Here is a 51921-nt window from a genome sequence, read left to right as displayed (position 1 = left end):
AGCCATCATTTAAAGAAAGCGTAATAGCTCACTGGTCGAGTCGGCCTGCGCGGAAGATGTAACGGGGCTAAACCATGCACCGAAGCTGCGGCAGCGACACTTAGGTGTTGTTGGGTAGGGGAGCGTTCTGTAAGCCTGCGAAGGTGACCTGTGAGGGTTGCTGGAGGTATCAGAAGTGCGAATGCTGACATAAGTAACGATAATGCGGGTGAAAAACCCGCACGCCGGAAGACCAAGGGTTCCTGTCCAACGTTAATCGGGGCAGGGTGAGTCGACCCCTAAGGCGAGGCCGAAAGGCGTAGTCGATGGGAAACAGGTTAATATTCCTGTACTTGGTGTTACTGCGAAGGGGGGACGGAGAAGGCTAGGTTATCCGGGCGACGGTTGTCCCGGTTTAAGCGTGTAGGTGGATGTTTTTGGTAAATCCGGAACATCGTTAACACTGAGGCGTGATGACGAGTCACTACGGTGATGAAGTGACCGATGCCAAGCTTCCAGGAAAAGCCTCTAAGCTCCAGGTAACACGAAATCGTACCCCAAACCGACACAGGTGGTCAGGTAGAGAATACCAAGGCGCTTGAGAGAACTCGGGTGAAGGAACTAGGCAAAATGGTGCCGTAACTTCGGGAGAAGGCACGCTGGCGTTGGTGAAGGGACTTGCTCCCGGAGCTGATACCAGTCGCAGATACCAGCTGGCTGCAACTGTTTAATAAAAACACAGCACTGTGCAAACACGAAAGTGGACGTATACGGTGTGACGCCTGCCCGGTGCCGGAAGGTTAATTGATGGGGTCAGCCGCAAGGCGAAGCTCTTGATCGAAGCCCCGGTAAACGGCGGCCGTAACTATAACGGTCCTAAGGTAGCGAAATTCCTTGTCGGGTAAGTTCCGACCTGCACGAATGGCGTAATGATGGCCAGGCTGTCTCCACCCGAGACTCAGTGAAATTGAACTCGCTGTGAAGATGCAGTGTACCCGCGGCAAGACGGAAAGACCCCGTGAACCTTTACTATAGCTTGACACTGAACCTTGAGCCTTGATGTGTAGGATAGGTGGGAGGCTTTGAAGTGTGGACGCCAGTCTGCATGGAGCCAACCTTGAAATACCACCCTTTAATGTTTGATGTTCTAACGTGGGCCCCTAATCGGGGTTGCGGACAGTGTCTGGTGGGTAGTTTGACTGGGGCGGTCTCCTCCCAAAGAGTAACGGAGGAGCACGAAGGTTAGCTAATCCTGGTCGGACATCAGGAGGTTAGTGCAAAGGCATAAGCTAGCTTGACTGCGAGAGTGACGGCTCGAGCAGGTGCGAAAGCAGGTCTTAGTGATCCGGTGGTTCTGAATGGAAGGGCCATCGCTCAACGGATAAAAGGTACTCCGGGGATAACAGGCTGATACCGCCCAAGAGTTCATATCGACGGCGGTGTTTGGCACCTCGATGTCGGCTCATCACATCCTGGGGCTGAAGTAGGTCCCAAGGGTACGGCTGTTCGCCGTTTAAAGTGGTACGCGAGCTGGGTTTAGAACGTCGTGAGACAGTTCGGTCCCTATCTGCCGTGGGCGTTGGAAGATTGAGGGGGGTTGCTCCTAGTACGAGAGGACCGGAGTGAACGCACCACTGGTGTTCGGGTTGTGATGCCAATCGCATTGCCCGGTAGCTAAGTGCGGAAGAGATAACCGCTGAAAGCATCTAAGCGGGAAACTTGCCCCGAGATGAGTCTTCCCTGGGACTTCGAGTCCCCTGAAGGGCCGTTGAAGACGACGACGTAGATAGGCTGGGTGTGTAAGCGTAGCGATACGTTGAGCTAACCAGTACTAATGACCCGAGAGGCTTAACCTTACAACACCGAAGGTGTTTTTAGAGAGACGATTCAGCTTGTTCAAAGATTGGTTCTGGTGGTTGCACGGAGAGAGTGTGTAACGGCTGGAATGAAACAGAATTTGCCTGGCGGCGATAGCGCGGTGGTCCCACCTGACCCCATGCCGAACTCAGCAGTGAAACGCCGTAGCGCCGATGGTAGTGTGGGGTCTCCCCATGTGAGAGTAGGGAACTGCCAGGCATTAAAATTTTGGTGCGCTGATATGGCTCAGTTGGTAGAGCGCACCCTTGGTAAGGGTGAGGTCCCCAGTTCGACTCTGGGTATCAGCACCACCTCTCAAATAAAGAAGATGTTCGGCGAATTTAAAAGAATTTGCCTGGCGGCGATAGCGCGGTGGTCCCACCTGACCCCATGCCGAACTCAGCAGTGAAACGCCGTAGCGCCGATGGTAGTGTGGGGTCTCCCCATGCGAGAGTAGGGAACTGCCAGGCATCAAATAAACGGAAAGCCTCTGGTTAACACCAGAGGCTTTTTCGTATCTGAATACCTTAAATTACCCATAAATTTAACTTATTTGACCACCGTAATTAACGATAAATCATTAAGTGTATACATTATTCTTTGCCTGCAAACGGGATCCTGTTTTACTGTAGATATGTTGGATAGTTGTGTCCTACGAACAGGAGAGAAAAAACCGTATGACGGGAAATATAAATTTAAAAACATTAACGCCCGGTGAAAATGACTCTCGACAGAGGATCAAGGCAATAGTGGGAGCATCATCGGGGAACTTGGTAGAGTGGTTTGATTTCTACGTATATTCATTTTGCTCTTTATATTTTGCTCACATCTTTTTCCCCTCTGAAAATCCGACTACACAGCTTCTACATACCGCGGGTGTATTTGCTGCTGGCTTCCTGATGCGTCCAATTGGGGGATGGTTGTTTGGATTCATAGCCGATAAGTACGGACGTAAAGCGTCAATGCTCATCTCCGTGTGCATGATGTGCTTTGGGTCATTGATTATCGCCTGCCTGCCCGGTTATGACACTATCGGCACCTGGGCACCTTTACTGCTGCTCTTTGCGCGTCTCTTTCAGGGACTGTCCGTTGGCGGAGAATACGGCACCAGCGCCACCTATATGAGTGAAGTTGCGATTGAAGGACGGAAGGGATTCTTCGCCTCTTTCCAATATGTCACGTTGATCGGCGGTCAGCTACTGGCTCTTTTAGTGGTTGTCATATTGCAACACACTATGCCTTCTGAAAGTTTGTACGCTTGGGGATGGCGTATTCCATTTTTTATTGGCGCCATTCTAGCTGTTGTTGCCTTATTCCTACGTCGCTCGCTTAATGAGACCTCGGATAAAGCGTCTCGCTCACATAAAGACGCAGGCTCTTTGCGTGGACTCTGGAATAATCGCAAAGCATTCTTGATGGTCCTGGGCTTTACGGCGGGNGGTTCTTTAGGTTTCTATACCTTTACCACCTACATGCAGAAGTATCTCGTGAACACCTCTGGAATGGCGCCTGAACTGGCAAGCGGTCTGATGACGTTGGCGCTTTTCGTCTTCATGCTGTTGCAGCCTTTGTTTGGGCATTTATCCGATAAGATTGGACGCCGCAACTCCATGCTGTGCTTTGGCGCATTGATGGCGTTGTTGACGGTGCCTATTCTGACCATTCTGCAAAGCGTGACCAACCCGGTCATTGCCTTTCTGTTAGTTCTGCTTTCGCTGATTATTGTGAGTTTTTACACGGCAATCAGCGGGATCTTGAAGGCAGAAATGTTTCCTCCTGAAGTGAGAGCGATGGGTGTGGGGTTGTCCTATGCGGTAGCTAACGCATTGTTTGGCGGTTCCGCTGAATATGTGGCGCTTTCACTGAAATCGTTGGGGTCGGAAAACGCCTTTTTCTGGTATGTTTCGGCCATGGGCGCGATCTCATTCCTGGTCTCTCTGGGACTGCATCGCAAAGGGCAAGGAAAAACACTCTAACTCAGGGCGAGTCTTATGTGTTACAAGGCCTATAAACGTTCTTATAGGCCACCGTGTCCCGCGTCTTTCCGGCGCGGGACTTACCTACTCTTATTCAAGATATATAGATCTGCGAGCGATAACCTTGTCGATTTTAAGTGACAGGCATATTTTTACTTTGGGTGCTAGAGCTAAACGATCTCTCTTTAGAAGGTTATTAGCTGCGAAATAATACAGCGGATGTTTTGTGAAAACAGAATTAATTAATGGCTTGCGCCAAGGTTTGTTGGCAGAGTAAATATATCCAGGTTACTCTGCCAACAAACCCTGGCGCAACGACTTGAAGTGAAATAGTTAATCAGTGAGAGAGATAAATAAAAATAATCGCTCACCGGCCGTCATTCAATATCTCATAAAGACATCACAGAATACGGCTAATGAGCTTATCTATTCTCACCCGGCGTACACGACGAATGAGCTTGCGAACTTTGACCGGATATTGTGCGATGCTTTCCAGCTGCTGATAGCTGCTCAATATATGTGTGTTTTCACGGATACAAGTAAGTTCTTTAATTCGCTGTTCTAACAACTGTTTTTGAGGATCGTGGATCAAAATAGCATTCTCGAGATCCAGTCGCCAGGCGCGAGGATTAAGATTGTTGCCGGTCAACAGCTGCCATTTATTGTCCACCCACAGTCCTTTTAAGTGGAAACTATTATCGCCATCTTTCCATAGACGTACGACTAATTGACCATTGTCGATATATTTTTGTAATCGACTGAGGAAACGGCGGAGGTTGATTTCATACAGGTAGGGAAGCGCGCCTATAATTTTGAATGGCTCGGTTTCCGGGATATAAAAATCATTAGCTGTCTTATCACCAATAATAATTTCGATCTTTTTTCCATTGCGCAGCAGGCTGATAACGTTTCTGACCAGCGGTGCAGGTAGATTAAAATAAGGTGTACACATCACCAAATGTTGTTCAGTGCAACACATCAAATGATGAATGGCTTTATTTAATGGGCTCTGTTTCCCCAATCCCACCAACGGCGTTATTGCTAGCTGATTATTATTACTTGGGAAGTTTGGTAGACGATAATTGAGGGTGCGTAACATCTGACGAAATCGACGAATCGCATTTTTGATTTCAGCGGTCTTGGGTCTGTCTGTCATATCAAGACGCTGTATCGCCGATGCCGCCAGCAGCCTCTGTATGTAACCCGCCATCGAATCTGCCAGCGGCTTATTATCAATCAGCTGATATCGGTCGTAACGGTATTTTTCGTGTTGCTGTAAATAGACGTCATTCAGGCTGGCGCCACTGTACAGGACGGCATCATCGATAATGAACCCTTTCAGATGGAGTACGCCCAGGGCTTCGCGTGTATTAACCGGAACCCCATAAACGGGAAACTCGATACCTTCACAACGTTGCTTCATCGCGTGATACCAGTCTGCATTGGTATTCGCTGCCGCAGCGCCAATACGACCACGCTGTGCGCGGTGCCAGTCCACCAATACGCGAATATCCAACTCAGGGCGCTGGCGTTTCGCTTGGTAAAGTGCGGATAAAATCGTCTCACCGCCGTCATCGTGCTCTAGATAAAGAGATACGATATAGATGCGTTGTTCTGCCTGGAGAATCCGTTCGACAAGCGTGCGACGGAATTCCTCCGGGCGATGGAGTGTTTGCACGGCGTCGGCTGACTGAGGAATTTTGGGCAGTTGTGCAAGGTGTTGTTGGTATTTAGTTCGCTTTAGTTTTGACAACATCACAGTGCGATTCTTCTCTTATCATGGTATGACCGGGCTGGTCATGGTGAACGTTGAATATGGCCGAATCGGGCAATAATAACATCACTTTCCCGCTGTTGTGAGCAGGTTTTGTCTTTTAGTCAGGACTCTTGACCTTAACGATGACTCGATTCCACATGGTACGCAAAAGGCTATTAGGTTCATTCGATGTCTTTCCCCCGCCATATTGTCTAAGGCATATTGGCTTAAAACGGACGCCGCTCTATCTCGTCCATAAATAAGTTTAGGGCTGTTGTATTGACCACTGAATACGTTAAAAATCAGCCTATTCCGATGCGAAAAACTCGTGGCGTGTATATCCATAGTGGGGGTATTAACGTGTATTTTCGCTTTAGTCTGCTGGATGGTGAGGTTTTCCCGCGAGGTAACTTTTCCTGAAGTGGTCAAAGTGATTATTCAATGTTTGCGCCGCCACGTTATCGCCAGCCTGCTCCAAGAGCGCCACTGCGATCTCGGCGGTACACTGCTGCCCAGCCAAACTCGCTTCACGCAATCTATAGCGAGATAAGGCCTCGATACTGAGCGACAAAATGGGCAGGCTATCCAGGTAGGGGCTTTTACGGAACATCTTGCGGGCTTCTGGCCAAGTGCCATCCAGCATAATAAAAAGTGGAGCTTTACCCGTATCAGGCAACTGGTGAAACACCTTTCGTTCCTTTTTTTCTTCTTCGGCCAGAAAAACCAGATAGGGTTGATAGTGTGATGATTGAATAGCCGCTAATAGCGCCGGATTGGGTGTTGTGCGCGACCACTGAAAAGCTAATGTGTCCGGCAGAATATCCGCGATGAGACGACCCGTATTGCTGGGTTTCATGGGCTCAGTATCGAACATGATCAGGCAAAAGCGGCTTCGTGCCTGTTGTGGAACGATGGTGTGACACAAGCAACGGATGGCGGGAAGCAGGCATCGTTGACACCGAACGACGCGACTTCCTCGAGCGTTAAACGGGCGAGTAGCCAGCGCTAAGCGCTGTTCGCGCAATTGAAGGACGGCGTTTTGAGTCATAGAGCCCCGCAAAAAGACGCCATTCTAATCGAGCCACGGCGGGACCAGAAGCCCCGCGTAGTGAAATTGTCCTGCAGTGGCGTCAGAGTGACTCTTCCAGCCAGCTTTCGAACGGCGCTTTCGGCATGGCACCATTGAGCATATCAACCATCTGCCCATTCTTGAAAATCATAATCGTCGGGATGGTACGAATACGAAAACGCTCGCTCAGCTCGGGTTCGGCTTCGGTATTCACTTTCACAAAGCGAATTTTGCCGCCGTTTTCTTCTGCTACGCTGCTATAAACGGGGGCGAAATTAACGCACGGACCACACCATGGCGCCCAAAAATCAATGACGACGGGAAGATCGTCTTGAAGTAGTTTATCGAGGGTCTTTGTCGTGGCGTTAATCACTTCTCCTTTGAATAGCGTCTCCCCGCAGCGTCCGCAGGTGGCGTTATCTTCAATGCGCGTTTCCGCCAGGCGGTTGGTAGTGTGGCATGATGCACAAACCGTATTCATAACAAGGCCTCAATAATCAAAGGACTAACATGGGTCAGTGAGATGTTGAAGGATACCGCCGCGAGTGCAACTGAAGACTAACAAGCGACGATTGTGAGTATGACTTAAGTATCGTGACCGGAACCTGAAGGAACAACGTGGTTTACTCAATGGCTACAATAGTTCCTGACTTTTATGTGTCGGTCGGTAGCTAAGCGAGGGGACATAAGGTACTCTTCGCGGCGAGCGCGTAGGTGGAGAAAAAGATGAGCGATTCATTCAGTGGGAAAGGCGGTAAGGTCCGCGTTATGTACGTCCGCAGTAACGATGAGGACGATAAAAAGGATAAGAATTCACGTCCGTCGGACTCGCGACGCAATATTAGCAGTGACAACCGCGATAAAAAACCGCGCGATAAACGCGGTCCAGCATCGCGGGATGGCGGCGGTCGTGACGAGGGTGCTAAATGGCGTGGAGAGAAGCGTCAGGAAGAGCGCCCCGCTCGTCGAGAAACGTCAGGTGAGTACGACTCTCCCTGGAAAACGGTTTCACGTAGCCCAGATGCCGCTCCCGACCATGGCGGTATTGTCGGTAAAAGTCGGTTAGATCCCGCGCAACTGCGCCGCCAGCGAGCTGAAGAAACTCGCGTATATGGTGAAAACGCCTGTCAGGCACTCTTCAAGAGCCGTCCCGAATCGATCGTACGAGCCTGGTTTCTGCAAGAAGTCACTCCGCGTTTTCGCGATGCGCTGCGTTGGATGGCGGCAAACCGTAAGGCATACCACGTTGTCGAGGATGAAGAGCTGACCAAAGCGTCCGGCACCGATCATCATGGCGGTGTCTGCTTCCTGATCAAGAAGCGCCGTGGCACAGAGGTGAAAGATTACCTGAGTGAAGCTGGCGAGAAAGACTGTGTTTTGGCGCTGGAAGAAGTGGGTAACCCGCACAACCTTGGTGGGATCATCCGTAGCTGCGCGCATTTCGGCGTGCGTGGCGTTTTAGTCCGTGATGCAGCGATACTGGAATCCGGCGCGGCAGTGCGCACGGCAGAAGGTGGCGCGGAACACGTGAAAGCCATCAGTACTGACGTACTGATCGATGCGTTGGATGAGTTTCGACGTGCCGGCTACACCATCGTGACTACCTCCAGTCATAAAGGGACACCTCTTTCTGGCGCTAAATTGCCTGCGAAATCGGTCATCGTTTTGGGTGAAGAGGGCGATGGTTTGACTGATGGAGCCTGGGAACAAGGCGGCATGAAAGTTTCTATCGACGGAACTGGAAAGGTCGAGAGCCTGAATATTTCCGTTGCGACTGGTATTCTGCTGGCAGAATGGTGGCGTCAGAATCAAGGTTGATCGGTGACATCCGGTTTTTAAGCGTGATATAGTATAGTAAAGGCCAGTCAGTGTCAGCTGACTGGCCTTCTTCATTTGGCACCCTTGCCGGGCATGGCTAGGTGCCGGTCAACATTGAAGTGCTGAGTATGGCCCACATGAGTGGGTCATTCTTTACAGCGTTTTCACATCCAGTTCCGGCGGAATGTAGCCGTAATCCAGTTCTTCAACTACGAAGCTACGAGAACCGACGAATTTAATCTTCACGGTCGGCGCTTCAGTTCCACCGATACGATATTCCATACCTGTTGTTTCAACATCGGTAGGAATGCTATCGATGAAGGATGTCACCAGACCGTTAGGCATAACATAGTGCGAGTAAGTCTGGTAAGGCTGGCTGGAAGGGTTACCCAATACCAGACCAGAACCATTCATCGGCTGATAACGGCCGAACAGCTCGTCGCTCACGAAACCGTAAACACCATCCGGACCGGTCAGACCATCAGCGTAGGTATACAAGTGGCTGATTGTCATCAGGTAGTACTTGTCGTCCTGGAATACAAAGTGAGGACGTTCAGTCTGATCGTTGACGCCAACAGCAGTAACCAGCGGCGGTAACAGTTCCCATTGATCGCCATCTTCATCCAGCGCAACAGCAATACCGATACAACCGGTCTGGTAGCGTGCGCCACCCACTTCCTCGTAACCCGGCGGTACATCGCCCAGTTCGTCATCACCGACGACATGAGAACCACGTTCACCCGCAACGTTACCTTCGAACAGCATGTACAGCTTGCCGTTTTTCGGGTCACGGAACGGCCATGGATCACGGAAGGCCCAGTACTGGTTTTGTTCTTCAGTCTGGTAAATCGCGCCATCGGCGTCGAACAGGCTGAACACTTTGTTGAAGCCGACCATTTCTACACCGGTAGACGTTGTTACAACGCGGCCACGTACTTTGGAGACGGTCGAACCAGGGGTTACCGCAGTGTAGTAGAATGCGATATCACCTTGTTCATTCAGCAGGATGGGAGAACCCGCCCATTCGCGAGTGGTAGGCGAAACGCCTTCAGCCATCATGCGGCCACCGAAGGTCCAGTCTTTGCTGTTGCGAGAGAACCAGTAGCAGATCTTTGCGCGACCATGACGGTCATTCCAGTCAAGAGTAATGTTGTAGTTGCCGTTTTCATCCAGGTAAGCCGGGTTGTCTTCCTGACGATCCGCGGTAAGGGTGAAAATGACAGACCAACCATCGACAGACACAGTGTGACCGTTAATATCACGCAGCGGCATGGTATCCCAGATGAATACGTCGTCGCTCATGGTTTTAAAGTCGGCACTGACCACCGGCTGAGTCGTGGTGGGATCGTCAAACGTGACTTTCAACGCATCGGCACGAGTCCAGATTGTCGGTTTGTAAGCGGGGGTGGCTTTCAGTTCTTTACGAATGGCCATGAATGTATCTCCTATAAAAGTGAGTGATTTGTTTTACTGTACGTCTGTACAGTGGTGATACTATATCCAGTATATTTATGGTGTTCAATGGTGATTTGATAATTTTAATCAATTCGGGGTTATTGTTTTAATATGACCATTTCGTGGCTTATTATTTCAATATTGGATGTAAATGTGAGGGTTTAGTGGTTTTTTATTCTGCTTGTGTTTTGCTTTTGCGTATTTTGAAGTTTTGAACCACAAAGACGTGAAGTTGCTATAAAGAAGAAAGTGCTGCAGGTGAAGGTCATCTGGATGGTGGAGTGACGTCAGAATTGAGTGGAAACGCGTTCAGTAAAACCTGATGGATAGCCTAGTACCGTATCTCATCGTCCAAAGACAAAAAAGCCGTCCTCAAAGAGGACGGCATGGTGAGAAGACGACGCAGGTGATCTAGTGAGCACCGCCGCCGCTTCCAGAGCTGCCAAAGGGCGGTCGAGCGAACCACACCAAAACAATCAGTGCTATGAATATTGCGGCCGCCGCCCAAAAAATTTCATTTGCAGCAATGATCAGCCCTTGCCCCGTAATTTGCTGGGCAAGATAAGAAGAAACTTGCTGCTGGGTAAGCCCCAAAGTCTCCATTTGCTGATAGAACTGCTGAGCTAAGGGGTTATAAGGTGAGATAGACTCCGTCAACTGGGCGTGATGCAGCGCCTCTCGTCGCTCCCAAAGCGTAGTGGTCAGCGACGTGCCGATGGAGCCCGCAAGGGTACGCGAGAAGTTGAACAAACTGGATGCTGCAGCCAGCCTTTCTGGCCCGAGCCCAGAAAGGGTAATCGTCGTCAGCGGCATAAAGAAGCATGCGACGGCAAATCCCTGAACGAACTGCGGCCACGCAGAGGCGGCGAAGTCCATTGAGGGTTCGAAGGTGTAGGTTCGCCAATAGAAGCAGACGGCGTACATCACAAAGCTAAAGCTGACCAGATAGCGCATATCCAGGCGCGGCGCAAAGCGGCCAATAAGCGGCGAAAGCAGCACGGGCATCAGCCCGACGGGCGCCGACGCCAATCCGGCCCAGGTGGCGGTGTAACCATAGACTTCCTGCAACAGCTGCGGCATAAGAACGATGGCGCCGAAATAGAACATAAACGCCAGACTGGTGCACAGGCAGCCAATGGTGAAGTTGCGGGATTTGAACAGGGAGAGGTCGACGACCGGATTGTCGTCCGTCAGCTCCCATACGACAAGGAACACGAGTGCTATCACCGCGACGACGCAAAGCGTGATGATCTCTGTCGAGTTAAACCAGTCCAGCTCCTTCCCACGGTCGAGCATCATCTGCAGGCAACCCACCCCCAAGACCAGTAAGACCAGTCCGATGGTATCAATCGGCCTGATCGTAACTGCAGTCTCACGTCCGCGCAGCAGTTGCAATGTCAGCAGGACCACCAGAACGCCCAGCGGAATGTTGATGAAGAAAATCCAACCCCAATGATAGTTGTCGCTGATCCAGCCGCCGAGTATCGGACCGAAAATCGGCGCGACGACGACGGTCATTGACCACAGCGATAGCGCAATACTGCGTTTCGCCGGAGGATAGTTATTCAACAGCAGGCTTTGCGAAAGCGGGATGATCGGGCCCGCGACCAGCCCTTGCAGGACGCGGAAGAAGATCAACATTTCGAGGCTGTTGGAGATCCCGCACAGCCAGGACATCAGTGCGAACAGTCCCGTAGCCCAGACGAAAAGGCGTACTTCGCCAAAGCGTTTTGCCAGCCAGCCGGTAATCGGAATGGAAATGGCGTTCGCCACCCCGAAGGAGGTAATCACCCAGGTGCCCTGAGAGTTGGATGAACCCAGGTTGCCGGCAATCGTCGGGATCGCCACATTGGCGATGGTGGAATCCAGTACCTGCATGAAGGTGGCCAGCGCCAGCGCGATGGTCAACAAGGCCAGCTGTATTCCCTCGAGCGGTTTCTTCTGCACGTGTTTATCCCTCATGCTCAGCCTGCATTAGCACGGATAATCTCGTTGATGAGCTGATTGACTGGCGCCATATTCAGTTCCAGCGCATCGCTCTGGTAGGCGGGTTCACTCCTCGGTATGTCAGATAAGACTTTGCCGTCCGCTTTGGCGGTATCGACATTGACCAGCATTGACAGACCGATGCGCAGGGGATGATCCGCTAATTCTTGCGGGTCGAGCTCAATGCGAACGGGAAGGCGCTGGACGACTTTAATCCAGTTGCCGGTGGCATTCTGGGCGGGCAGGAGGGAGAAAGCGCTACCGGTTCCCATATCAAGGCCGACGACCTTGCCTTTATAAACCACATCGTCTCCGTACAGATCGCTGACGATGGTGGCGGGCTGACCGATACGCATATTGGCTAACTGCGTTTCCTTGAAGTTGGCGTCCACCCACAGGCCTTTCGCGGGCACGACTACCATCAGAGCCGATGTAGATGCAATACGGGCGCCGACTTGTACGCTGCGGCGCGACACATAGCCATCGACCGGGCTCACGATGTGCGTACGCTGCAAGGCCAGCCAAGCGTCTCGCAAGTCGGCGGCACTCTGCTGTATCGCCGGCTGTTTTTCCAGCGGCGTATTGAGAATGAGCGCCTGATTGGCGGCGAATTGCTGTTTGGCAACGTCTAGCGACGCCTGCGCGCTGGCGACGGCATCGCGTGCGTGCTGCACGTCTTCTCGCCCGATCGCGTTGACTTTGCCCAGCGCTTCTCGGCGGTTCAAGTCGCTAACCGCCTGGTTGAGTGCCGTTTGCTGGAGTGCGATATTCGCCTGATACTGGCGGCTGTTGATGATTAACTGATGAACCTGACGCACGCTATTGGCCAGCGCAGTTTGCGCACGCTCGTAAGCCTGTTNGGCATCGGTCGGGTCGAGTTCGACCAGCACATCGCCCTTCCTGACGAAGTCCGTGCTGTCAACGTTGACGCTGGTCACACTGCCGGCGACTTGCGACATAATCTGAATCTGGTTGCCCGCCACGTAAGCATCATCGGTCTCCTGATGATGACGTAAAACCAGGAACCAATAGGNAAGCCACAGGCAGCCTAAGAATAAAAAGAGAATGGTTAATAGCGTTAAGATGCGTTTCCTACGGGTTTTGTTTTTTTTGGCAGGTTGCGGTGCAGATGTTTCCACAGTGGAGCTCATGGTTTCCCCTAATGTACTTCTCATTATTGAATGGGTAATTGCCATACGGCGATGTAAGGATGGTGTCGCTAACGCTCTGGCTGCGATAAACAGGCAGCTCGTGCCGGAGCCACACTGAGAACATGCCGTCATTTCTTGCGCGTAGGGCCGTGCAAGTCACGACAATGTCCGCCTGGTGTCGGTAAGGTCAGTGTGGTGCGGCATGGAGCTGACTGATGATGGTGAATGGCTATGACGTCATGTCTTTCTCAATTTCGTCAAGGCGTCCCAGTAGCTTACGCATCAGTGTTTCCAACTCGAGCTGCTCTTTGTCCTCCAAGACAGAGCATAGCCGATGCAGGCTGTAGTGTTGCGGAGGAAGTAGCTCATTCACAAAAGCCTTCCCTTTTTCCGTCATGAATAAATGCAAACACCGTCGGTCGCTTTCACTCTCTCTGCGCTCAATCCAGCCGCGTTTTTCGAGCTCATCCGCAATACGCGTGGCGTTGGTGCGTGATGAACCGAGCGCGGCACTAAGCTCAGAAGGCTGAATGCTGTAAGACTCTTGAGATTCAAGCGTAAGCAATGCCATGAACAGCGTCTCATTGATGTTCTGTTCCTTCAGCATTCGGTTACGGTGTTCAAGTATTTTTGTCTGTAAATGTAGAAACAGACGGAGCAACGTCACTTCCTTATAAGGGAAGTCGGGATGACGAGTCGCGCGCATGCGCAGCATACTTTCTATTGGTGCAAACGAACTTTCCATTTATGTCAACCTCATTAATCACTTTCTGTATAGTAACGCAGGTTATTACTTGGGTAAATGATGGAAAGTAACAAAAGAGGGAAAAAAAGCGGAGGGAGGAAAGCACTTAGCTAAATATTGTGTTGATTTTTATGTATTTTATTCCATTTTTCCTTAATTTATTTTTTGATGAAAAAAAGAAAAAATTTCCGGAAGATGGCATTTGTGGAAATCCCCTGCCGGGTCAAAAGACCCGAGAGGGGGAGATCAGAATTAGGAAACGTCGTTTCTATTGTACCACCAAACGACCAGGGCTGTGAGGCTGGTTAGGAAACCTGCAATGGAAACGCCCAGCCAGCCAAAGTGCTGAAACATCATGGCGGACAGCATCGAGCCCAGCGCGCCGCCGATGAAATAGGCGGTCATATACCCCGAAGTAAGACGATTGCGGGCTTCAGGCATGTCGCGATAGATAATGCTCTGATTCGTGACATGGACGCCCTGAACCGTGAGATCCAACGCCAGAATCCCAATCAGCAGCAGCAGGATGGAATACATGCCAGCCGCGATAGGAAGCCACGACAGCGCCAAAACGATAAGGCCGACGGTCGTGACCGTTTTGGCATGGCCGCGGTCCGCCAAGCGTCCGGCACGTGTGGCCGCCAGCGCCCCAGCCGCGCCGGCTAGCCCAAACAGGCCAATAACGCCCTCGGAGTAACGATAGGGCGGTGCGGAGAGCAGAAACGCCATGGAGGTCCACAGGATGCTGAAGTTCGCGAACGTCAGGCCGCCCAAAATGGAGCGAATGCGCAGCGGCTTGTACGTCATCATCAGATGGAAAATCGAGGCCAGAAGCTGTGGATAATTCAGCTGATTGTCTTGTTTGTAACGCGGCAGCGCCCGCCACAGCAGCAGAGACAGGACGATCATCAGAACGCTCGCGACCCAGAAAACCAGCCGCCATCCCCCTAGCGACGCCAGCGCGCCCGCCAGCGTTCGTGCCAGCAATATCCCCAGCAGCAGACCGCTCATGACGGTGCCGACCACTTTACCCCGGGTTTCCGGCGAGGCCAGCGTCGCGGCCAGCGGCACCAGTACCTGTGCCGCGACGGAGAACATTCCGGTCAACGCGGTGCCGAGTAACATCATCCACAGCGACGATGACGATGCGGTGATCAGCATGCCGGCGGCGGAAAGCAGGCTCATACCTATAATCAGTCCACGGCGCTCCAGCATATCGCCCAGCGGCACTAGCAAGAGCAGGCCCACGGCATAGCTGAGCTGAGCGGTGGTGACGATAAAGCCCGCCTGATTGGGAGAGAGCATGAACGCATTGGCGATGGCGTCCAACAGGGGTTGTGCGTAGTAATTGCTGGCGACCATCAGGCCGGTTGCGGCCGACATCAAAAGTGTGAGCGCCGGGCTTAACGTTTGGGGTCGTGGTATGGCGGTGTTCATGAAAGGGTTAACTATTTGTTAAGGATATAAGCAGATAGTATCGGACAGATCCCCCATTGATACCACCCTTTGAGTCAATTCAACACGTAATAATGCCAGCCGGAATTATCGTCGTCACGGTGACGTCAAGGGAGCGCGTGAGAGCGGTCAGTCGCCAAAAAGTCCTCGCGAAAGGATGCGGCGTGGCCGTGAAAAAGCAGGTAGGAGTAGGGGGGAGGAAAGAGCGCCTGACGGTCAGGCGCTCCAAAGAACGATTTACTTCGCCGCGTCGCGCGCGCTGTTGACCCAGGCATCAAACTGCTGCTGGTGGGCTTTAATCCAGCCGTTGACGTGACGCTCGATCGCATCTTCAGACGACTCGCCTGCATGCATGCGCTGGTTCTGCGCGTTCACATCGGCAACCGGCAGCCACATGCTGGAGAACAGTTTGGCTGCAGCTGGGTTTTTCTCAGCCCAGGCCTTGTTGGCGGCGATACGAACGTTGTTCACCGGGAAACCATAGTCGGCGCCGTTAGGCAGCTTGGTGCTGACGCCTTTCATATCCCCAGGCTGGGAAGAGAAAGGCACCTGCAGCCAGACGACATCACGTCCTGGTACCAGCACGTTGCTGACCCAGTATGGCGTCCAGGTGTAGTACAGGATCGGCTTGCCTTCGTGGAAGCGAGTAATGGTATCGGCGATCATCGCCGCGTAGTTACCCTGATTATGTTCCACCGTCGGGGTCAGGCCGTAGGCTTTCATATGGTTGTTGATGGCCGCTTCACAGCCCCAACCTGGGTTACAACCGGTCAGATCGGCTTTGCCGTCATCGTTGGTATCAAACAGCTTGGCGATTTTAGGATCTTTCAGCTGGGCGATGTTGGTGATCTTGTATTGTTCCGCCGTTTTTTTATCGATCAGGTAACCCTGAGCGGCACCCGAGATGTAGATGCCCTGACGGAAGAATTTAGCGTCGCCGCCCGCGGATTTATACTGGTCGTTCTGCAGCGGATCCCAGTTGACCGCCATGAAAGTCGCGTCGCCGGCTGCAATCGAGGTATAAGCGACGTTGTAGTCCACTTCACGCGTCGGCTGTACGTTGTAGCCCAGTTTTTCCAGCGCCTTGTTCACGAGCTCCGTCTGGAACGTTTCTTCCGTCAGCGTACTCTGAATCGGCTGTACGGTAATGCCTTTGCCCGGAAGTTCGGCTGCCGCGAGAGAGGTACTAAGTACGGCGGTCAGGGCAAACGAAATTATGCCTGTTTTACGCATAAGAATTCCTCTTGTTGATGTCGGGGACACGCTGCGTCCCCTGTCATTATGATTATTTATCTTGATGTGACCGACCTGAGCCGGTCACGAGAGTCAGAGCATCAGGACTTGATGAAAGGACGGGCCAGCAGACCGATAGGACCGCTGTTGAACCAACGCTGGTTGTTACGGCTGCGCTTGTCACGGCCCAGAGACTGGGTCAGACGGTCAAGGATAATAGCCAGAATGACGATCCCGACGCCGCCAATCGCTGCCTGCCCCATATCGAGTCGGCCGATGCCGCGCAGCACCATCTGTCCCAGACCGCCGACGGCGATCATGGAGGCGATAACCACCATCGACAACGCCAGCATCAGCGTTTGGTTGACCCCGGCCATAATCGTCGGCATCGCCAACGGCAGCTGGACTTTAAACAGCAGCTGACGCGGGCTGGCGCCGAACGATGCCGCGGCTTCCAGCAGGTCGGCAGGGACCTGACGTATACCCAGGATGGTCAGACGGACCATCGGCGGCAGCGCAAAGATAATGGTCACCACCACGCCTGGAACGTTGCCGATCCCGAACAGCATGACGATCGGCACCAGATAGACGAACGCAGGCGTTGTCTGCATGGCGTCCAGCAGCGGACGGATAATCTTGGCGGCCCGCTCGCTGCGCGCCAGCCAAATCCCCATGGGGAGGCCGATAAGGACGCAGAAGAACAGGGCGGTCAGCACCAGAGACAGCGTGACCATCGCCTGGGACCATGCGCCGATGGCGCCGATCACGATCAGGGAGATAAACGCCGCCATCCCCATGCCGAAGCTGGAGACCTGCCAAGCCAGCAGCGAGAACACGATGATGGCCACCGGTGCCGGCATTCCCATCAACAGCTGCTGGAAGGCATTCAGGATAATATCGACCGGCACGCGCACGCCTTGGAATACCGGGCGGAAGTGCATCACCAGCCAGTCGATACCGTGAGTCACCCAGCTATCCAGCGGGATCAGCGTATGTTTGAACGGATCGAGCAGGCTAAAGTGCTCGGGTTCCGGCGCCGGCGCGCTGCTGAGCCAGTCGGTGCTCCCGGCGGGTACGTCGGTGCCTCCAGCGGGCGGGGCGGCATTGCCCCAGGCATCCGCTCCGCCGCCATCGGTCGGGGCGGGAGCTGCGCCCCAGGGATCGGCCTGCGGCGCGGTGGCCGGTTGCTGGGCGGCTTGTTCAGCGGTCGTGGTTGACTCCCACGGGTTAGTCGCATCAGTCATTCAGAGAGCCCTCTTTATCCAGTGCCTGCAGCAGCATCCCTTTGGAGATGATGCCCATGTACTCGTTGTTTTCACCGACGACCGGGATAGCGCAGGGGGCCTGCGCCACGAGGGAAATCAGCTCGTTGAGCGGCATGTCGGCGGGAACCGGAGATGGTTCGGTCAGTAACGCCTGGTCTAGCGGCAGTTGCGCCTTGTGGGCCGCTTTCAGAGATTCAATCGATACGATACCGATGAATTTCTGGCCCCGTTCCAGCACATAGCCGAACTCCCGGTCCTCTTCCTGCAAAATGGCCAGCGCGGAACGCGGACCCACGCCGGGCGATTTACGGATGATGGCGACCGGACGGCGGCGCGCGATATCTTTGGCGCTGAACACCTGACTGATATCGACGCCGCGGAAGAAGGTGCGCACGTAGTCGTTGGCCGGGTTGTTCAGAATCTCGTCCGGCGTTCCCACCTGAATCACTTCGCCGTTACGCATGATGGCGATGCGGTCGCCGATGCGCATGGCCTCGTCGAGGTCATGGGAAATGAACACGATGGTACGCTGTTGACGAGACTGCAGCTTGACCAGCTCATCCTGCATTTCGGTACGGATCAGGGGATCGAGCGCCGAGAACGCTTCATCCATTAACAGGATATCCGGGTCGTTCGCCAGTGCGCGAGCCAGGCCCACGCGCTGACGCATCCCGCCGGACAGCTCGTCGGGGTAGGACGCCGCGTAGGCTTCCAGTCCCACCTGCTGCAGGGCGTCACGCGCTTTCTGCTCNCGTTCCGCTCTGGGGATGCCCGCCAGATCCATACCGAATGCGGTGTTGTCGAGAATGTTCAGATGGGGCATCAGCGCGAATGACTGAAACACCATACTGATTTTTTTGCGGCGAACTTCGCGCAGGGCGCTGTCTGAGATTCGGGCGATATCTTCGCCGTCGATCAGCACCTGACCGCGCGTGGGTTCTATCAGACGATTGAGAAGGCGTACTAGCGTGGATTTTCCCGAGCCGGATAATCCCATGATGACAAATATCTCGCCTTCTTCAATGGCCAGATTGGCGTTTTCCACACCGACCGTGAGTCCGGTCTTTTCAAACACCTGATCTTTATTTAAGCCCTTGTCCATCAGCTTGAATGCACGGTCAGGATGTTCGCCGAATATTTTGTAGAGATTTTTTACTTCAAGTTTAATTGCCATGAAATTGGTTAGTTCCTATAGTGACGATATTGCTTTGATGTTATGCGCTATAGATCTGCCCTGTTAACGATAAAACAGCCCTACACCCTACCATAATAATAATTTGAGACAACCCCTAGAGCCGGATTGCGTAATTTTACCCCCTCCTTATTTTCGGTTTTTTTAGGTGTTTTTATACCGCAAATTATTGTCGATAAATATCTGAATTCGAAAACCATTAATAATATTAAACAAATTAAAATATGATTAAAATCAATCTGTTGAATGGTTTCAGTTCATTTTTGTGTTGATGATTATAAATATGTTTCTCCTCCCCTAATTTTGCGGTTTGGCAATATTTATCTCGGCATGAATAAATAGGGCGTTGGTACGCGACTTTCGGTGAAAAAAAGGCCGTTCAGTGAAGGCGTTAGCACCGGTTTTGCTAAAATAACAACAGCATATGGGTGGTTTTTCGCACGGAGATGTTGCCGGTACTCGACGAACTGTAAATGTGGTTATCTTTGCGTTGTGGATAATATTCCTGAGATACAAAGGATATATTTTGCATCCTTTCGCGAAATACAAGGCATTATTTTGCTTAGCGTCACGCCACGACGCGGCGAATTCCGAGTGCCGGGACGTTTGGGGAAAACACCGCCACGCGTTGGGTCCTCAGCAAAAAGCGGACCTCATGCGTGGTAGGTTCAGCGTCTTGCAAGAGGCGCGACGTTGCCTTCGCTTTCCGAATCCGTGATGACGCTCATCGTCGACGCGCGGCTTCTTCGTTGCGACAGGTTGAGCGGCGACGCCTCTTTTGAAAGAACGAATAGGCGCTTTTTGGCGTGCGGGAATGTGTTCCGTATTGTGAATTTCGCCTCTGTCGCCAGCAATCGCTTTTCGCTTAATTATCCCCCTCTCCGTCGTGCTAAGGCGGGGAAATCTCCCCCTTCATTGGTCAACTTCCTCGCTGGTTTTTGCGACCTGATCTGTTACGTGTTTGCCATATTGACTTCCCGGCCAATATATCAAAATGCAAGAAAATCCTGAGTCAATTAGAAAGGCATTATGCGGAGAAACGTAGAAAATTAATTAATGGTACTAAATTAAATTTATCTACAAATAAAAATAACTTATGAATAATACTAAAAGTTTCAATTTTAATTGAATGCGAATTGAAACAGTTAAATAGTAATTAATTGATGAGTATTTATTAAAAAATAAAGAGATGTATGCATATTTTCATGATGCTACTCTCGGCGTCCCTTTTAATTTAAGTGAGGGAGTATAAGCAATATTTATGCTAGTAACACATTGGAGATTAAAGGAAAAGGATATGACCAAACTGAAACTAACATCGCTTATGGCTATGAGCCTGAGTATTATTATTTCAAGCAGTTTTAACCCAGCGAAAGCCGAGAGCGCTCCAGCACCGGTGTCAATACAGCAATCAAGTGATTACCCTTTGTGGTGGAAAGAAGCTATTTTCTACCAGATATATCCACGTTCCTTTAAGGACACGAATGGAGATGGTATTGGGGACATTCAAGGTATTATCGAGAAGCTGGACTATTTAAAAGGATTGGGTATCAATGCTATTTGGATGACGCCACATTATGATTCGCCGAATACCGATAGCGGTTACGATATTCGTGATTATAGAAAAATCATGAGTGAATATGGCTCAATGGAAGATTTCAATCGTTTGATGGTTGAAATGAAAAAACGCGATATGCGTTTGATGATCGATGTGGTGATTAACCATAGCAGCGACCAAAATGAGTGGTTCAAGGAAAGCCGTTCGTCGAAGAACAATCCTTACCGCGACTACTTCTTCTGGCAGGAGGGTAAAAACGGGGGGCCGCCGAACAATTATCACTCGTTCTTTGGCGGTTCAGCCTGGGAAAAAGATGCCAAGACCGGTCAATATTATCTCCATTACTTCAGCAAACATCAGCCGGACCTGAACTGGGACAACCCGAAAGTCCGGCACGATCTCTATGATATCGTCCGTTTCTGGCTCGACAAAGGGGTCTCCGGTCTGCGCTTCGACACGGTCGGCACCTACTCCAAGTTCCCCGGTTTTCCCGATCTGACGCCTGAGGAACTCACCAACTATGCAGTAACCTACACGCAGGGGCCGAACCTGCATAAGTACATCCATGAGATCTACACCCAGGTCTTGTCTCAGTACCCCGACATCGTGACGGCGGGTGAAGTCTTCGGCGTACCGCTCAAACAGGTTCCTCTGTACGTCGATCAGCGTCGGGAAGAGCTGGATATGGTCTTCACATTCGATCTGATCCTGCTGTATCGCCACATGACTGAGAAATGGCACTACCGCGACTGGACGCTGAGCGAGTTCAAACAGGTGGTGCAGAAGATGAATGATGTCGTGGGAGATTATGGCTGGAACGCGTTCTTCCTGGGAAATCATGATAATCCACGCGCGGTATCGGCTTTCGGCGACGATCGCGAGGAGTGGCGAAGCCTGTCCGCTCGGGCTTTAGCGACGCTTCAGATGACGCAGCGTGCGACGCCCTTCATCTATCAAGGGGAAGAGCTGGGCATGACCAACTATCCCTTCAAATCTATCTCGGAGTTTGATGACCTCGAAACCAAGGGCTCCTGGCAAGACGTGGTGGAGACCGGCAAGGTCAAGGCCACCTGGTTCTTGGAAAACGCTAAAAAAACGACCCGAGATAATGCTCGCACGCCGTTCCAATGGGATGCGCAGAAAAATGGCGGCTTCACCACGGGCACGCCGTGGATCAACGTGAATCCAAACTACAAAGTGATCAACGCCGCGAATGAGGTCGCACATGATGATTCCATCTACCACTACTACCGACAGCTGATCGCGCTGCGCCATCGAACGCCTGCGCTCACTTACGGTAAATACACCGATCTGGCGCCGAAGAACGATGACATCTATGCCTATACCCGGACCACCAAAGAGGCTAAATATCTGGTCGTGATCAACTTTAAAGAAAAAGTGATGGATTACGCATTGCCGCAGGCGCTCACGATTGATAAAGCGCTCATCGAAAGCGGCGCGAAAGCCGCCCCGGCGCATAATGCGTCTTCGCTTACCCTCCAGCCCTGGCAGTCTGGTATCTACCAGCTGAACTAAGTTGACGATACAGGAGTACTAAACACGTTTTCGCCACGCTGCGCTGCCTTTCGCTCACGTTGAGCAGGGCGGTGCCGTGTGGCGAAACGTAGGGCCGCAACGACGCGGTTGTTATCTCTGAGGCCGCTTATTCTGGCAACCCCTCCCGCCGTATTCCCCCTATTTTCATTTCTTCCCGATGCCACCCAGGCTATTAAACTCGCGGGGCGAAAAATGAATGTTTTTGTTAAAAAAGCACAGGTGTGAGTTATCGGTAAATAAGTGTAACGAAATGAATGAAATTACTCTGTTTATTTCCTGTGCGGTGGTAATAGCGGATAAATAAGATTAACCAAATGTGCTCTTTCTCGTTGAGATTGCGATTTTGTTTGAAAAAATAAATGACCTCGTCAGCGATATAAATTTGTGAAAAATGACAGAGAAAAAATTATTTCAGCGTTATCCCTGGGTGACAATGCGGTTGCCGTGATGAGGTCGGGTCTTCTCTGTGTCGATGCTTTGAAACAGAAGTGGTGGTGCTATTTATTGATTTTAATTGGTTTTTATTTAAATTTGACCGCATATAGATTTTCAATAATCACACGGCAAGACGTTTTTTTATTTAATGATAATCATCTCAATGGTTTTTATTGGTGAATATAAAAAAGAGGCTATTACTCTTTCAGTAATGTTTTTTTAGGTATTCTTTGTGGTTTCACTAATTCATGGGTATAGGCTTTTAAAGTATTAATTCACTATTAAAGTGATGTGGGCTTATTTTCATGGTGCTATTCTCGACCCCGCTGTATTTACATGCCTTCGCCATAACATCAGAAATAAAAACTGTATTTTTCTTATTGTTTCAAGCAAGGAAAAAAGGATATGAATAAACTGAGATTGGCATCGCTGATCGCGATAAGTCTAGGTATTGCCCTGTGCGGGAATGTCCCTCAGGTTCAGGCGGAGCCTGCGGAAGCCGCTTCTCCTCATGGCGCCGTTATTCAGCGTTCCGACGACTACCCGACCTGGTGGAAGCAGGCTGTCTTCTACGAGGTTTATCTCCGCTCCTTCAAGGATGGTAACGGAGATGGCATTGGTGATTTTGAAGGCTTGATTGAGAAGCTGGATTATTTGCACAATCTGGGCATCGACGCCATTTGGATCACGCCGCACTACGACTCCCCTAATCAGGACAGCGGATACGATGTTCGTGATTATAAAAAGGTCATGAAAGACTTCGGCACGATGGAAGATTTCGACAGGCTCGTCTCTGAAATGAAAAAACGCAATATGCGTCTGATGATCGACATCGTGTTTAACCACACCAGTGATGAACACCCGTGGTTTCTGAAAAGCAAAGAGTCTACCGATAACCCTTACCGCAGCTATTACTTTTGGCGTGAGGGCAAAAATGGCGGCGAGCCTAACAACTATCCGTCCATCTTCAGCGGTCCGGCGTGGGAGAAAGATGCCAAGACCGATCAATACTACCTTCACTACTTCAGTGTGCATCAGCCGGATCTGGATTGGGGAAACCCGAAAGTCAGAGCCGACCTCTACGACATCATGGAGTTCTGGCTATCTAAAGGGGTGTCCGGCCTGCGATTTGACTCCATTAATACCATCTCTAAACAGCCCGGTTTCCCGGATCTGAATCAGCAGCAATTAGGACACGCCGCAGCGACTTATGGCACCGGTCCAGACGTGCACCACTATATCAATGATATGAATCAGCACGTGATGTCACATCACAAGGACATGGCGTTTGCCGCTGAAGCCTTCGGTGTGCCGCAAGCGTCGCTCAAAGATTATGTCGACCAGCGTCGTCATGAAATGGATTTGGCCTTTACCTTTGAGTCGGTGCTGTTCTACCGCTATCCGGGCGAAAAGTGGCATTACAAAGGCTGGGTGCTGCCGCAGTTGAAAGAAGTGGTGCAACACGCGAACGAATCCGGCGGCGAATATGGCTGGCTCGCGTTCTTCCTCGGCAGTCACGATAACCCGCGCGTGGTTTCCACCCTTGGCGACGACCGCCCGGAATGGCGTGAACGTTCCGCGAAGGCGCTGGGTATGGTGCTCCTGACACAACATGCCACGCCGTTTATCTATCAGGGCGACGAACTGGGGATGATCAATGCGCCGTTCAAGTCCATCGACGACTACAACGATATTCAAACCAAAGCGTTCTATAAAAACCTGGTGCTCAGCGGCAAAGTGAAGGAGGACGTCTTCCTGAACAACGTTCGCATCACCTCGCGCGAACAGGGCAGAACGCCGCTGCAGTGGAGCGCCGAGAAAAATGCGGGCTTCACAACCGGTACGCCTTGGTACACGGTCAACCCGACCTACAAAGAGATCAATGCGGCGAGCGAAGTGTCCAACCCGAATTCCGTCTACAACTACTATCGTGAACTGATCGCCTTGCGTCACCGCATCCCGGCGCTGGTTTACGGTAAATATGCAGATCTGGACTCGCAAAACCCCGACGTTTTCGCGTATACCCGCAGCTTGAAGGGCGAACGCTACCTGATGGTGATCAACTTCAAGGAAAAAGCGATCGACTACGCGCTGCCGGATCATCTGGCGATAGGCGAAACGTTGCTGGAAAGCGGTGAAAAGGCAAAACCTGAAGCTAATGCGACGGTGCTTAATCTGCAACCGTGGCAGACGGGGATCTACAAACTGAAATAACGCGCTACACGGGCATGGCCTTCATGCCCTGTATGACATCGCCCTTACATCCCGGCTCAGGCCGGGATGTTTTTGTCTGGGGGAGCGCGGTATTTCGGGTTAGCCCACAGCGAAACGCCTAATCCACTCCGGTCATAGACAGGCGGTGAAGCGAATAACCCTGGCTGCGTTCATGGCGGGCCAGAAAACGATAACAGCCCGCGCCCAGCGCCGCGCCGATAAACCAGTTGAAATTGGCAAGCGCATGCCACGACGGCATAAAGCCGATGAAGAGACCGATACCGACGGCAGGGATCAGCGCCAGAACGGCGTTGGGATTAAAACCGCGGCGATACCAGTAACGCCCCTGTGGCGTCGCGTTAAACAGATCGTCGACGCACACGCGTCCGCCTTTGATCAGATAAAAGTCGGCCAGCAGGATCCCGAAGAGCGGGCCAATGAAAGCGGCCAGCACGTCCAGCGTGTAGTGGATCAGTTCGGGCGACTGGAAGAGGTTCCAAGGGGTTAGCAGGATCGACCCCACTGCGGCGATCATCCCGCCCGCGCGAAAACTGATCCGCTGGGGCGAACAGTTGGAGAAGTCGAAGGCTGGCGACACAAAGTTCGCCACGATATTGATGCCGATGGTGGCGATGATCATGGTCAGCAGGCCCAGCGCGACGGCAACGCCGTTGCCGATATGGCTCACGGTTTCGATCGGATCGGTGATCATCTTGCCGAACAGCGACTGCGTGCCGGAAACGATCACCACCGTCACGATGGAGAACAGCAGGAAGTTGACCGGCAGCCCCCAGAAATTGCCGCGGCGTACGTCGCGCATGCTCTTGCCGTACCGGGAAAAGTCGCCGAAGTTCAGCAACGGCCCGGAGAAATAGGACACCACCAGCGCGATGGCGGTCATCATCTGCCACAGCTGCTCGCCCGCGCTCAGCGAGCGACTGGACAGCGTGAAGGAGATGCCCTCCCAGCCGGTCTGGTAAACAATCCAACCGGCCAGCCCCAGCATCACCGCATAGACCGCCGGCCCGGCAAAATCGATAAATCGTTTGATGGCCGCCATGCCGTGCCAGAACACCATAGCCTGTAGCAGCCAAAGGATGCCGAAGCATACCCAGCCCAGTGCGGACAGGCCCAGCCAGTGAGGCTCGGTCAGCGGGATCAGTGAGGGGTAGAACTTCAGCAGCGCCAGCATCAGCGCGTTGGCGGCCAAATAGGTTTGTATACCGTACCAGGCGAAGGCGATCAGTCCGCGGATCACCGCCGGGATATTCGCGCCGAAAACTCCGAAGGCCTGACGACAAATCACGGCATAGGGGACGCCGCTCATCTGGCTGGGTCTGGCGATCAGATTGGCGCACACCTGAACGATACCGATACCGGCCAGCAGACAGACCAGCACTTGCCAGCTGGCCAGCCCCAGCGTAAAGAAACTGGCCGCGACGACGTAGCCGCCCATACTGTGCACGTCGGACATCCAGAAAGAAAAAATGTTATACCAGGACCAGTTCTGGGACCGCACCGGCGCGAGATCCTCATTGCATAACCTGGGGCTGTAGTCTGTCCGCATGACGCGGTTCGATGAGGTATTTTCTGGCATGGAATCTGCTCCTTTTGATAACCGAACGTCTTCTTCACACGATGGTGTATACAAATGGTGTTTTGCAGGATTCGGGCCATGATCTATTTTTTGTATACAAAATTTGAGTTTTGGCGTGTACGATTTAGCCACGAAATGGTGATGGGATAACGTGATGAACTATACCTATGGTCTTAAAGACGAAACGCTTTCTCAGCAAAAGGACGAAGTGATTTATCACGCGTTGCTGAATGCGATTGTGGAACACCAGCTGCTGCCGGGCACCAAATTGCCGGAAGAGGCGCTGGCGGAGGTCTTCGGTGTCAGCCGTACCGGCATCCGCAAAGTGCTGCAGCGTCTTGCCGCAGTGCAAATGATCAATCTGGCGCCCAAGCGTGGTGCACAGGTCGCCACGCCCTCGGTGGACGAAGCGCGGCAGATCTTTCATACCCGCAGTCTGCTGGAGTGCGCCAACCTCCCGCAGGTGGTGGCGCATTGCCGGCCAAGCCACTGTCAGGCGCTGGAAAAAGTGGTGCTGGCGGAAGACAACGCCCATCAGGATCAGAATGGCGCAGAGGCGATCCGCCTGTCCGCCGCGTTTCACGTTCAGCTGCAGGCCATCTCCGGTAATGCGGTATTGACCGGCATGGTGTCTCAGCTCACGCTGCGCTCTTCGCTGGTGATTGCCGCCTATGGCGCACCGTGGCCACAGGGGTGTCGCTGTCACGATCATCAGCGGCTGGTCGCCCTGCTGAGAGACAAAAATACGGCGGCGCTCACGTCGGAGATGCAGCGCCATTTCGACGACATCACCGCCCATCTGCGATTCGATCGCGACGATAGCGTCGCGCCGGATTTCTCCCGCCTGTTCGGCCATCTCAACGGGGAAGTGAAGGCATGAGCGGCTGTGTGATTCAGGTCATCAACCCGAACACCAGTCGGGAAATGACGGAGACCATCGGCTCCGCCGCGCGGCGAGCGGCCCACGCTGGCACCGAAATACTGTCCGTATGCGCCTCTCACGGTGCGCCGTCGATAGAAGGGCACGCCGATGAGGCCATCGCGGCCCTCGGCGTGCTGGAGCAAATCCGGCTGGGTAGAGCGCAGGGCGTGCACGGACACGTTATCGCCTGCTTCGGCGATCCGGGTCTGCTGGCCGCGCGCGAGCTGGCGGCCGCGCCGGTCGTCGGCATTGCCGAAGCCGCGATGCATATGGCGACGCTGGTGGCGACGCGCTTTTCTATCGTCACCACGTTGCCGCGCACGCTGATCATCGCGCGACACCTGCTACATCAGTATGGCTTTGAACGCCACTGCGCCGCGCTGCACGCCATCGACCTTCCGGTGCTGGCGCTGGAAGACGGGCAGGGATTGGCGCAACAGAAAGTGCGCGAACAGTGTATACAAGCAAAACAAAAGGATGGATCCGGCGCTATCGTACTGGGCTGCGGCGGCATGGCGGATCTGGCCGTCGAGCTGACGCGGGAGCTGGAGATCCCGGTGATCGACGGCGTCAGCGCCGCGGTCAAACTGGTTGAATCCTTGGTCGGCATGGGACTGACTACCAGCAAGTACGGCGACCTGGATTATCCGCTGCCCAAACCGCTGACCGGCCCGTTTAGCCAGCTGCGCTGACGCCGGTTTTATCTCCTCAGCCACAGAAAAGAGAACACAGCATGAAGACAGTGACGCAGGCGTTGCGGGAAGGGCGGGACTACCCGCGCGATCTGATGGGTTATGCGGGCCAGCCGCCGCACCCCCGCTGGCCGGGAGGCGCGCGCATCGCGGTGCAGTTTGTCCTCAATTACGAGGAAGGCGCGGAAAATAACGTGCTGCACGGCGACGCGGGCTCCGAGCAGTTTTTGTCCGATATCATCGGCGCGGCCAGTTACCCGGACCGTCATATGTCGATGGAATCGTTATATGAGTACGGCTCGCGCGCGGGTTTCTGGCGCATTCACGCGGAGTTTCAGCGTCGCGGTCTGCCGCTGACGGTGTTCGGCGTGGCGATGGCGTTGGCGCGCAATCCCGCCGTCGTGGCGGCGATCCAGGCGGCGGACTACGACGTGGTCTGCCACGGCTGGCGCTGGATCCACTACCAAAACACGCCGATGGAGGTTGAACGCCAGCATATGGCTCAGGCCGTGGAGACGATGACGGCGCTGTTCGGCCGCCCGCCGCTGGGCTGGTACACCGGCCGCGATAGCCCCAACACGCGTCGGCTGGTGGTGGAACACGGCGGCTTCCAGTATGACAGCGACTATTATGGCGACGATCTGCCGTTCTGGATGCCTGTGGCGGGGGATGACGGCGCGGCGCGGCCCCACCTCATCATTCCTTATACGCTGGAAGCCAACGATATGCGTTTCGCCTCGCCGCAGGGGTTCAACTGCGGCGACCAGTTCCTGACCTACCTGAAGGACAGCTTCGATGTGCTGTATGAAGAGGGGGAAACCGCGCCGAAGATGATGTCTGTCGGCATGCACTGTCGGCTGCTGGGGCGGCCGGGTCGCTTCCGCGCGCTACAGCGTTTCCTCGACTATATTCAGCAGCATGATCGGGTGTGGATTTGCCGTCGGCAGGATATCGCCGACCACTGGCGTCAGCACCATCCTTATCGCGGTTGATGCCGCCCTCGCCATGAAGTCAAAAAGGCCGCGTAGATCATCGCGGCCTATCGTCATCACGCGGCTCCCCCGGCGCGTTTACGTCATCAGGCTGACGTGGGCGGCCACGATGCGCCACCCCTGCTCGGTGCGGATCCAGGTTTGCATCTGGCGACCCACCTTCTCTGAATGCGCCCGACGAAACTCAGTGCTGGCGACGGCCATATCCCGGCCGTAGCTGGTGATCACCGTGTTGTGCAACTGACGGTCGAGCCCGGCTGAGGGGCGGGCGGCGCGAAACGCCCGGATCTGCTCAATCCCGTAGAGGTTCTCGGAAGCGCCGTAGCGTACGGTGCGTGCATCGTGCCAGAACAGGGCGTCTAGTTCCTCGACGTCGTTGCCGGTTAGCGCTTTTTCGTAGCGGTAGAAGGCGGCGGTGACCTCTTCCAGCACGTCGGGCAGGTTGATGTCGTTGGGCTGCAACATGTCGGATTCCTTGCGTTTAGGGCGATAAGGGGATGACGGAATGCGTGATGCCTTGCTTTTCCAGACGTCGGGCCGCGCGCAGCGCAATGTCTTCGCGCCACGGCGCGGCAATCAGTTGAACGCCGATGGGCAGCCCGCAATCGGTGAGCAGCGGCACGGTGACCACCGGCAAACCGACGAACGAAATCGGTTGAGTCAGCATGCCCATGCTGGCGCGAATAGGCAGATCCGCGCCGTTAATGCTCATGGTTTCCTGACCGATCGGCGTAGCCGAGCAGGGCGTCGCCGGGGCAATCAACAGGTCGGTGTGTTCGAATAGCGACAGGACTTTCCGCCGGAAGTGGTCGCGAAAGCGCTGTGCCTGAACATACCACGTCGCCGGGATCATCGCGCCGGCCAGCAGACGTTCGCGCGAATGCGGTTCGAACTGATCCGGCTCGTTTCGCAGCGCGGGCAGGTACTGATTCCCGCCTTCGCTGGCCGAGATCAGGAACGCGGCCGTACGGGCCAGCGCGGCATCGTCGATCAACACGTTGTCATCCGCCCCCAGCGCGCGGGCGACCCGCAGTACGGCGGTTTTCGCGTGTTCGTCGCACCAGTCGGCGAAATAGCCCGCCAGGATTCTGGCGCGTATAGGCTGCGAGTCATCGTCCAGCGTGGCCGAGCAGTCCAGCGACGCATGCGGCGTTTGAAAACGATCGTGAGCGTCGACGCCTTGCAGCAGATCGAACACCTGCGCCAGATCCTCTGTGTTGCGCGCCATCGGGCCGATGTGATCGAGACTGGCGACGAAGGGCTGTGTGCCGCGGCGAGACAGGCGGCCAAAGGTCGGCTTAAGCCCGAAAATGCCGCACAGCGATGAAGGGACGCGAATGGAGCCGTTGGTGTCGCTGCCGAGCGCGAAGGTCACCAGCCCGGCCGCGACCGCCGCCGCCGAACCGCCGGAGGAGCCGCCCGCGATGCGCGTCACGTCATGCGGGTTGCGAGTCGCGCCATAGTGGGTGTTCTCCGTCGTGAAACCATAGGCGTAGGCGTCCATGTTCAACAGCCCCGACAGCAGCGCGCCCTGAGCGCTCAGCCGGCAGACGGCGTAGGCATCCTGCGTGGCGGGGGGACGCTGGCTAAACAGTTGTGCTCCCGCCAGCGTGGTTTCTCCTGCCACGTCGAACAGATTTTTGACCGCATACGGCACGCCGGTCAGCACGGGCAGCGCGCAGCCGTCGCGGCGTTGTTGGTCGAGCAGCGCGGCCTCTTCCAGCATGCGCGTCTCGGTGACGCGGGTGTAAGCATTGAGCTGGGGATTGCGCTCGGCAATATGCGCGAGCGTCTGTCGGGCGATATCCTGCGCGGACAGCTCGCCGCGCTCTTGTAGCGCCTGAAGCTCATCAATGGAATAGCTGCCGGGGTGGCGTGTCGTACTCATAACTGATAAACCCCCGCAATTTCTTCACGTTCGTCCAGCGGAAAGGCCATCAGCGGCAGCGCCATATCGGCGATGCGGCTGAACTGTCGCTGCAACGCCTCGCGGCGGGCCGGATCCAATTCCAGCGCCAGCATCGTTTCCATTTGCCGCAGATAGTCGGCCAGCGCGGCGTCATCAATTTTCATCTCACTCATGGTTCCCTCTGTGATCATCGTTGTCGCGATCTTGCAGATTTAAAAGCCGAGGGCGCTGCCGTTGCTGCGCGGGTCAAACGCCCCTTCGAGCATACCGTTAGTATGGCGCACGATAGCCCCGGCGTGTCCGACGCTCTCGCTGAAATCGGGCAGCATCTCCACCTCATGGCCCAGCGTACGCAGCGTATCGACGGTTGCGACGGCGAAGCGGTCCTCCAGCTTCAGGCTATCGGAGGTTTGTCCCCAGGTGCGGCCCAGCAGCCAGCGCGGCGCGGCGATGGCCTGCTGTAGCGGCAACCCCTGCACCACATGGCGGATGAACAGCGCCGCCTGCGTTTGAGGCTGGCCGTCGCCGCCCATCGATCCGTAGACCATCGTCCGTCCATCGGACAGCCGTGCGGCGGCAGGATTCAGGGTGTGGAACGGCTGTTTGCCCGGTTCCAGCGCCAGCAGATGCTGCGGATCAAGGCTGAACGAGGCGCCCCGGTTCTGCCAGACGATGCCGGTCTCCGGCAGCACCACGCCGCTGCCGAATTCGTGATAGAGGCTCTGAATAAAGGAAACCGACAATCCGCTGGCGTCGCATACGCCCATCCATACGGTATCGCCGGGACCTTTGCCTTCCCCCCAAGGCGCGGCGACGTCGGTATCAACCCGAGCGCTCAAGGCGTCCAGCGCATCGGCGCTGAGCAGTGTGGGGATATCCTGCGTGACGAGTCTGGGATCGGTGATGTAGGCATCGCGCAGTTCGAACGCCAGCTTGGTGGCTTCGACGATGCGGTGGATCGTTTGCGCATCGTTGAGATCGGCCATGTCGAGCCGGTCGGCGATCCCGAGGATCGCTAACGACACCAGCCCTTGCGTCGGCGGCGCCAGGTTGAAGATCTCGCCTTGACTGTGGGCCAACCTCAGCGGCGCGACGCGTTTGGCGCGATAGTTCGCCAGATCATTCCGGGTCACCGGCATCCCCACCTGCGCCATTGCCGCCGCCAGCGTATCGGCCAACGCGCCGCGATAGAAACTGTCCAGACCGTCTTGCGCCAGCTGCGTCAGCGTGCGGGCAAGATCGGGCTGAACGAAGCGGCTACCGGGGGAAGGGGGGTGACCGTCCGGCAAGAAGACGCGGCGGAATTCGGCGTTGGCGCTGAGGGCGTCAACATGCTGCGTGAGCGCGTCCGACTGCGAGGGGGTGACGGGAATGCCCTGTTCGGCATAGCGGATCGCGTCGGCCAGCAGCCGCTTCAGCGGCAGCGATGTTCCGCCCAGTTCGGACGCATAGCGTAGCGCTTCCTGCCATCCGCCGACGGTGCCCGCTACGGTGATGGCGGCTTTAGGGCCGCGATGCGGAATGCGGTCCAGACCGTCGTACAGCGCGCGGTTAGCCAGCGAACCCGCTGGACCGCTGGCGTCGATGGCGATGGGACTGCCCTGCGGCGGTACGATAAGCCAGAAACCGTCTCCGCCCAGACTGTTCATGTGCGGATAGACGACGGCGATGGTCGACGCGGCGGCGACCATCGCTTCAATCGCATTGCCGCCCTCCCGCAAAACGGCCTGAGCGGAGGCGCTGGCCAGGTGATGTGGCGTCACCGCCATGCCGGCGGGCGCGATATTACTGTGCATCATCTAAAAATTCCCACTGCCAGGGGGCAAGGCTCCGGCGCTCAACGCTGGCGAGTGATAACGCACAGGCCAGACGTTGCGCCGTGAGGGTGCCCACGGATAATCGACTCAAGACAAAAGCAAGAAGCATTCCACTCTTTTTCCTCTTGCCGTTCTCGCGAAGAGGTGTGCTAAGGTGCAGCGATACCGTGAATGGATGAAACGAAAGTTACAGAGGCAGGCATGAAGCAGATTGATGAACGGCTACGCAGCCACTTTAATGCGCTTTCCCCTCAGGAGCGGCGGGTCGCGGAGTTCATTTTCGATCACCTCAACGACCTGATCAGCTACAACAGCGCGGAGCTGTCGCGGCTGTGCGGCGTCTCCAAAGCGACCGTTAGCCGCCTGTTTCGTCGTCTCGGCTACCCCAGCTACCGCGAAATGCGCGACGAGCTGCGCACGCTGCGTCAAAGCGGCATGCCGCTGGCCGACAACCGCGACGCGGTGCAGGGCAATACGCTGCTGGCGCGTCACTACAAGCAAGAGATGGCGAATCTGACCCAGTGGGTCAACCAGATCGACCCGGTGCAGTTTGGCGCGGTGATCGCCGCGCTACGGCAGGCCCGGCGCGTCTGCCTGATCGGGCTGCGCAACAGTTATCCGGTGGCGCTGCATCTGCGCCAACAGCTGTTGCAGGTGCGGCCGCAGGTCTGCCTGTTGGCGCAGCCGGGGCAGACGTTGGCGGAAGAGCTGGCCGACCTGAGTCCGCAGGATGTCGTGATCGTAGCCGCGTTTCGTCGTCGTCCTCGACTGATCCCGTCTCTGCTCGCCCAACTGAAGGAGAAACAGGTCCCGGTGCTGTTGCTGTGCGAGCCGCAGGCCCACAGTCTGCAACCGCTGGCGACCTGGACGCTGAGCGCGCCGCTGGACAGCGTCTCCGCCTTCGACAGCTACGCCTCTGCGATGGGGCTGGTCAACCTGCTGAGCAACGCGTTGCTGCATGAAATGTTGCAGGACGGGCGTCAGCGCATCCACCACATCGCCGATCTGTACCAACAGCTGGATGAGCTGGAGCAGCGTTAGATGGAGTCCCGTCCCGGCGTGTGAATGCCGTAGGCGGTGCGCCGCGCCGCTTGGCCGGCACTTAATCAATGGCAATCTGCGTCGATATTTCAGATCCACCGCCTACTGGCGTCATCCCGCATGCCTATCGCCAAAACGGCCCTGACGTTAACGCTTCGGAACACCCGTGACGCGTTGAATAGCTCATGATGGCGGCAGCGTTGTCATCCCACATGCCTATCGCCAAAACGGCCCTGACGTTAACGCTTCGGAACACCCGTGACGCGTTGAATAGCTCATGACGGCGGCAGCGTTGTCATCCCACATGCCTATCGCCAAAACGGCCCTGACGTTAACGCTTCGGAACATCCGTGACGCGTTGAATAACCCATGATGGCGGCAGCGTTGTCATGCCAAAGGGAATGTCGATAGCGCTCAGCGATGAGCCGGTTTTCAGCACCAGAAGAGTGCTATTGCTCTTTTATGGTGCGTTATTTCAGGGCGAGCGTCGTCCTCTTCCCTTTGCCGTTTCCGCAATGCGCCTCCCCGTTCACGCTGACAGAAAGCGTATCTACAGAAAGGTCTGCGCTTTTTTCTGCCCTTCATCTCACCCCGCTGACAACCTCATTATTGGCATATATCTTGCTCATCAATTTGTAACGATAGTTTCATCATTGTTTATTGAGAATCTTTTGTTTCATATTGGCGAACCAGGAGCAGAGCGATGGATATCAGAAAAGGTTTCTTGGCCGTGGTCAGCGCGGCGCTGTTTTTCGTACAGTCTGGGCATGCTCTGGCAGACCAGCTGCAAGACATTGAAAAGCGCGGCGTACTGCGCGTCGCTGTGCCGCAGGACTTCCCGCCGTTCGGTTCGGTCGGCACGGACCTGCAGCCGCAGGGCTACGATATCGACATGGCCCGTTATCTGGCCAGTGAGATGAAACTAAAGTTGCAGCTGGTGCCCGTGACCAGCGCTAACCGAGTGCCTTACCTGCAAACCAACAAGGTGGATCTGGTGATCTCCAGCCTGGGTAAAAACGCCGAGCGCGAAAAGGTGATCGACTTTAGTCGCGCCTACGCGCCGTTCTTCCTGGGCGTGTTCGGACCGAAAGACGGCGATCTCGCCAATCCTCAAGCGCTGGCGGGCAAAAGCGTGGGCGTCACCCGCGGCGCGGTAGAGGACATGGTACTGACCGACATCGCGCCGAAAGAGGCGCAGTTGAAGCGCTATGAGGACAACAATACGACGCTGTCCGCCTACTTGTCCGGACAGGTGCAGTACATCGCGACCGGCAACCTGGNGGTCGCGGCCATCGCCGCCCAGAACCCCACGAAAGCGCCGGTGGCGAAATTCATGCTGAAAGATTCGCCGTGCTTTATCGGCCTGAAAAAAGACGAGCCCGCTCTGAAGGCGAAGGTCAATGCGCTGATCGAAAAGGCGGTGCAGGACAATACGCTGAACGGCCTGTCGCAGAAGTGGCTGAAGGCGCCGCTGCCCGCCAATCTGGGCGCGTGACATGACCTATCAGCTTGATTTCGCGGCGCTGTGGCCCTACTGGCCGGAGATGCTGGCCGGTCTCTGGGTCACCTTGCAACTGACGGTGCTGGCCACGGTCGGCGGCATCGCCATCGGCATCTGCGGCGCAGCGCTGCGCAGCGGCAAGCCGAACGTGTTGAGCAGGCTGTGGGGCGTCTACGTGGAGGTCATGCGCAACACCCCCTTCGTTGTGCAGCTGTTCTTTATCGTGTTCGGACTACCGGGGCTGGGGCTGAAGTTGACCGCGGGCGAGGCGGCGCTGATCGCCATGCTGGTGAACCTTGGGGCCTACAGCACCGAGATCATCCGCGCGGGCATTCAGGTGACGCCGAAGGGCCAATGGGAGGCCTGCCGGGTGCTGGGGCTGACGCGTACGCAGACGTTTCTACGGGTGATCCTGCCGCCAGCGCTGCAGCGGATATATCCGGCGCTGGTCAGCCAGTGCATCATCGTGATGCTCGGCTCCTCGGTCGTGTCGCAGGTGTCGTACGAAGAGCTGACCTTCGCCGCCAATCTGATCCAATCTCGCACCTTCCTGAGCTTCGAGGTGTATCTGGTCACCACGCTTCTGTATCTGGCGTTGTCGCTGCTAATGCGCCAACTGCTGATGATGTTGGGGCGACGTTTTCTGGGAACGCAGGGCGCATGATGAACTTTACCGACTGGGATATCGTACGTAACCTGCTGCTGGCGGGGCGCTGGACGGTGCTGCTGTCGCTGACCGCTTTCTTCGGCGGCGCGCTGGTGACGCTGCCTTTGCTGCTGCTGCGTCTGACCCGCCGTCCCTGGCCGCTGCGCCTGACCCGCGCTTACGCCAACCTGTTTCAGGGCACGCCGTTGCTGATGCAGCTGTTCCTCGCCTTCTTTGGTCTGGGCCTGTTCGGCATCGACGTCAGTCCGTGGGTGGCCGCCGCGCTGGCGCTGACGCTCTTCACCAGCGCGTTTCTCGTGGATATCTGGCACGGCAGCGTACTGGCTCTGCCGCGCGGCCAGTGGGAAGCCTCGCGCTGTCTGGGGCTGAGCTTCTGGCAGACCTTGAGCCGGGTCGTCGCGCCGCAGGCGATGCGCATCGCCATCGCCCCGACGGTGGGCTTCTCCGTGCAGGTGATCAAAGGCACGGCGCTGGCGTCCATCATCGGCTTCGTCGAACTGACCAAGGCCGGAACCATGCTGAACAATGTCACCTATCAGCCTTTCAAGGTGTTCGGGCTGGTGGCGCTCGGCTACTTCCTGCTGTGTTATCCGCTGTCTTACTACAGCCGCTATCTGGAGAAGAAATTCAATGCCGCTCATCACCATTAATCAGGTGCATAAGTTTTACGGTCAAAACCATGTGTTAAAAGGCGTGGACCTGGACGTCGAGATGGGCGAGGTGATCTCGATCATCGGGCGCAGCGGCTCGGGTAAAAGTACGCTGCTGCGTTGCATCAACGGACTGGAAGGCTATCAGGAAGGCAGCATCAAGCTGGGCGGAATCACCATCACCGACCGGGAGTCTCAGGCGCGTGAGATCAGCCGTTCCGTCGGGATGATTTTCCAGAATTTCAATCTGTTCCCGCATATGACCGCGCTGGAAAACGTGATGCTGGCGCCCCGGTTGGTGCTGGGCAAAAGCGCGGCGGAGTGTCGTCGTCTCGGCGAGCAGATGCTGGACAAAGTGGGGCTGGGCGAACGGCGGGACTACTATCCCGCCAATCTCTCCGGCGGACAGCAGCAGCGTGTGGCTATCGCCCGCGCATTGGCGATGAATCCGAAGGTGCTGTTGTGCGACGAAATTACCTCGGCGCTGGATCCGGAGCTGGTGGGTGAGGTGCTCAAGGTGCTGGAACAGCTGGCGGCGGAGGGCATGACGCTGATTCTAGTGACCCACGAAATGAATTTTGCCCGCGAGGTCGGCGACCGCGTGGTGTTTATGCATCAGGGCACCGTGTGGGAGCAGGGCGAAGGGTGCCGCCTGTTCGCCCAACCGCAGACCCCGGAACTGAAACAGTTTATCGCCTCCGTGCGCGGGCTGACGGAAGCCTGACGCGAGGCGAAGCCGGTGCGGCGGGCGCTGCCGCCGATTTCTCCGACCCATGCGTCAACGCACACCATGAATCAAGGACATCAGGAGTTCACCACTATGCAAAGCGAACTGTTCGCTCAAATTAACCCGCCTCATCGTCTGCTGATGGGACCGGGCCCGATTAACGCCGATCCCCGCGTTCTCCGGGCGATGTCCAGCCAGTTGATTGGCCAGTATGACCCGGTGATGACCGGTTACATGAATCAGGTTATGGCGCTGTATCGGCAGTTGTTCCGCACCGAAAACCGCTGGACGATGCTGGTGGACGGCACCTCGCGATCGGGTATCGAGGCCATACTGGTTTCGGCCATCCGCCCTGGCGATCGCGTCCTGGTGCCGGTCTTCGGCCGTTTCGGCCACCTATTGTGCGAGATCGCCCGCCGCTGCCGCGCCGAAGTGCATACGATTGAAGCGCCGTGGGGCGAAGTCTTCACGCCCGATCGCATCGAAGAGGCCGTCAAACGCGTCAAACCGCGTCTGCTGCTGACCGTTCAGGGCGACACGTCGACGACGATGCTGCAACCACTGGACCAGCTTGGCGATATCTGCCGCCGTCACGGCGTGCTGTTTTACACCGACGCCACCGCGTCTTTTGGCGGTAATCCGCTGGAGACCGACGCCTGGGGGCTGGACGGGGTGTCCGCCGGCTTGCAGAAGTGCCTCGGCGGTCCGTCCGGCAGTTCGCCGGTGACGATCAGCGAACGGATGGCCGCGGCGATCCGCCAGCGCAAATGCGTGGAGCAGGGGATCCGCACTGACGATCATCGGGATGGCGAGGAAGAGAGGGTGTACTCCAACTACTTCGATCTGGGCATGATCATGGACTACTGGGGACCTGAGCGGTTAAACCACCACACCGAAGCGACCAGTATGCTGTTCGCCGCCCGCGAGTGCGCCCGTATTATTCTGGAAGAGGGGCTGGACGCCTGCATCGCCCGCCATGCGTTGCACGGTCAGGCGCTGTTGGCCGGGATCGAAGGCATGGGCCTGCAAGCCTATGGCGATCCGGTGCATCGCATGAACAACGTTTTAGGCGTGACGATCCCCGAGGGGATCCACGGGGAAGCCGTGCGTAAGCTGCTGCTGGATGATTTCGCCATCGAGATCGGCACCTCTTTCGGCCCGTTGCAGGGCAAGATCTGGCGGATCGGCACGATGGGCTACAACGCGCGCAAAGACTGCGTCATGCAGACGCTGACCGCGTTGGAAGCCGTACTGAACCGGCTGGGTTTCCGCTCGGTGCAAGGCGCGGCGTTACAGGCCGCGTGGGATGTCTACGCGCGTCAGCAGGCCTCGGCATGAGCAACGTGGCGATGACGGCTGCCGAGGCGCTCGACGCCGCAAGGCAGGTCATGGATCGCTGCGATGCGCTGGCGGAGATTTCCGAAAGCGCAGGCCAACTGACGCGGGTCTACCTGTCACCAGAACATCTGCGCGCCAATCAGGTGGTCGGCGAGTGGATGCGTGCGGCGGGGATGCGCGTCTGGCAGGACAGCGTGGGCAATATCTGCGGCCGCTATGAGGGNGAGACGGCCAACGCCCCGGCGCTATTGCTCGGCTCGCATCTGGACACGGTCCGCAACGCCGGTCGTTACGACGGTATGTTGGGCGTTCTCTGCGCGCTGGAAACGGTCCGCTACCTGCATCAGCGCCATATTCGGCTGCCGGTGGCGCTGGAGATCGTGGGCTTCGGCGACGAGGAGGGGACGCGGTTCGGCATCACCCTTCTGGGCAGCCGCGGGCTGACCGGCACCTGGCCGGCGGAGTGGCTGGNGTGCCGGGATGCCGACGGCGTTTCCGTGGCGCAAGCGCTGACGCAGGCCGGATTGTCTAGTGACGCCATCGGGGAAGCGGCACGCGCGCCGAGCGATATTCTGGCCTATCTGGAATTGCATATCGAACAGGGGCCGTGTTTGGAGCAGGTGGGACTGGCGCTGGGCGTGGTGACAGCGATCAACGGGGCGCGGCGGTTGAACTGCGCGTTTTTGGGCCACGCCGGCCACGCCGGCACGGTGCCGATGGGCCAGCGACAGGACGCGCTGGCGGCGGCGGCGGCCTGGATGACGCAGGTAGAAGCGCTGACGCAGTCGGGCGATCCGCATCGGGTCGCGACCGTGGGGACGTTGCAGTGTTTGCCGGGGGCGGCCAACGTCATCCCCGGCGAGGTCAGGCTGACGCTGGATATCCGCGGACCGGAAGATGCGGCGCTGGAGGCCTTGCTAAGCCAGTTGCTGCACGCGGCGGAGGAGATAGCGGCGCGGCGCGGATGTCGGTTCAGCGCGGAGGAGTACTATCGAATTCCTGCCACGCGCTGCGACATCGGGCTGCAGGCGATGTTGTCCGACGCTGTGACGACGGTGCAGGGAACGGGCCTGTCGCTGCCGAGCGGCGCGGGGCATGACGCGATTGCCATCGCCGAACGCTGGCCGGTAGGAATGCTGTTTGTGCGCTGTCGCGGCGGCATTAGCCATCATCCTGATGAGTCAGTACTGACTGACGACGTGGCGCAGGCGCTGCGGGCGTTACTGCTGACGGTGCAAAGCGTCGCACGCGGCGGCGGGAGGTAAGTGCGTGGTGAATGTCGGGAGGGGGAGTGCGATAAAGGAACCGAATCGCGCCCGGCTGATGTTCACGCCTCTGGCACGAGAAAGCGAGAGCCGGTCCTGTTTGCTGCGCGCAAGGTTGTCGTCAATGGCGCCTCGCGTCTACGGCCTGTTCCTCCGTCTATCCCGCCGTCTCTTCGTCGGCGGCAGGACATGGCGCATTCCGACGGCACGCCGGATTGCTGAGAAGTCAGCGCTGACTAACTTCGTCGGGACGGGGGCGAGAGAGAGGCGCTACAGGTCGAACTTGTCCGCGTCGCGCCAGGCCGGGAAAGCTTCCCGATAGGCCTGCAACGCTTCCAGCGACAGCTCCGCATCCAGACGCGCGGGCTGATTTTCCGGTGCGCTGGCCAGCGTCTGACCCAGTGGGTCGAGGATCACGCTGTCACCCTGATAGCTGTGGCCGTTGGCATCGGTGCCGACGCGGTTGCAGCCCGCCACATAGCTCTGATTTTCAATCGCACGGGCCGTGAGCAGCGTCTTCCAGTGATGCGCGCGCGGCGTTGGCCAGTTAGCTACATACAGCAGCAGATCGTAATCTTGCTGGTTGCGCGCCCAGACCGGGAAGCGCAGGTCGTAGCAGATCAGCGGCATAATGCGCCAACCGCGCCACTCCACCACCAGCTTCTTCTTGCCCGCCTGATAATACTGATGCTCGTCCGCCATGCGGAACAGATGTCGCTTGTCGTAGCGATACAGCGCGCCGTGCGGATCGGCGAACAGAAAACGGTTCGCCGCGCCTTTTGGGGTTTGCACCGCCACGCTGCCGCCAATGAGCGCATTGGTGCGCTGCGCCCACTGGCAGAGCCACGCCTCAACCACCGACTGATCCAGACTGTGTTCGGCGGCTTCCATCGCGAATCCGGTAGTGAACATTTCCGGCAACAGAATCAGATCACGCCCCGTGATGTTCTCCAGCAACGCGTCGAAGTGGCTCAGGTTGGCTGGGCCATCCATCCATGCCAGGGGTTGCTGCAATAGGGTGATTTTTAAAGTCGACATAGGCGCTCCGCAGCGGCATCCAACGTGGATTCCTGTTTAGCAAAACATAACCGAATCAAAGTATGGGGGAAAGGGTCTGCGCAGAAAACCGACAGCGGAATGGCGGCGACGCCGACGTGTTCGGTCATCCAGCGGCAGAAGCTCACGTCATCCTGCGTTGAGATCGCTTTGTAGTCCGCCAGCAGGAAGTAGGTGCCCTGACACGGCAACAGCTCGAAGCGGCTGGCGGACAGGGCATTGACGAAGCGGTCCCGCCGCGCTTGGTAAAACTCAGGCAGTTCGCGCCAGTGTTCCGGATGTTCCCGCAGCATATCCGCAATTGCCAGCTGTGCGGGCGTGTTGACGGCGAACGTCAGATACTGGTGAATTTTGCGCAGTTCGGCGCTGATAGGCGCGGGCGCCACGCAGTAACCTACTTTCCAGCCGGTCATATGAAACGTTTTGCCGAAGGACGAGACGGCGACCGCCCGCTGACGAAGCTCGGGATGCGCGAGAACGCTGGCATGGCCTTGCGGGTCGAAGCAGATATGCTCGTACACTTCATCGCTCAGCACGTAAATTTCGCGTTCTGCAATCGCCTGCCACAGGGCATTGAAATCAGACGTTTGCCAGACGGTGGCGGATGGGTTGTGCGGCGTGTTGAGTATCACCAGCCGGGTTTTATCGCTCAGCACTTCGGCGAACTGCGCCCAGTCCACCTGGAAGGCGGGCGGCTGTAGCGCCAGACGCTTCACCACGCCGCCGGCCAATTCGATGGCTGGCGCATAGCAGTCATAGCTGGGGTCGAAGCAAATCACCTCGTCGCCCTGGCGCACCAGCGCGCTAATGGCGGCGAACAGGGCTTCCGTCGCGCCAGCCGTGACCGTGACTTCCTGGTCGGCATCCGGTTCCCAGCCATACAGCTGCCCGGTTTTTTCGGCGATGGCCTGTCTCAACGGCGCGACGCCGGTCATCGGCGCGTATTGATTGGCTCCCTGACTGACGTGAAAGGCCAGACGTTCTTGCAGATAGGAGGGACCATCGAAATCAGGGAAGCCCTGCGACAGATTGATCGCCTGATGTTTCTGCGCCAGCGCGCTCATCTGACTGAAGATCGTCGTGCCGAGGGAAGGAAGTTTACTTTGGGGGATTAGCGCCGCGCTCATGACTGAAAACAACTCCTGCAAACTTGTATAGCTAGCCAATATATCACGCTGTCAACAATTGGCAATCAAGACGCTTGAACGTCTATATGGCTAAACAAATTGCCGCTTGAAAACAGCAAAGCAGACTTATCGTATTGATATGTGGCGCTAATACTGTTTGAAATCGTTTTTAAACTAGTGAGCGATAAAGGAGGGCAGCAACAAGGCATAAACAATCCTGAGGAACAGGAACGCCAGTGCGAACGCTGGCTATTTGGAAGTTAAACCACATAAGGACATATTTGTTTATGAATACCGTAATGAAAAATATAGAGATGATCGATTTTGGCAAGCGTCAATCCATTCGAAATCTCGACGTGTTATCTGGCCCATTGGCGCCGTATGGACAGGCCATTATCAGGGTGAAACGGTTACCCGAATATTTATTGGCTCATCTCCCTCTCCGTTTTGATTCGACGTCCTGTCGGGCCGTCAACGATTTATCTTCAGCGCTACAGGCTGGTCTGCGCGCGATGCTGGCCGCGACTCTTCCGCGCAATTTTCTCCAGTCCGTGTTGCCGATGACGGCGCAGGGGTATGGAACCACGGCGGCGGAACCGACCACCTGCGCCTGCAATCGGGACATTACCCCGAGCGAGCTGCGTAAAATCGCGCCAAAGGTCGATGAAGACAAACTGATGACCTACCTGAAGGCCTTCAATGATGGCTTCGCTAAATATGGGATGACGACATGCAGGGAGAAAGCGCATTTTCTCGCGCAGTGTTGCCACGAAAGCCTCGGCTTGGTGTACACCTCGGAGATTAACGGGAGCCAAAAAAGTTACGCGCCGTGGTACGGACGCGGACTGATTCAATTGACCTTTGAAAAGAACTATCGCGCCTATGGCAGCGCCGTGGGGGAGGATGTTTATTCCAGTGAAGACAACCGGAACAAACTGACCACCTATCCGCACTGTGTGCAATCCGCTTTTTGGTTTTATATGGATTACGGCAACCAGAATCTGAATAGTTACGCCAAAAAAGATGATTTCAATATGATCACGGCCCGAATCAACGGTGGTTTCAACGGTTATGACGACCGCTTGCGCTATTTCGATAAGGCCACTGAAGTGCTGAAGTGTGAGCATCTTAACCAATTGAGAAAGTCGAACGGATTCACTTTCGAAGAGAGCGGCATTTATAACAACAAGGTGTATGCGTACAGCTGGGCGCGTTATCACGATCCGCTCAGCAAGGAACAGGGAACGCGTAAAGACAAGGCCGAAGCGCTAGTAGCCTATAAAAGGGCGTTGGCGTTATACCAGGACGCGAAGGACGCCACCAAGGTCAGCGCGATTCAAACGCGAATAGATAATTTGAGTTAACAGGCAGGGGCTGATTCAGCCCCTTTTTTTATGCCCGGCTCTTCCGAACGCAACAGGCGGATACCGTGACGTCTGCGTGGTTGTCCGAAAGCGCGACGGATTATTTCGCCAGTCTGGAGAGATTATTGATGTCTTCACCAAACGAGCAGAGCAGGTCGGGCATCCGATTTTTATCGGAAGAGTAAGAGAAAAACTGACCGGTCGGTTCTGCCTGAGTGGCGATATTTTTGAACGAACCGATGCCATATTCGATCCCTTTGATATGCAAGCTGACCACATTGTATTCGGGCGATCTTTCGATGTTTCGACGATAGGTTTGGCTAATTTCCTGCACGGTTTCATCCGCAACATGGCTCTCCCCGTTGAGGATTAATACCAATTTCCCTTCCCGATTTTCCAGCAAGATGCGATCGCCCTTGTCCGTCGGACAATAAAACAGCGGCGTGTCATCGGGCGACGGCGTGGCCTGAGCTGGCGGACAGAAAACGATAAAACAGCACAAAGAAAGGGGGATTTTAACCATCCTTTTCACGGTTTTCTCCTTGGCGGGAAGGGCTGATGATCTTCTTGAGATCCCCGTTTTCTCCGGGTAATCTCTCGCTTTAACGTCCTGCCTGTCATCAGGCGAAGGCGCAGCGGTCAGAGGGCCGACACGGTGAACGTGAAGGGGCGCTAGGCAGACGCATCACTGATGTACAAGTGTAGACGCTGTCGGGCGCGGACCTTAATACCGGCCGAACGCCTCCTCATCGAACCCACGGATTTTTCGCTGCCGTCAGGCGTGCGGCGCGAGCCTGGTACTTCGCTGTCAGTGCTGAAAGCCTACGCCAGCGCTTGAGTCAGGGGTGGCGTCGCGGGCGGGGTGAGACCGGCGCGTTGACCTGTATTCTCTCTGATTTTTATAAAAATTCATGCTCACTGAGCGGCAATAACAACACTGAACGCCGACGGTTGCGTCGGAACGTTTGGGGATTCACCTGCACTGGGAATAGACAATGAGCGATAACGCATATTTGGCCGATCTGCTGGCGGCCTGCCACTGGATCGGTGAAAAAGGCTGGTGTCCCGCCACCGGCGGCAATATGTCCGTCCGTCTTGATGAGGCGCGCAGCCTGATCACGGCATCGGGCAAAGACAAGGGCAACCTGAAACCTGAAGACTTTTTGCAGGTCGACATTGCCACCAACCATGTCCCCTGCGGCCGTACGCCGTCTGCGGAAACCGGTTTACACACCCTGCTGTATCGTCTCGACGCGCGCATCGGCGCCGTCCTGCATACGCACTCGGTGAACGCCACGGTGCTGTCCCGCGTGGAGAAAAGCGACGCGTTGATTCTTGAAGGCTACGAGATGCAGAAGTCGCTGTCAGGCCAGCGCTCGCATCTGGACCGAGTCACCCTCCCTATTTTCGATAACGATCAGGACATTCCTGCGCTGGCCGAACGTGTTGCGGCCCGCCATGGGTCTACGCCGCTGCGCTATGGTTTTCTGGTGCGGGGCCACGGTCTTTACTGTTGGGGGGAGAGCGTACAAGAGGCGCGCCGCCATCTCGAAGGGCTGGAGTTTCTGTTCCAGTGCGAACTGCAACGACGTGTGCTGGAGGCGCAATGATTAAGGCCATCGTGACTGATATTGAAGGCACCACCAGCGACATTCGCTTTGTCCACAACGTTCTATTTCCCTATGCCCGCGCTCGACTGGCGCAGGTGGTGGCTCAGGCCGGAGATCGGCCGGACGTCGCCGAGGCGCTGGCTGCGCTCCGAATCGAGTTAGGGCAGCCGGAGGCCAGCGAAACGGAGTTGGTGGACGCATTGGCGCGGTTTATGGATCAGGATCGCAAGTCGACGGCGCTGAAAACATTACAGGGCATTATCTGGCGCACGGGCTATCAGCAGGGCGATTTTCACGGCCACATTTACGACGACGTGACGCCGCAGCTGCATGCGTGGTTAGAGCAGGGCATCAAGCTGTATGTTTACTCTTCCGGCTCGGTCGAGGCGCAGCAGTTGCTCTTCGGCCACAGCGACGTGGGCGATTTACGGCCGCTGTTCAGCGGGTATTTCGATACTCGCGTCGGCGCGAAGCGTGAAGTCACTTCCTATCGGAATATCGCCGACGTTATCGCGCTGCCGGCGGCCGAGATCCTGTTCCTTTCCGATATCCATCAGGAGCTGGACGCGGCGCGAAGCGCCGGTTGGCAAACTTGTCAGCTGCTGCGCGGCGAGGCAGACCCCCACAGCGATCACCCGCAGGTGAGCCGCTTCGATCACATCGACGTACAGGAGATTTCCTTATGAGCGCACTCACTATTTTCAGCGATCAAGACGCATCCCAGCCGGTCTGGGAGAGTCGGGACGCGGAGGCAATCCGTCAGCGTCTGAACGCCATCGGCGTTCGCTTCGAGCGCTGGCAGGCGGACCGTGCATTGAGCGCCGAGCCTGATGCGGAAGAAGTGCTGGCGGCCTATCAGCACGAAATCAACAAGCTGGTCGCGGAAAAAGGCTATCAGAGTTGGGATGTGATCAGCATGCGCGCCGACAATCCGCAGAAGGAGGCGTTACGCGGTAAGTTTCTGTCTGAACATACCCACGGGGAAGATGAAGTGCGTTTCTTCGTAGAGGGCGCAGGGCTGTTCTGCCTGCATGTCGAGGGGCAGATTTTCCAGATCCTGTGTGAGAAGAACGATTTGCTGTCTGTACCGGCGGGAACGCCGCACTGGTTCGATATGGGATCGTCACCAAACTTCACGGCGATCCGACTGTTCGACAACCCGGAGGGGTGGATCGCGCACTTCACCGGCGACGACATTGCCACGGCCTATCCGAAGTTGGCCTGACCGCTGGCCTGTCAGCGTCTCCCCNCCCAAACGGCGGGGAGACGTGTCCTACCGTATCAACGCGACAGCGTCTGCTGAAAAATACCTTCCCGCACCTGCTCGGGTGTAATCACACCGCTATCCAGTACCCAACCGCTAATCAAGGCGGCCGGGGTGACATCAAAGGCCGGGTTATACACCGGCGCATCCTGCGGCGCCCACTGAGTGTGGCCGAAGCTTCCTGACACGCCGGTGACCTCGGCGGTGGCGCGCTGTTCGATGGGGATCGCGTGGCCATCCGGACAGTGGGGGTCGTGTGTGGTGTGAGGCGCGGCGACGTAGAAAGGAATGCGGTGATAATGCGCCAGCACTGCCAGGCTATAGGTGCCGATCTTGTTGGCGACATCGCCGTTGGCGGCGATGCGGTCCGCGCCGACCCACACGGCATCGACCTGGCCCTGCGCCATCAGCGACGCCGCCATGGAGTCGCAAATCAGGCGATAGGGAATGCCCAATTCGCCCAGTTCCCAGGCGGTAAGGCGTCCGCCTTGCAGCAACGGCCGGGTTTCATCCACCCATACGTTTTCAATCTTGCCTTGCTGATGAGCGCGCAGCAGTATCCCGATCGCCGTGCCCACGCCCGCCGTCGCCAGTCCGCCGGTGTTGCAGTGTGTCAGCAGCCGGCTGCCGGGGGTGACCAGCGTGGCGCCGTAATCCGCGATGCGATCGCACAGGGCGCGATCTTCCTCAATCAACCGCAGGGCTTCCCGCCCCAGCGCCGGGATCCACTCCGGCGACGCCAGCGCCTGCTTCATGCGATCAAGATTGTTCATCAGGTTGACGGCGGTCGGGCGTGCCGCGCGCAGCGTCTCAAGTGCGGCCGTCAGCGCCTGTCGCGACAGGCCGCCTTCCGCCAGCAGCGCCAACAGCAAACTCGCCGATAACCCGATGACCGGCGCGCCCCGCACGCGTAGGGCTTTGATATGTTCAACCAGCGCAGGGACGTCCGGGCAGGGATGCCAAACCATCTCCTGCGGTAGCGCCTGCTGATCCAGGATCCAGAGCTGGTTATCAATGACCTTTAGACTTGTCGTGTTAATGTTTTGCATTCAGGGTTAAATCCGTGTTGCGCTATTGCATCAATTTTTTTATTCTGCCAGTATGCTTTGCGGATGTATAGACGTCCAAACGCTTTTATGTCTAAAACAACAATAAAACGACCAACAGCACCACGTACCAGGGGATTCGCAATGTCACAATACCGTACTTTTCACGCAGACGATGCCGTAGCATACGCCCGCCAATACGGCGGCGTGGCGGAGGCGCATACGTTGGTCGCCGCCGAGGAGATTGGCGACGGCAACCTGAATTTGGTCTTCAAAATTCGCGATACACAGGGCGTCAGCCGTGTGATTGTCAAGCAGGCGCTGCCCTATGTGCGCTGTGTCGGCGAGTCGTGGCCGCTGACGCTAGACAGGTCCAGAATCGAAGCGGAAACCCTGCTGACCCACGCGCGGTTTTGCCCGCAGCATACCGTCGCGGTATTGCATTACGATCCCGAACTGGCGGTGATGGTGCAGGAAGATCTGTCCGATCATCGCATCTGGCGTAATGAACTGGTGGCGGGGCGCCATTACCCGCAGGCGGCCTCTCAGCTGGGCGAATATCTGGCGCAAGCGCTGTTTCACACCTCCGACTTCTATCAGCCGCCGCACGATAAGAAAGCGGCCGTCAGCCGTTTTACGAACCCGGAGCTGTGTCAGATTACGGAAGATCTGTTCTTTACCGATCCTTATATCGACCACGAACGTAATCAGTTCGAGCCGGAGCTACTGCCGAACGTACTGGCGCTGCGGGAAGATCGCGCGTTGAAGCGCGCGGTGGCGGCGTTGAAACACGGTTTTCTCGCCAAGGCGGAAGCGTTATTGCACGGCGATGTGCACAGCGGGTCGATTTTCGTGGCCGAAGGCAAGCTCAAGGTGATTGACGCAGAATTCGGTTTCTACGGTCCTATCGGCTTCGATGTGGGGTCTGCGTTGGGGAATCTGCTGTTGAACTACTGCGGTGTGCCGGGATTGTTGGGAGCAGAAGCGGCAAAGACGGCCCGGTCTCAGCGTCTTGAGGAGTGCGTCACGCTGTGGCGGACTTTTGCTGAGCGCTTTACGGTGCTATGCGCAGAGCAAGGTCGTGAGCCTGCGCTGGCGGCTGACGGCTACGCAGAACTGTTTTTGCGTCAGGTGTGGCAAGACGCCGTTGGGTACTGCGGCAGCGAATTGATTCGTCGCACCATCGGCCTGGCCCACGTCGCGGATCTGGACAGCATTGCGGACAAGCAGGCGCGATTGACCGCGAAAAGACATGCGCTGGCGCTGGGTAGAGCGCTGATCGTCGAAGCCGGCGACATTGCCGATCCCAAGGCGCTACTGACGCGTATCGGCGAATGGGAAGCCTGATATATCGCCCAATGGCGCGGAGATCTCTGCGCCGTTTTTCCCCCGCGTCATGCCATTGAACACGCCGTTGCTGTTTCACACACTTCACCGTTTGTCATCTCCCCTTGCGATGTGTCGGCCTGTCTGAAACGTCTCGCGGCATTGTCGTGCGGTGGATTCTCTGCTTTTTTGACGGAGGATCTGCCGCGTTGAGTGAATGCGTTATTAATATAAACTGATGTATGTAGTGAGCGGCTTTTCTCGCTTTGGATGTTTATTTTATTGAAATGCATTGTTTTTCAATCAATTAATCTAAATCAATCATACCCGTTTTTTCTTCTATCCTTTCTTATGCGCATTATTTTATTAACCCTCTTAATCATTAGTGCTGTTTAAGGATGGATTATGAAAACTTTAGCTTGTCATCTGCTCACCGGCAGCCTGTTGCTGTCAATGAGCATCGCTCACGCAGCGTCTGTCGATCCGCATCTGGAACGCGGTACGCAAGCCTTTGTGAATTCGCTGAATAGCGGGCACGGTAAACCCATCGAACAACTTTCCCCGGCAGATGCGCGCAAGGTGCTCTCCGACGCGCAAGCGAGCGTCAAAGTGGACATGTCCGGCGTCGCCATCACAGAGAAAACCATTCAGGTGGACGGTAAACCGTTGACGTTGACCATCGTCCGGCCTGAGAACGCCAGCGGCGAACTGCCCGTGTTTATGTTCTTCCATGGCGGTGGCTGGGTCTTGGGCGACTTCCCCACCCATCAGCGCATGGTGAGGGACTTGGTGGTGGCTTCTGGCGCCGCTGCCGTGTTCGTCAACTACACACCGAGTCCCGAAGCGCACTATCCGGTCGCCATCAATCAGGCCTATGCGGCGACCCGTTGGGTGTCTGAACACGGCGCGGAAATTAACGTGGACGGCAAGCGTCTGGCCGTCGCTGGGAACAGCGTGGGCGGTAACATGGCGGCGGTAGTCAGTCTGATGGCTAAAGAAAAAGGTGCGCCGAAACTACGTTATCAAGTCCTTTTCTGGCCGGTCACGGATGCTAAATTTGACACCGCATCCTACAAAGACTTTGCGGAAGGCCGCTTCCTGAGCCGCAATATGATGAAATGGTTCTGGGACAACTACACGACGCAGGCCGCTCAGCGAGCCGAAATTTACGCGTCGCCTCTGATGGCAAGCGAAGCGCAGTTGAAAGGGTTGCCGCCGGCGCTGGTGCAGACCGCGGAAAACGACGTGCTGAGAGATGAAGGCGAAGCCTATGCGCGTCATCTGAACGCCGCGGGCGTGGATGTCGTGCAGGTGCGTTATAACGGTATGATCCATGACTACGGTCTCCTGAATGCGCTCGCCGGCGTTCCTGAAGTTCAGGCCGCCCTGAGCCAGGCCGGGATGCTGCTGAAAGAGCATCTGCAGTAATCACCGCGTGTCGAGAGGCATGTTTTAACGTCTTATACCGCCGATACGTCGGCGGTTTTTTTTAATTCCGGCCATGCCTTGCGATGTGGTTCTATGTGATGGACGGTGGAAACTGTGCGTTAAATAATCTCCCCTACGTGACCTCCGCCGCGAATCATATCAATCGTTAATTGTCCGCTTCTCCGGGTTTGGGCGATCCGTTACACTGCACGGCAAGACCATCGTGATATCACCTAATGAGAGGGTTCCATGTATCAGGACTTAATCCGTAAAGAGCTAACAGAAGCGGCGGATACGCTGAATACCTTTTTAAGCGACGATGCCAATATTCAGTCGATTCAGGATGCGGCGGTACTGCTGGCGGACGCGTTCAAAGCGGGCGGAAAGGTTATCTCCTGTGGGAACGGCGGTTCTCATTGCGATGCCATGCATTTCGCCGAAGAGCTGACCGGCCGTTACCGTGAAAACCGTCCGGGACTGCCGGCGATCGCGATCTCCGATCCGAGCCATATCTCCTGCGTCAGCAATGACTTTGGCTACGACTTCGTGTTCTCGCGCTACATTGAATCCCTAGGGCGTGAAGGGGATGTGCTGCTGGGGATTTCCACCTCGGGCAACTCCGGCAATATCATCCGGGCCATTGCGGCCGCGCGCGCCAAGCGGATGAAAGTCATCACGCTGACCGGCAAAGACGGCGGCAAAATGGCGGGTTCGGCGGATGTCGAAATCCGCGTGCCGCATTTTGGCTACGCCGACCGTATTCAGGAAATCCATATCAAAGCGATTCATATCCTGATCCAGCTGATTGAAAAGGAAATGGCGGAGAGCTAGTCCCGCTGCGCCAACGGTACATCAGGCAGCATCCCGCACCGGGGCGAATGCTGCCATCGCCGAGAAATCGCTTCATCAAGGCGCGGACGGGCGCTCCGCAGAAGATGGGATGTCACGTTGGCCCTAAGGAGCAGGGCTGCGCTGTTCCTTAGGGCCATTCACACCGCACGGATCTCGCCTGGAGACGCAGGCTAATCACCGCCAGCGGCTCTGACGTTTTCATCGCGGGTCACAAAGGTAAGGAATCAACCATGTGTGAACTGCTTGGGATGAGCGCAAATGTCCCAACTGATATCTGTTTTAGTTTTTCCGGGCTGATGCAACGCGGCGGCCGTACCGGACCGCATCGCGACGGTTGGGGTATCACCTTTTACGAGGGCAACGGTTGTCGTACGTTCAAAGATCCGCTGCCTAGCGCCACGTCGCCTATTGCACAGCTGGTACAGAAGTATCCCATCAAGTCCTGCGCCGTGGTGTCTCATATCCGCCAGGCCAACCGCGGTGCGGTGGCGCTGGAGAACACCCATCCGTTTACCCGCGAGCTGTGGGGGAGAAACTGGACGTTCGCCCATAACGGTCAGTTAAAAGGCTATCGCAGCCTGAAAACCGGAACCTACCGCCCGGTAGGGCAGACGGACAGCGAATACGCCTTCTGCTGGCTGCTTCACCATCTCTCGTTACGCTACCCCCGTACGCCATCGCACTGGCCCTCGGTCTTTCGCTATATCGCGTCGCTGGCGGAAACGCTGAGCAAAAAGGGCGTGTTCAACATGCTGTTGTCCGATGGACATTTCGTGATGGGGTATTGTTCCACGCGGCTATGCTGGATTACGCGACGTGCGCCATTCGGCAAGGCGACGCTGCTGGATGATGATGTGGAGATCGATTTTCAACAGCAGACCACGCCGGATGACGTGGTCACCGTGCTGGCGACGCAGCCGCTGACGGGGAATGAAACCTGGCATCAGATCGAGCCAGGCGAGTTTGTGTTATTCCACTTTGGTGAGCGCATAGTTTGAAAACGGGTTCTTGTTCGGGGTCGCCTGATTC

The 51921-nt window shown here is 56.0% G+C and carries 43 protein-coding genes, 1 tRNA gene and 3 rRNA genes (1 of these 47 cut by a window edge); 26 read left to right on the top strand and 21 right to left on the bottom strand.

Annotated elements, in window-relative coordinates; genetic code table 11:
- From SB13_RS07805 to SB13_RS07785, 5 genes are all read left to right on the top strand, one after another.
- Positions 1 to 1835, top strand: a 23S ribosomal RNA gene (locus SB13_RS07805); the annotation flags it as partial.
- A 104-nt stretch (positions 1836 to 1939) separates the two neighbouring features.
- Positions 1940 to 2055: ribosomal RNA gene (rrf, locus tag SB13_RS07800) — 5S ribosomal RNA — on the top strand.
- A gap of 16 nt (positions 2056 to 2071) precedes the next feature.
- Positions 2072 to 2147 (top strand) — tRNA-Thr (locus SB13_RS07795).
- A 43-nt stretch (positions 2148 to 2190) separates the two neighbouring features.
- Positions 2191 to 2306: ribosomal RNA gene (gene rrf / locus SB13_RS07790) — 5S ribosomal RNA — on the top strand.
- Positions 2307 to 2513: 207 nt separating this feature from the next.
- Positions 2514 to 3812 carry an MFS family transporter gene (locus tag SB13_RS07785; protein WP_051616540.1) on the top strand — a complete coding sequence of 433 codons (1299 nt, stop codon included), beginning with the start codon at positions 2514 to 2516 and terminating at the stop codon, positions 3810 to 3812.
- Positions 3813 to 4212: 400 nt separating this feature from the next.
- Here SB13_RS07785 and pssA read toward each other — a convergent pair whose 3' ends face one another.
- From pssA to trxC, 3 genes are all read right to left on the bottom strand, one after another.
- Positions 4213 to 5568, bottom strand: coding sequence for a CDP-diacylglycerol--serine O-phosphatidyltransferase (gene pssA, locus SB13_RS07780; protein ID WP_026739807.1), 1356 nt, complete (start codon positions 5566 to 5568; stop codon positions 4213 to 4215).
- 373 nt (positions 5569 to 5941) lie between these two features.
- The gene (locus SB13_RS07775; protein WP_026739806.1) at positions 5942 to 6616 is read right to left on the bottom strand and encodes a tRNA-uridine aminocarboxypropyltransferase; all 675 of its coding nucleotides are present in this window, start codon (positions 6614 to 6616) and stop codon (positions 5942 to 5944) included.
- A gap of 82 nt (positions 6617 to 6698) precedes the next feature.
- A complete protein-coding gene (gene trxC, locus SB13_RS07770) occupies positions 6699 to 7118 on the bottom strand; it encodes a thioredoxin TrxC (RefSeq protein ID WP_026739805.1) in 420 nt (139 codons plus the stop codon).
- A 245-nt stretch (positions 7119 to 7363) separates the two neighbouring features.
- Here trxC and SB13_RS07765 point away from each other — a divergent pair, with 245 nt between their 5' ends.
- Entirely contained in the window at positions 7364 to 8455 is a 1092-nt protein-coding gene (locus SB13_RS07765; RefSeq protein WP_026739804.1) for a tRNA/rRNA methyltransferase, read from the top strand.
- Between the two features lie 153 nt (positions 8456 to 8608).
- Here SB13_RS07765 and SB13_RS07760 read toward each other — a convergent pair whose 3' ends face one another.
- From SB13_RS07760 to proV, 8 genes are all read right to left on the bottom strand, one after another.
- The gene (locus SB13_RS07760) at positions 8609 to 9889 is read right to left on the bottom strand and encodes a glycoside hydrolase family 68 protein (RefSeq protein ID WP_051616541.1); all 1281 of its coding nucleotides are present in this window, start codon (positions 9887 to 9889) and stop codon (positions 8609 to 8611) included.
- Positions 9890 to 10321: 432 nt separating this feature from the next.
- Positions 10322 to 11857, bottom strand: coding sequence for a multidrug efflux MFS transporter permease subunit EmrB (gene emrB, locus SB13_RS07755; RefSeq protein ID WP_026739802.1), 1536 nt, complete (start codon positions 11855 to 11857; stop codon positions 10322 to 10324).
- 17 nt (positions 11858 to 11874) lie between these two features.
- Positions 11875 to 13047, bottom strand: a complete 1173-nt coding sequence (gene emrA, locus SB13_RS07750; protein WP_026739801.1) for a multidrug efflux MFS transporter periplasmic adaptor subunit EmrA — start codon at positions 13045 to 13047, stop codon at positions 11875 to 11877.
- A 229-nt stretch (positions 13048 to 13276) separates the two neighbouring features.
- Positions 13277 to 13792: a transcriptional repressor MprA gene (gene mprA / locus SB13_RS07745; RefSeq protein WP_026739800.1), complete on the bottom strand. Its 516-nt coding sequence runs from the start codon at positions 13790 to 13792 to the stop codon at positions 13277 to 13279.
- A gap of 252 nt (positions 13793 to 14044) precedes the next feature.
- On the bottom strand, positions 14045 to 15229 hold the full coding sequence (locus SB13_RS07740) for an MFS transporter (RefSeq protein ID WP_026739799.1): 1185 nt from the start codon (positions 15227 to 15229) through the stop codon (positions 14045 to 14047).
- Between the two features lie 255 nt (positions 15230 to 15484).
- Positions 15485 to 16480, bottom strand: coding sequence for a glycine betaine/L-proline ABC transporter substrate-binding protein ProX (gene proX / locus SB13_RS07735; protein ID WP_026739798.1), 996 nt, complete (start codon positions 16478 to 16480; stop codon positions 15485 to 15487).
- A 101-nt stretch (positions 16481 to 16581) separates the two neighbouring features.
- A complete protein-coding gene (gene proW, locus SB13_RS07730) occupies positions 16582 to 17724 on the bottom strand; it encodes a glycine betaine/L-proline ABC transporter permease ProW (RefSeq protein WP_026739797.1) in 1143 nt (380 codons plus the stop codon).
- Positions 17717 to 18919, bottom strand: coding sequence for a glycine betaine/L-proline ABC transporter ATP-binding protein ProV (proV, locus tag SB13_RS07725; RefSeq protein WP_026739796.1), 1203 nt, complete (start codon positions 18917 to 18919; stop codon positions 17717 to 17719). The genes proW and proV overlap by 8 nt, the downstream gene beginning before the upstream one ends.
- 1315 nt (positions 18920 to 20234) lie before the next feature.
- Here proV and SB13_RS07720 point away from each other — a divergent pair.
- Complete coding sequence (locus SB13_RS07720) at positions 20235 to 22031, top strand: glycoside hydrolase family 13 protein (protein ID WP_026739795.1); 1797 nt, start codon at positions 20235 to 20237, stop codon at positions 22029 to 22031.
- 861 nt (positions 22032 to 22892) lie between these two features.
- Positions 22893 to 24701 carry a glycoside hydrolase family 13 protein gene (locus SB13_RS07715; protein ID WP_026739794.1) on the top strand — a complete coding sequence of 603 codons (1809 nt, stop codon included), beginning with the start codon at positions 22893 to 22895 and terminating at the stop codon, positions 24699 to 24701.
- Positions 24702 to 24819: 118 nt separating this feature from the next.
- On the opposite strand, the gene SB13_RS07710 is transcribed toward SB13_RS07715, so the two are convergent.
- The gene (locus SB13_RS07710; protein ID WP_026739793.1) at positions 24820 to 26298 is read right to left on the bottom strand and encodes an NCS1 family nucleobase:cation symporter-1; all 1479 of its coding nucleotides are present in this window, start codon (positions 26296 to 26298) and stop codon (positions 24820 to 24822) included.
- 154 nt (positions 26299 to 26452) lie between these two features.
- On the opposite strand from SB13_RS07710, the gene SB13_RS07705 reads away from it, so the two are divergent.
- From SB13_RS07705 to puuE, 3 genes are read left to right on the top strand one after another with little or no spacing between them, the layout of a single operon-like run.
- Positions 26453 to 27178 (top strand): GntR family transcriptional regulator, encoded by a 726-nt coding sequence (locus SB13_RS07705; protein WP_026739792.1) that lies wholly within the window; start codon positions 26453 to 26455, stop codon positions 27176 to 27178.
- Positions 27175 to 27912, top strand: coding sequence for an aspartate/glutamate racemase family protein (locus SB13_RS07700; protein WP_026739791.1), 738 nt, complete (start codon positions 27175 to 27177; stop codon positions 27910 to 27912). The genes SB13_RS07705 and SB13_RS07700 overlap by 4 nt, the downstream gene beginning before the upstream one ends.
- 41 nt (positions 27913 to 27953) lie before the next feature.
- A complete protein-coding gene (gene puuE / locus SB13_RS07695; protein WP_051619075.1) occupies positions 27954 to 28904 on the top strand; it encodes an allantoinase PuuE in 951 nt (316 codons plus the stop codon).
- Positions 28905 to 28982: 78 nt separating this feature from the next.
- Here puuE and hpxZ read toward each other — a convergent pair whose 3' ends face one another.
- From hpxZ to SB13_RS07675, 4 genes are read right to left on the bottom strand one after another with little or no spacing between them, the layout of a single operon-like run.
- Positions 28983 to 29369 (bottom strand): oxalurate catabolism protein HpxZ, encoded by a 387-nt coding sequence (gene hpxZ / locus SB13_RS07690; RefSeq protein WP_394296368.1) that lies wholly within the window; start codon positions 29367 to 29369, stop codon positions 28983 to 28985.
- 16 nt (positions 29370 to 29385) lie between these two features.
- The gene (locus tag SB13_RS07685) at positions 29386 to 30792 is read right to left on the bottom strand and encodes an AtzE family amidohydrolase (RefSeq protein ID WP_026739788.1); all 1407 of its coding nucleotides are present in this window, start codon (positions 30790 to 30792) and stop codon (positions 29386 to 29388) included.
- Positions 30789 to 30977 (bottom strand): oxalurate catabolism protein HpxX, encoded by a 189-nt coding sequence (gene hpxX, locus SB13_RS07680; protein ID WP_072000224.1) that lies wholly within the window; start codon positions 30975 to 30977, stop codon positions 30789 to 30791. Before hpxX ends, SB13_RS07685 begins: the two co-directional genes overlap by 4 nt.
- A 48-nt stretch (positions 30978 to 31025) precedes the next feature.
- Positions 31026 to 32612 (bottom strand): gamma-glutamyltransferase family protein, encoded by a 1587-nt coding sequence (locus SB13_RS07675; protein WP_026739786.1) that lies wholly within the window; start codon positions 32610 to 32612, stop codon positions 31026 to 31028.
- Between the two features lie 219 nt (positions 32613 to 32831).
- On the opposite strand from SB13_RS07675, the gene SB13_RS07670 reads away from it, so the two are divergent.
- The 7 genes from SB13_RS07670 (at position 32832) to hpxK (ending at position 39819) form a co-directional block, all read left to right on the top strand.
- On the top strand, positions 32832 to 33671 hold the full coding sequence (locus tag SB13_RS07670; RefSeq protein ID WP_026739785.1) for a MurR/RpiR family transcriptional regulator: 840 nt from the start codon (positions 32832 to 32834) through the stop codon (positions 33669 to 33671).
- A gap of 703 nt (positions 33672 to 34374) precedes the next feature.
- Positions 34375 to 35166 (top strand): transporter substrate-binding domain-containing protein, encoded by a 792-nt coding sequence (locus SB13_RS07665; protein ID WP_152545929.1) that lies wholly within the window; start codon positions 34375 to 34377, stop codon positions 35164 to 35166.
- Position 35167: 1 nt separating this feature from the next.
- Positions 35168 to 35836, top strand: coding sequence for an amino acid ABC transporter permease (locus SB13_RS07660; RefSeq protein WP_026739783.1), 669 nt, complete (start codon positions 35168 to 35170; stop codon positions 35834 to 35836).
- Positions 35836 to 36489, top strand: a complete 654-nt coding sequence (locus SB13_RS07655; protein ID WP_304163060.1) for an amino acid ABC transporter permease — start codon at positions 35836 to 35838, stop codon at positions 36487 to 36489. Before SB13_RS07660 ends, SB13_RS07655 begins: the two co-directional genes overlap by 1 nt.
- Positions 36470 to 37213: an amino acid ABC transporter ATP-binding protein gene (locus SB13_RS07650; RefSeq protein WP_026739781.1), complete on the top strand. Its 744-nt coding sequence runs from the start codon at positions 36470 to 36472 to the stop codon at positions 37211 to 37213. The genes SB13_RS07655 and SB13_RS07650 overlap by 20 nt, the downstream gene beginning before the upstream one ends.
- Before the next feature lie 96 nt (positions 37214 to 37309).
- Entirely contained in the window at positions 37310 to 38554 is a 1245-nt protein-coding gene (locus SB13_RS07645; RefSeq protein ID WP_026739780.1) for a pyridoxal-phosphate-dependent aminotransferase family protein, read from the top strand.
- Positions 38551 to 39819 (top strand): allantoate amidohydrolase, encoded by a 1269-nt coding sequence (gene hpxK / locus SB13_RS07640; RefSeq protein WP_026739779.1) that lies wholly within the window; start codon positions 38551 to 38553, stop codon positions 39817 to 39819. The genes SB13_RS07645 and hpxK overlap by 4 nt, the downstream gene beginning before the upstream one ends.
- Positions 39820 to 40089: 270 nt before the next feature.
- On the opposite strand, the gene SB13_RS07635 is transcribed toward hpxK, so the two are convergent.
- Together SB13_RS07635 and SB13_RS07630 are read right to left on the bottom strand one after the other, a co-directional pair.
- Entirely contained in the window at positions 40090 to 40857 is a 768-nt protein-coding gene (locus SB13_RS07635; RefSeq protein ID WP_026739778.1) for an amidohydrolase, read from the bottom strand.
- Positions 40845 to 42002 carry a pyridoxal phosphate-dependent aminotransferase gene (locus SB13_RS07630; RefSeq protein WP_026739777.1) on the bottom strand — a complete coding sequence of 386 codons (1158 nt, stop codon included), beginning with the start codon at positions 42000 to 42002 and terminating at the stop codon, positions 40845 to 40847. The genes SB13_RS07635 and SB13_RS07630 overlap by 13 nt, the downstream gene beginning before the upstream one ends.
- Before the next feature lie 236 nt (positions 42003 to 42238).
- Here SB13_RS07630 and SB13_RS17015 point away from each other — a divergent pair, with 236 nt between their 5' ends.
- A complete protein-coding gene (locus SB13_RS17015; protein ID WP_152545832.1) occupies positions 42239 to 43366 on the top strand; it encodes a glycoside hydrolase family 19 protein in 1128 nt (375 codons plus the stop codon).
- Positions 43367 to 43466: 100 nt separating this feature from the next.
- Here SB13_RS17015 and SB13_RS07620 read toward each other — a convergent pair whose 3' ends face one another.
- Positions 43467 to 43898: a hypothetical protein gene (locus SB13_RS07620; protein WP_152545833.1), complete on the bottom strand. Its 432-nt coding sequence runs from the start codon at positions 43896 to 43898 to the stop codon at positions 43467 to 43469.
- Between the two features lie 463 nt (positions 43899 to 44361).
- On the opposite strand from SB13_RS07620, the gene SB13_RS07615 reads away from it, so the two are divergent.
- Genes SB13_RS07615 through SB13_RS07605 form a run of 3 tightly spaced genes read left to right on the top strand, consistent with a single transcriptional unit; the run spans position 44362 to position 46201 of the window.
- Positions 44362 to 44976 carry a methylthioribulose 1-phosphate dehydratase gene (locus SB13_RS07615; protein WP_026739775.1) on the top strand — a complete coding sequence of 205 codons (615 nt, stop codon included), beginning with the start codon at positions 44362 to 44364 and terminating at the stop codon, positions 44974 to 44976.
- Positions 44973 to 45662 carry an acireductone synthase gene (gene mtnC / locus SB13_RS07610; RefSeq protein ID WP_026739774.1) on the top strand — a complete coding sequence of 230 codons (690 nt, stop codon included), beginning with the start codon at positions 44973 to 44975 and terminating at the stop codon, positions 45660 to 45662. The genes SB13_RS07615 and mtnC overlap by 4 nt, the downstream gene beginning before the upstream one ends.
- Positions 45659 to 46201, top strand: a complete 543-nt coding sequence (locus tag SB13_RS07605) for a 1,2-dihydroxy-3-keto-5-methylthiopentene dioxygenase (RefSeq protein WP_026739773.1) — start codon at positions 45659 to 45661, stop codon at positions 46199 to 46201. Before mtnC ends, SB13_RS07605 begins: the two co-directional genes overlap by 4 nt.
- Positions 46202 to 46257: 56 nt before the next feature.
- Here the strand turns inward: SB13_RS07605 and mtnA are convergent, their stop codons facing one another.
- On the bottom strand, positions 46258 to 47289 hold the full coding sequence (mtnA, locus tag SB13_RS07600) for an S-methyl-5-thioribose-1-phosphate isomerase (protein WP_026739772.1): 1032 nt from the start codon (positions 47287 to 47289) through the stop codon (positions 46258 to 46260).
- Positions 47290 to 47430: 141 nt separating this feature from the next.
- Between mtnA and mtnK the strand changes: the two genes are divergently transcribed.
- From mtnK to SB13_RS07580, 4 genes are all read left to right on the top strand, one after another.
- The gene (gene mtnK, locus SB13_RS07595; protein WP_026739771.1) at positions 47431 to 48633 is read left to right on the top strand and encodes an S-methyl-5-thioribose kinase; all 1203 of its coding nucleotides are present in this window, start codon (positions 47431 to 47433) and stop codon (positions 48631 to 48633) included.
- 432 nt (positions 48634 to 49065) lie between these two features.
- Positions 49066 to 50040, top strand: a complete 975-nt coding sequence (locus SB13_RS07590) for an alpha/beta hydrolase (protein WP_235202387.1) — start codon at positions 49066 to 49068, stop codon at positions 50038 to 50040.
- Between the two features lie 249 nt (positions 50041 to 50289).
- Positions 50290 to 50871, top strand: a complete 582-nt coding sequence (lpcA, locus tag SB13_RS07585) for a D-sedoheptulose 7-phosphate isomerase (protein ID WP_026739769.1) — start codon at positions 50290 to 50292, stop codon at positions 50869 to 50871.
- 251 nt (positions 50872 to 51122) lie between these two features.
- Positions 51123 to 51890, top strand: coding sequence for a class II glutamine amidotransferase (locus SB13_RS07580; RefSeq protein ID WP_026739768.1), 768 nt, complete (start codon positions 51123 to 51125; stop codon positions 51888 to 51890).
- Here the strand turns inward: SB13_RS07580 and dpaA are convergent.
- Positions 51861 to 51921, bottom strand: partial view of a peptidoglycan meso-diaminopimelic acid protein amidase gene (gene dpaA, locus SB13_RS07575; RefSeq protein ID WP_026739767.1) — the end only. Its footprint extends 662 nt past the window's final position; 61 of the gene's 723 nt are visible here — the last part of the coding sequence; the start codon falls outside the window, past its right edge; it ends in the stop codon at positions 51861 to 51863. The genes SB13_RS07580 and dpaA overlap by 30 nt on opposite strands.

Source organism: Lonsdalea quercina subsp. quercina (assembly GCF_000688695.1).
Classification (GTDB): domain Bacteria; phylum Pseudomonadota; class Gammaproteobacteria; order Enterobacterales; family Enterobacteriaceae; genus Lonsdalea; species Lonsdalea quercina_D.
This window is presented reverse-complemented; position numbering and strand designations above follow the sequence as displayed.

Excerpts from the sequence above, each read along its gene's own strand:
- pssA (WP_026739807.1), bottom strand. The coding sequence starts at position 5,568 with ATGTTGTCAAAACTAAAGCGAACTAAATACCAACAACACCTTGCACAA.
- SB13_RS07775 (WP_026739806.1), bottom strand. The coding sequence starts at position 6,616 with ATGACTCAAAACGCCGTCCTTCAATTGCGCGAACAGCGCTTAGCGCTG.
- trxC (WP_026739805.1), bottom strand. The coding sequence starts at position 7,118 with ATGAATACGGTTTGTGCATCATGCCACACTACCAACCGCCTGGCGGAA.
- SB13_RS07765 (WP_026739804.1), top strand. The coding sequence starts at position 7,364 with ATGAGCGATTCATTCAGTGGGAAAGGCGGTAAGGTCCGCGTTATGTAC.
- SB13_RS07760 (WP_051616541.1), bottom strand. The coding sequence starts at position 9,889 with ATGGCCATTCGTAAAGAACTGAAAGCCACCCCCGCTTACAAACCGACA.
- mprA (WP_026739800.1), bottom strand. The coding sequence starts at position 13,792 with ATGGAAAGTTCGTTTGCACCAATAGAAAGTATGCTGCGCATGCGCGCG.
- SB13_RS07740 (WP_026739799.1), bottom strand. The coding sequence starts at position 15,229 with ATGAACACCGCCATACCACGACCCCAAACGTTAAGCCCGGCGCTCACA.
- proX (WP_026739798.1), bottom strand. The coding sequence starts at position 16,480 with ATGCGTAAAACAGGCATAATTTCGTTTGCCCTGACCGCCGTACTTAGT.
- proW (WP_026739797.1), bottom strand. The coding sequence starts at position 17,724 with ATGACTGATGCGACTAACCCGTGGGAGTCAACCACGACCGCTGAACAA.
- SB13_RS07720 (WP_026739795.1), top strand. The coding sequence starts at position 20,235 with ATGACCAAACTGAAACTAACATCGCTTATGGCTATGAGCCTGAGTATT.
- SB13_RS07715 (WP_026739794.1), top strand. The coding sequence starts at position 22,893 with ATGAATAAACTGAGATTGGCATCGCTGATCGCGATAAGTCTAGGTATT.
- SB13_RS07710 (WP_026739793.1), bottom strand. The coding sequence starts at position 26,298 with ATGCCAGAAAATACCTCATCGAACCGCGTCATGCGGACAGACTACAGC.
- SB13_RS07705 (WP_026739792.1), top strand. The coding sequence starts at position 26,453 with ATGAACTATACCTATGGTCTTAAAGACGAAACGCTTTCTCAGCAAAAG.
- SB13_RS07700 (WP_026739791.1), top strand. The coding sequence starts at position 27,175 with ATGAGCGGCTGTGTGATTCAGGTCATCAACCCGAACACCAGTCGGGAA.
- puuE (WP_051619075.1), top strand. The coding sequence starts at position 27,954 with ATGAAGACAGTGACGCAGGCGTTGCGGGAAGGGCGGGACTACCCGCGC.
- hpxZ (WP_394296368.1), bottom strand. The coding sequence starts at position 29,369 with ATGTTGCAGCCCAACGACATCAACCTGCCCGACGTGCTGGAAGAGGTC.
- SB13_RS07685 (WP_026739788.1), bottom strand. The coding sequence starts at position 30,792 with ATGAGTACGACACGCCACCCCGGCAGCTATTCCATTGATGAGCTTCAG.
- hpxX (WP_072000224.1), bottom strand. The coding sequence starts at position 30,977 with ATGAAAATTGATGACGCCGCGCTGGCCGACTATCTGCGGCAAATGGAA.
- SB13_RS07675 (WP_026739786.1), bottom strand. The coding sequence starts at position 32,612 with ATGATGCACAGTAATATCGCGCCCGCCGGCATGGCGGTGACGCCACAT.
- SB13_RS07670 (WP_026739785.1), top strand. The coding sequence starts at position 32,832 with ATGAAGCAGATTGATGAACGGCTACGCAGCCACTTTAATGCGCTTTCC.
- SB13_RS07660 (WP_026739783.1), top strand. The coding sequence starts at position 35,168 with ATGACCTATCAGCTTGATTTCGCGGCGCTGTGGCCCTACTGGCCGGAG.
- SB13_RS07655 (WP_304163060.1), top strand. The coding sequence starts at position 35,836 with ATGAACTTTACCGACTGGGATATCGTACGTAACCTGCTGCTGGCGGGG.
- SB13_RS07650 (WP_026739781.1), top strand. The coding sequence starts at position 36,470 with ATGCCGCTCATCACCATTAATCAGGTGCATAAGTTTTACGGTCAAAAC.
- SB13_RS07645 (WP_026739780.1), top strand. The coding sequence starts at position 37,310 with ATGCAAAGCGAACTGTTCGCTCAAATTAACCCGCCTCATCGTCTGCTG.
- SB13_RS07635 (WP_026739778.1), bottom strand. The coding sequence starts at position 40,857 with ATGTCGACTTTAAAAATCACCCTATTGCAGCAACCCCTGGCATGGATG.
- SB13_RS07630 (WP_026739777.1), bottom strand. The coding sequence starts at position 42,002 with ATGAGCGCGGCGCTAATCCCCCAAAGTAAACTTCCTTCCCTCGGCACG.
- SB13_RS07615 (WP_026739775.1), top strand. The coding sequence starts at position 44,362 with ATGAGCGATAACGCATATTTGGCCGATCTGCTGGCGGCCTGCCACTGG.
- mtnC (WP_026739774.1), top strand. The coding sequence starts at position 44,973 with ATGATTAAGGCCATCGTGACTGATATTGAAGGCACCACCAGCGACATT.
- SB13_RS07605 (WP_026739773.1), top strand. The coding sequence starts at position 45,659 with ATGAGCGCACTCACTATTTTCAGCGATCAAGACGCATCCCAGCCGGTC.
- mtnA (WP_026739772.1), bottom strand. The coding sequence starts at position 47,289 with ATGCAAAACATTAACACGACAAGTCTAAAGGTCATTGATAACCAGCTC.
- mtnK (WP_026739771.1), top strand. The coding sequence starts at position 47,431 with ATGTCACAATACCGTACTTTTCACGCAGACGATGCCGTAGCATACGCC.
- SB13_RS07590 (WP_235202387.1), top strand. The coding sequence starts at position 49,066 with ATGAGCATCGCTCACGCAGCGTCTGTCGATCCGCATCTGGAACGCGGT.
- lpcA (WP_026739769.1), top strand. The coding sequence starts at position 50,290 with ATGTATCAGGACTTAATCCGTAAAGAGCTAACAGAAGCGGCGGATACG.
- SB13_RS07580 (WP_026739768.1), top strand. The coding sequence starts at position 51,123 with ATGTGTGAACTGCTTGGGATGAGCGCAAATGTCCCAACTGATATCTGT.